This window comes from Thermogemmatispora argillosa (genome assembly GCF_059696725.1).
This window is the reverse complement of record NZ_AP019377.1, coordinates 1,092,404-1,150,074: the sequence shown is the minus strand read 5'-3', so window position 1 is coordinate 1,150,074 and position 57,671 is coordinate 1,092,404. Positions and strand designations below refer to the sequence as shown.

Sequence of the window (57,671 nt, the reverse complement as noted above, 5' to 3'; positions counted from 1 at the left end):
CGCCCTGGCTGTTCCAGAAGCCCTTAGCCCAATGCACCCTGGCGATGGCCACCAGCATGGAGCCCATTGGAAGCAGCACCGCCAGTGGCGTCAACAGGCCCAAGGCCACCAACAAACCACCGCCGAACTCACCCAGTGCTACCACCCATGCCCAGAACGGAGCCGGCTGCAGACCCAGCCTGTTCATCATCTCCTGTGTGCCACGCAGTCCATGACCGCCAAACAGACCGAACAGCTTCTGAGCACCATGAGCCATAATGATGAGACCAAGCGTCAGGCGCAACAGCAAGAGACCGGTGGCAAGAAGCGCGTTCATAGTCCTCTCCTCCTTTCCTCAATACGATTGACAACAGATCAGACCCGGGCAGGCATCCTGACCTGCTAGGAGCAAGACCCTCTCTTCTGCCGATCTACTCTCACGCCCGGATCAGCTCCGCTCCTAATTGATTACAGAAGGAAGCGGCCTGCTCCCGTGGTCGGCCTGCCCGCCAACGCCAACAAGCAGAGACGATGGACAAGGCACGGGAACAAGTAGCAGAACAGCCAGCCCGGCGAGGGCTGTGACCAAAGAACCAACACCACACATGGAGGGCGGAGCGGGCCGGATTCAGGCCCCAGGTTAGAGCAGGGGCAGTAGCCCTGAGTTTAGTCGGGACGGCCCCCGCTCTACCTCAACCAATGAGCGAACGAGCGATCAGCGGACAAGGCTCGATTCCACCGTCAGCGGCTGACCCGAGCCGCTGCGTACGCTGATATGCTTCGGACGACTCTCCTCCGTAATCGGTAGCCAGAGCGTCAGCACACCATGCTCATAGGTGCACTCGACGTGATCAGCATCGATGGGCTTGGGGAAAGTGATGCTCCGCTCAAAATGACCAGGAGTGATCTCCTGAGCCAGCCAGCGCACCTGCTCATCGGAACCGACGAAAGCCGGCAACTGGCCCTTGAGCGTCAGCGTATTCTGCTGAATGCTCACATCGAGATCCTCCGGCTTCACACCGGGCACCAGGAAGCGTACCCGATAACCCTGCTCAGTCTCGTAAGCATCCAGCAGCGCGGTCGGACCCTGACGACCCGCCAGCGACCAACCGGGGCGGACAAAACTCTGCTCGAAAAGCTGATCGATCGCCTTACGCAGGCTCAGCGCCTCCCGGAACGGATCAAACTGCAGCAGCGTCGTCATTGCTCACACCTCCTTACTCACCCACAGACATCGCCGGTAGCTACCATGCCAGAGATCATAGAGAGCTACCGCCGGCTCTCAATCAGAACCGGCACACCAGCCCTCGTCTCAGCTACGCTCTCCCTCCAGAGCGACACACCCCTGACCACTATTCCCCATCCACACCATCATCCGCCGGGCGACGCCGGAGTGGCGCCAGCTCAAACACCAGCCTGGCCGCCGCTTCCAGCGTCCGCCGGCACCCGCTCTTTCGTTCGTCCGACCCTAGTATAGCTCATCTCACAAAAAATGTCAAGTCATATAACGGTTTTCTGACGATCTTCTAACACAACTCTAACAGTGGGGGAGAAAAAAACCAGCGCCCCGGTCGATAGAACCGGGGCGCTGCCAGGGAGAGACGGGGAGGAGAGAAAGAAAGCGAAAAGAGGACTACTGACCAGCGCTCGCCGCGCTTGTGGTGGCGGCCTCCTCTAGAGCGCGGGCCACGATTTCAGCGATATCCTCGACCTGGAGACGCTCCTCTGCCTCCACGCCCTTCACACCATCCTCAAACATCATGATGCAGAAGGGACAGGCCGCTGCCAGCACCTCGGCGCCTGTCTCCAGCGCCTCATTAACGCGCGTCTGATTGACGCGCTTGCCGATACGCTCCTCCATCCAGGCGCGACCGCCGCCGCCGCCGCAGCAGAAACTCTTATTGCGGTTGCGGCGCATCTCTGTCACCCCATTACTATTGAGCACCGTCAGCACGCGGCGAGGCTCATCATAGACCCCATTATAGCGACCAACATAGCAAGGATCGTGGTAGGTCAGCTTGCGGTGATCGAAGCCTTCGGGGAGCCGCAGGCGACCCTCCTTGATCAAGCGGTCAATGAAGACGCTATGGTGGACCACCTCATAATGACCGCCGAGCTGCGGATACTCATTCTTAATCGTATTGAAGCAGTGTGGGCAAGCCGTAATAATCGTCCGCGTGCGCGGGGACTGGCCGTTGTGGCCGTGACCATTAGAAGCAGTTGCCGCCTGAGCTGTATTGAACCCGTAGCTATTGAGCACCTCGATATTCTGCTGAGCCATCATCTGCCAGAGGTACTCATTGCCGATACGGCGGGCCGGATCACCCGTACAGGACTCCTCTGGGCCGAGGATTGCGAAATTCACCCCAGCGGCCTTCAGAATCTTCACCAGAGCCGTGGCCACCTTACGATTGCGCTGATCGAACGAACCCATACAGCCGACCCAATAGAGGACCTCAGCATCGGGATTCTCCGCCATCAGCGGCACATCCAGGCCCGCGGCCCACTCCGCCCGGCGATCGTTACTGATCTCCCACGGATTCCCGTTGCGCTCAATATTGTTGAACAGCGACGTTACCTCTGGTGGGAAATCGCTTTCCTCCATCACCAGCGAGCGCCGCATATCCACAATCTTGGGCACATGCTCAATAGAGACCGGACAGATCTCCATACAGGCGCCGCAGGTCGTACAGGCCCACAGAGCATCTTTACTAATCACCCCGCCCACCAGCGGCTGAATCTCCTCATGGCCATCGCCGCCGCGCACATCGGCCAGCGGCAATTTCTGGAACAGATTCGGCTCGCCTATAATCTCATGGCGGCGATCTAGCAGCGACTCCTTGACGCCCAAGATAATCTCCTTGGGCAACAGCGGCTTACCCGTATTCGTAGCCGGGCAGACCGTATTACAGCGCCCGCACTCCGTACAGGCGTAGCCATCAAGCAACTGCTTCCAGGTAAACTGCTCCGCCTTCGAAACGCCGTAGTCCTCGCGCTCCTCCAGATTCTCCAGCAGCGGCAGTGCGCCGCGGGGGCCATAGTTGCGGAAGAAAACATTGAAAGGAGTTGCCATCAGGTGCAGGTGCTTTGAGCCGGGAAGATAGACCAGGAAGCCCAGCACCGTCAGAATATGGGCCCACCAGAAGACGCGATAGAGAACCACATTAGTCGCCGTCCCCAAGCCGTAGAAAGACGGGCCGAACCAGGAACCGATCAGAGACCACTCCTCGCCGTGACTGGCGGCGAAACCGAAGGTCTCGACCAGGGCCAGCGTCAGCAGGACCAGGAAAATGAGGCCCAGAATAATGAAGCCATCCCACGGACCATGTAGGCGGCTTGAGAGCTGGCGGGGACGGACAATGCCGCGCCGGACCGCGAAGACGATCAGCGAGACCAGAACGAACAGGACAAAAAGGTCAAGCAGGGCTGCGAACGTATGATCATGGCCAATCAGCGGCAGCGAGCCGTTGAAAGCCCCGAGAATAAGATTGAGCAGCCCGAACTGAATAATGATGAAGCCCCAGAACGTAAAGAAATGTGCCAGGCCGGGGATCGGATCACGCAGAACACCACTCTGACCGAGCACCACCAGCAGAAAATCGCCGATGCGCTCCTCCAGATGATCGGTGCGGTCCTCGCGGCGCGCTTTAGCCAGCAGCGTCACCAATTGCCCGACGCGCAGGCCGAAGACTGTCAGCGCCGCCAAGAAAATCACCACAAAGATGGTCGTCCCGATCCACCCACCGGTCGGAGAAATGGCAGGGGGTGCCATGACAACCTCCCTCAAAGGCGGCGGGGCCCCGTTGCCCTGCCTATCTGCCTGCTTGCTACTTTGCAGCGGCAGCCGTGCCCCACCGCAGTAGTATGCTGCTTCTTGCCTGCGTATGCGTCAGCGAGAGCGAGCGAACGAGCACGTCTGGAAAAGGGAAGAACGGAGACCCGACCAGAGCTAGAGCTGAGCCTTGCGCCGCTTCACTTCCTCGATCAACTGAGGCAAGATCGTCAGCACATCGCCGACGATGCCCAGATCAGCCACCGAGAAGATCGGCGCATGCTCATCCTTGTTGATGGCCACGATATACTTTGAGCCTTTCATGCCGGCCAGGTGCTGAATCGCGCCGCTGATGCCGCAGGCGATATAGAGCGTAGGCTTAACCGTCTTGCCGGTCTGCCCGATCTGGTAGCTATAGGGCAGCCAGCCGGCATCGACAATAGCGCGCGTTGCGCCGGGCGCTCCGCCGAGCACTGCCGCCAGCTCTTCGACCAGACGATAATTTTCAGGCTTCCCCAGGCCGCGACCACCGCTGACGATGATGCTGGCGTCCTCCAGAGCCGGGCCTTCGCTCTGCACCTCGACACGGTCGAGAATCTTCATCTGCTGCGACTCGGGCCGCAGCGTCACCGAAAGCTGCTCGATCTCAGCCTGGCGACCCTCGAAGCGCTCGACCGAGAAGGCTTTCGGGCGGGCCAAGACGATGCCTGTTCCCTGATAGGGATGGGTGGCCGTTACCACATTCTCGCCACCCCAAGGGACCGTCACTTCCAGCCGGTCGCCCTCGTAGCGCAGGTCTGTGGCATCGGTGATCAGGCCCAGATTATGGCGTGCACTCAAGCGAGCGGCGATATCGCGGACATCGTAGGTCGTGGGGAAGAGCAGAAGATCGGGCTGCTGCCGCTGCAGCAGATCACTAATCGTATCGACGGCGGGGAGCGTCAGGTAGGTATCGTAGGTAGGATCGGCGTGGACATAGACCTTTTCGGCGCCGAACTCACCCAGGGAGGGAGCCACCGTAGCAGCGGCGGAGCCGAGGACGATCGCCTCAGCGCGACCCAGCCGGGCCGCCTTGCTCAGCACCTCCAGCGACGAGCGAGCTGGTCGGCCATCCTCAATTTCGACCAGGACCCAGATCGTTTTTGCCATAACCTGCACTCCTCCTAGAGCAACTGGTGACGCTGCAAGAAGTCGGCGATGATCTCGGCAGCGTTGCCCTCATCCTTAATAATCTGCCCGGCGGCGCGGGCCTCAGCCTTGCCGATCGAAAGCACCTGCTCGCGTGCGCCAGCCTCCCCGACCTGCGACGGGTCCACTCCTAGATCGCTCAGGCTCAGCTGCGTAAAGGGCTTCTTGCGTGCGCTCATGATGCCCTTCATCGTGGGATAGATAGCCTCGAAAGAGCCGCTGGCGATGGTGACGACCGCTGGCAAGGGGCTTTCGACAACCTCGTAGCCGGTCTGGGTGACGCGCTTGATGACGGCCTTGCTGCCCTCGACCTTGATTTCGCGTGCAAAGGTGAGCTGGGGCAGGCCCAGAAACTCGGCGATGGCCCCCGGCACCATACCGGTATAGCCATCCGTGCTCTCTGTCGAGCAGAAGATCAGATCGGGATTCTCGCGCTTGAGAGCGGCGGCCAGAGTCCGCGCCGTCCCCAGGACATCCGAGCCAGCCAGCGCCGGATCGCTGATCAGAATGGCCCGGTCAACGCCCATGGCCAGGGCGCGCCGCAGGGCCTCCTGAGCGCTGGTCGGACCCATGCTGATCGCCGTCAGCTCGCTATTGCCGAGACTATCGCGCAGCTTGATCGCTGCCGCGATCGTTGTCTCATCTCCCGGGTCCAGCACCAGCGAGACCCCGCTACGCACCAGTCGTTTTGTCGCCGGGTCAAGCTTGCTTTCGACGGTGTTGGGGTCTGGAATCTGCTTTACACAGACGAAGATCTTCATTGCGTTGTTGCCTCATCTTACCTATGTGCGAGCAAAGGCGCAAGACACAAGACAGCCTACACCTGCGTAAAGTGGCTCCTTCTCAGCAAAGAAGGGAGGCTGCTCCTTCTGCTGCCTCCTGCGCCTTCTTTGCCTTTCTCTGTCGGAAAAGGGCCGTGTGCTGTCTGCGTTCGTCAGAAGAGAGGACTGCCCCGGGCGCCTTACGTCTGCACAGATTCTCTCGCTATGGATAGAACGAGCAGGCCAATCGCTGTATTTACCAGGCCCTTTGTATTGTACCTGTCGCAAAAAGAAGGTGTCAACGTTGCTAGCTAACGGCCAAAGCCCTGCCAGCTAACAAGAGCGGTAGAGGGAGAAAGCATGTTCACGTGAGCGGGTCTAGCGCTGGCGGTAGACGAGAACGGCAGTCACGACCGCCAGCAGGCCGGCGCCGAAGGGGGGCAGGCTGGTGGCGAGGCTGCCGGTGGTCTGCCAGAGAAAGACAGCTATGATTTCCAGGATGAGGCCGCAGGCGAAAATCACAGCGATGCCGGCCGGCGAGTGCTCTGCGGAACTGGCGAGCGGCTGTCGCGCAAAGCGCGGCGGCAGTGCTCTGTCGGGCTCCTCTCCGTCGGTCTGGGCGCTCTCTGTCGTCTGACTGGCGCGCTCGCTCTCGCTGAGGCGCTGCAAGGCGTCATAGAGGTTTTCGATGACACGGCGCGGGGCGCGAAGCAAGACTCGCCTTTGCCCGGAGATGATCAGCAGCTCATGCAGCAGTGGTTTGCTCTGAGGGCTGCGCAGTGTGATCGAGGTGATCGCTTCGAGGGGAATGGCTTCCAGAAACAGGCGCGGGCGCGGAAAGCGGATCTGATAGTAGCCGAGCAGGCGCCTGTTCGTGAGGATGGCGTCGCAGGCTACGCGACCGTGCTGCTGACTATTCCAGATAACGGGGTGGCTAGCTAGCGGCTCTTCGTCTGGCAGCAGGTGGGCCTGAAGACCGCGAAAGCGGCGGAGAAGCCGGCGCACCGTCTGCGCGTTGCTGGCTGAATGGGCGGTCATGCTTTGCTCTCTTGGGTAGCGTGGATAGGTAGTGCACTTGTTGCTCTCCTCCCATTATATCACAAGGAAGCGGACTGGCTGAGCAAGTCTGACCTGTGAGGGCGGTCGGCAGATTTGACAAGTCTTGCTCTCTGCGCTATCCTTTTTATAGACCCCTACCGGGGGGGTATGGGTTAGTACCGAGTGATGGCTACGAGGAGATACAGAAGATGGCAACCTATCTGCCTGGTCGTGAAGGACCGCAGAGGAGCATAGATCAAAGCGGCGGCGAGCACTGCCAGGGCGAGCAAGTGGCCTCTGTGACGTTGGCCTTGGAGGGCATGAGCTGCGCCTCTTGTGCCAGGCGCATTGAGCGAGGCCTGCAGCGCTTACCGGGCGTCAAGGAGGCCAGCGTGAACTTTGCCACCGAGAAGGCCACGGTTCTCTATGACCCCGGGCAAGTTAGTCCAGCGGTGATGATCGAGAAAGTTGAGCAACTGGGCTATGAGGCGCTGCCGCTCATGTCTGCCGTAGAAGGTGAGCGAGGCAAGCCCGCTGAGGAAGAGCTAGCGAGCGGTGGAAGCCAGGACAAAGCTGCGGCTGGAGCTGGGGAAGTCACTGAGGCCCAGCAGCGAACGGCCCGGCGTCGTCTCTGGCTGCTGCTCATGGCGGTTGCTCTTTCGCTGCCAGTCGTCGTGCTCAGCATGTTCTTTATGGACCGCTTCCCGGGTGAGAACTATCTCTTGTTTCTGCTCACAACGCCTATCTGGGCGGTGGTTGGATGGGAGTTTCACCGGAACGCTCTCAAGAACCTGCGGCATGGGGCGGCCACGATGGACACCCTCATCTCGGCTGGCTCGACGGCGGCCTACCTGCTCAGTTTCTTCGCCACTGTGGTTCCGCAACTGGCCGATGAGCCGACCTTTTACGACACGGCGGCCCTCATCATTACGCTGATCTACCTTGGGCGCTATCTGGAGGAGCGAGCCAGGAGCGAGGCTGGACAGGCTATTCGTCGTCTGATGGGGCTGCAGCCGCGTAGCGCCCATGTGTTGCGTGACGGTCAGGAGCGTGGCATTGCCATTACCGAGGTCAGGCCGGGCGATCTGCTCATCGTGCGTCCTGGTGAACAGATTCCGGTTGATGGGCTAGTAGTAGCCGGAAATTCGACAGTTGATGAGTCGATGGTCACTGGGGAAAGCTTGCCGGTGGAAAAGGGCGAGGGCGATACCCTGATTGGGGCGACCATCAATCAAAGTGGGCTGCTGACGATGCGGGCTACGCGCGTCGGCTCCGATACGCTGCTGGCCAACATCATTCGTCTGGTTGAGCAGGCTCAGGGCAGCAAGGCCCCTGTTCAGCGTCTGGCCGATCAGGTAGCCGGGATCTTCGTGCCGGTGGTGCTCGCAATTGCCTTGCTCACCTTCGTCGGTTGGGGGCTGGCTGGGGCTATGAACGGGCTGGGAGCAGCGGGCTGGATCAGGGCCTTGATTGCCGCGGTGGCCGTGCTAGTGGTGGCCTGCCCCTGTGCCCTCGGGCTGGCGACACCCACAGCGATCATTGTGGGCACTGGGGTGGGAGCTGAGCAAGGCATTTTGATCAAGGGCGGCGAGAGTCTGGAGCGCATTCAGGCGGTGCAGGCCATTCTCTTTGATAAGACGGGAACCCTGACGCGTGGCAAGCCCCAGGTCACTGCGCTGATAGCACTGGAGCCGTGGGATGAGGCCGGGCTATTGCGCCTGGCTGCCGAGGTCGAGCAAGGCTCAGAGCATCCACTAGCGCGCGCGCTAGTGAATGCGGCGCACCAACGTGGCCTCTCTCTGGAGCGCAGGCCTGAGCGGCTGACGGCTCTGCCTGGTCGCGGCCTGGAGGCCTTGCTAGAGGGACAGCAGGTGCTAATTGGGGGACCACGGCTCTTGGAGGAGCGGGGGCTAGAGCTAGAGGCTGTACGTTGCGATCTTGAGCGCCTGGAGCAAGAAGGCAATACCGTCATGCTGGTGGCTGTCGCAGGCCGGTTGGCTGGGGTCGTGGCGTTGGCAGATACACTAAAACCCGGCTCGGCTGAGGCGGTACGCCAGTTGCAGGCTCAGGGACTACAGCTCTGGCTGGTGAGTGGTGATCATCCCCGTACGGCTCAGGCCATCGCGGCCCAGGTGGGCATTCCTGGCGAACATGTCCTGGCCGGTCTCTTGCCGGCGGAGAAGGCTGAGCAAGTGCGCCATCTTCAGCAGCAGGGGCTGAAGGTGGCTTTCGCGGGCGATGGCATCAATGATGCCCCAGCGCTGGCCCAGGCTGATGTTGGTATTGCTATGGGGAACGGCAGCGATATTGCGCTGGAGACGGCTGATGTGGTCCTGGTCAAAGGGAATCTGCGCAGCCTGGCCACGGCCCTCGCTTTGTCACGGGCAACGCTGCGTACTATCAAACAAAACCTCTTTTGGGCCTTTGCCTATAACGTTGTGCTCATCCCGACGGCGATGCTCTCACCGCTGATTCCGTTCCTCAAGGAGCAGGCCCCGATCTTTGCTGCGGCGGCGATGGCCCTCTCTTCGGTGTCGGTAGTGGGCAATGCCTTGCGTCTCCGGCGCTTTGGACGGCGGGCCGCGCTTTAGCTGGCCTACGCTACCCGACAGGCCTGTTGTGAGCCGTAGCGTGCAGGTTGAGAAGGAAGGAAGGAAGGAAAGAAAGAAAGAGGAGACGGAAGAAGGAGAGAGGACAGGCCCAATCAGGGAACCGCTATCAGCCAGGTAGCAGAAAACTCTCCTTCTTCCGTCCGCTTCCCAGGGCGTTGGAGCGCCGGGGTAGAGACTTGACGGTGCTTAGTTAGAGCTGGCTGCGCGAAGGGCGCAGCAGCTTGTGGAAGATGCCAAAGAGCAGGAAGGCCGGCGGCCACTGGCCAACGAACAGCCCCCAGTCTCGCTTGCCACTGACGAACAGCACTGCAGAGGTGATAATCGAGACCAGAGCAGCCCAGTACCACATCTCGCCCGGCAGGCGATCGGTGGTCCGAAAATACTGCTCCTGCATATCGCGAGCAGCTCTTGTCGTCTCGTGAATATCGACTTTTGCCATGTCTCCTCCTCATCTCAGCTCAACAGTTGAACAAGTGGTACCCACTTCGCCGCATGCTGTTCAACAGTCGACGACGGGTACTCTGCTCTAAAGACGCCGCGGGACACAGCTCTAGGTAAGCGTAGCGCTCTGGCTGCTTTTTCTTTTAGGGCCGGTTGTACTCCTATAGAGAGGCCAGTGAAGAGAGGACGACCACCCGTTGAGGGGAGGGCTGAGAGGCCGTGCTCTCTCGCGGGGGGAAAGCATGATACAATGCTCGGTAGGGCTTGAGAGGAAGGTCGGGCGCGGGTGAGGGGGAGGACGAGCAAAAGGGCAGCGGAAGGCAGGGCGATCCTTCCTTGCTGGCCTGCTAGCTGCTCGGGCAGGGTGATGGAGAGTAAATTGAGGGAGCATGTGCTGAATGAAGAAGGAAACAAAGATTATTGCCCAGGAGCGTCGACGAAAGATCTTTGAGATTATCGAATCCAGTGGCATCGCCTCGGTGCGTGATCTGGCGCAGCGCTTTGCTGTCTCTAGCATTACTGTCGTCAGGGACTTACAGGAGCTGGAGGAGCAGGGATTGATCAGGCGGGTACATGGGGGGGCAATCAGCCTGCGCGGTGCCAGCTATGAACCGCCGTTTAGTGCGCGCGAGACCGAGCATGCCGAGGAGAAGCGTCGCATTGCTGCGCGAGCTGTGGAGCTGGTCAACGATGGGGAGAGCCTCATTCTCGATGTGGGAACGACAACGCTGGAGATCGCGCGAGCGCTCAAGGGGAAGCGTAATCTGACAGTGCTGGTCACCAATCTACGTGCGGCCTTGGAGTTGGCCAATCAGTCGGCGATTCAGGTGATCGTAGTAGGAGGGAAGCTGCGCCCAAGCGAATTGTCCTTAGTTGGCCATCTGGCAGAGCGCACGCTGCGCAGCTTTCAGGTCGATAAAGCCTTTATCGCGGTCGGAGGGATTACGATCGAGCATGGGCTGACTGAGTTCAATTTTGAAGAGGCCGGTACAAAGCAGGCCATGCTTGAGCGGGCGCGACGGCGCATTGTCGTGGCCGATCATAGCAAGTTCGGCAAGGTGATGTTGACGACAGTGGCTCCGCTGAGCGCTGTCGATACTATTATTACCGATAGTGGACTGGATCGCGAGACGCTGGCTCGCCTGCGTGAGCTAGGCATAGAGGTGATTCTTGCCTAGGCCGTGCGAGCTGCTGGGCAAAAGGCCCCGTCGCGTTCAGGCATCCCTGGGTAGGCAAAGCTGGCGTTGCTTGCTTGCTCGAATTAAAGCAAGCAAGCGTATTTTTGTTGATGTGTGTCTTTCTTGTGTATCAGAAAAATAGCGATCTTATCCTTTTAAATAACTTGCTTTTGGTGTCTGCTTATGTTATCCTCTCAACACGACCCGGGTCTGTCGCGGTGGTGCTTGCCTAAAAGCGCCTGTCTGCTTGCTTAAAGAGCTGCTACCTTGCAGCAGAAGGGATCTGTTTGAGAGGAAGGGAGAGTTAGGCAAGAGAATGTCTCTAGAACAGTCCTGGCTGGTCACCCGTGTCAGCGCCCAAGAGCATGCCATTGCTCTCCTCAGCGCAGAAGTCAAGGGGCTGGCCTCCAATGTGCAGGTGAGTTTCCGTCAGCTGGCCGAGTATCAGCTACGCAGCGAGCGTCAGATCGAAACGCGTTTTGAACGTCTAGAATCGCTCCTGGTAGCAACTCGCGAGGATGTGCGCATTGTGCAGGAGCGAACGGCGCTGCTAGAAATGCGCACTGGCAGCCTGGAAAACCGCCTGACCAGCCTCGAAGGTCGAATGGTGGGGCTGGAGAGGCGCGTGGAGAAGGTGGAGGGGCGGTTAGAGGCCTTGGAGACGCGTATGGAGAAGGTAGAGGGGCGGCTAGAGGCCTTGGAGACGCGTATGGAGAAGGTAGAGGGGCGGCTAGAGGCCTTGGAGACGCGTATGGAGAAGGTAGAGGGGCGGCTAGAGGCCTTGGAGGGGCGCATGGAGAAGGTAGAGGGGCGGCTAGAGGCCTTGGAAGGGCGTGTAGCTGCCATCGAGGAGAAGATGGCTACCAAAGAAGATATGGCGGCCTTAGAGACACGCATCGAAGAGAAGATGACGAGCTTAGAGACACGCATCGAAGAGAAGATGACGAGCTTGGAGACACGTATCAAAGGGGAGATGACGAGCTTAGAGACACGTATCAAAGGGGAGATGACGAGCTTAGAGACACGTATCAAAGGAGAGATGGCAAGCTTAGAGACACGTATCAAGGAGGAGATGACGAGCTTAGAGACACGTATCAAAGGAGAGATGATGGCCTTAGAGACACGTATCAAGGAGGAAATGATGGCCTTAGAGAGCCGCATTGTCGAGGCACTGACTCAACTTACTACTTTGGTCGCAGGGCGTCTGACAAGCCAGGCTGATTAGAGCTGTTGCTCCTATTTCCACATATGACAATATGTTGCTATACTAGCCCGTCTGTGGAAAGCGAGCACGAGGACTAGAGGGAAACGTCCGCCGCAATCGCAAGCGGGCATTTCCCTCGTTTACCAGGGATTGTCAATCAGAGTGAAGCCAGCACGATACCGAGCGCCAACACCAGACCACCCAACCAGAAGCCTGCTCCCAGTTCCTCCTGCAATAAGAGAGCGCTCAGCAGGCCACCGACCAGCGGCTGCGCGAAGAAAAAGACCGCGGCGACACCGGCGGGCAGCCGTTCCACGCCACGGTACCAGAGGAACCAGGCGAGAGCCGTTGCGCCCAGCCCCAGGTAGAGCACACTTGCGAGCGAACCGAGCGAGAAAGAGAGTTGAGGGAGCTGACTCAGCTCCCAGACTGCCAGCGGCACAAAAAAGACCAGGCTCCACAGCGTTCCGTAGGTTGTGATGACCAGAGCCGAGTACTTGCGGACCAACGGCGTCCCAAGCACAGTAAACAAGGCCCAGAAAAAGGCCGAAATAATGAGCAGCCCGTCGCCGAGGAGCACCGAGCGCGCCTGCGTACTTGCTCCGTTGCCCTGCTCACTCCCGACGATGATCACCACGCCGACCAGGGCCAGCAGCGTGCCAGCGACAACGCGCCAGCGCGGGCGCTCGCCAAGCAGCAACCAGGCCAGGGGCACAATGAAGAGGGGCGTAATCGTCGTCAGCAGCGCGCCGTCGTGGGCGCTGGCCAAATCAGTGCCAATGAACTGCGTCGTAATAGTTGCTGCGATGCACAGGCCGAGTAGCGGCAGGCGCCAGCGTTCCCGGCGCTGCAAACGCTCCCTTGAGCCCCGCAGGCGCAGCACCAGCCATAGAGCGGCGCCTCCCAACAGAAGGCGCAGCAGTCCCAACGTGACCGGAGGAATGGCGCCAAAGCTGGCGCGGCTTACGACATACATGCCTCCCCAGAGGCAGGAGGCCCCTAGAGGCGCCAGGCCCGCCAAACTGCGCATGCCACGGCGCCGGCTCATCAAAGGTGGAGGGGAAATACGCACGGTAACCTTTCCTCAATCCTCATTACTAACAGGGCATGCAGAAGGGCATCAGCAGAAGACTATAACAGCGCCAGGAGCGAAAGCCTGCTTGCTGAGCCAGCCGGTCGCAACGACCTGTTTGTAGCGAGGCACAGTGACGAGAGACCAAAAACAGCCTCCGCCCAGTGTGGGATCTCCTCCTCACGTGATGGGATACAATGAGGAAGAAGCCTGAAAACCCCCTGGGAAAGATGCCTGTGCCTCTGCTCGGGAGCGCTCTGCTCCGCCAAAACCGGCTGACTACATACTATCAGCCAGACTGGCGCTCAGAGAGAGCAGATGAGGAGAGGGCAGGGGGGACGAATCTGTGGATGAAAGCCGGCTACGGCAACCATACGCTGGACTATGCTCCACTCGATCAGAAACTGCTTACAACCATTAACAATGATGCCATAGAAATCAGTCGCAAATCAAGGGCACGGCCTGAGCGAGGCTTCAACGCTGTCCCAGGCCGTCCCCTGCCCTGGTTGCCTGACCTCGGCTGGTGCCCAGGGTGTCCAGCGCCAGGGCTAGAAGCCCCCAATTCCCAGACCATGTAGAATCATCTCTACGGCGGTTGCTACAATGACCGGTAGAAAGACCAGTCGGATAACCCGATTGCTCAGGTGCGAGAGCAAGCGGGAACCGATCAAGGCTCCGAGGAGAATGCCCAGCGCCACCGGTGCCGCCACCAGAGGCGGAATATCGCCGCGGGCAAAGTAAATGCCGGCGCTCGCGGCTGCCGTCACACCGATCATAAAGTTACTCGTCGTCGTCGAAACCTTTAGAGGCAGGCGCATCACAACGTCCATTGCCAGCACCTTAAAAGCGCCGCTGCCGATGCCCAGCAGGCCCGAGATCACGCCGGCCAAGTACATCAGGAGCAACCCCAGAGGTGTGCGCGTCACCTGATAGCTTACCTCGCGTCCCAGGTGCTCATCGGGATAGCTGCTTGCCAGATTCAGGCGCGTTGCCAACCAGTCATTCTTCACGCCCGCAGGCAGCTCCTCGCCCATTTTGAAGAGCGTGGGCAAAGCCGACAGCAGCAGAATAACACCAAAGATGACCCCTAGGACACCCGGCGCTAACAAGCTAGCCAGAAAGGCGCCACTAATGGCCCCTGTAGTGGTGGCCAGCTCCAGGAACATACCGACGCGCATATTCGTCATGCGGTCACGCACGTAGGCCGCTGCTGCGCCGCTAGAGGTGGCGATCACGGAGATAATGCTAGCGCCGATGGCGAAGCTGATCGGCAGACCAAAAGCCAGCGTCAGCAAAGGCACGATCAGCACGCCGCCGCCCAGACCAATCAAGGCACCAAGCAGGCCAGCAGCTACTGAGCCGCAGAAGATAAGGATGAAGACAAGGGCGGAGAACTGGAAATGCACCAGACTACTGAGATGGGCGCTGCTCGTACCGCGATCGCCGAAGAAAAGGCTATAGAGCAAAATCAGGAGCACGACCAGGGTAATCAGCACGTAGCGGAAGTCGCGCTCAAGAGCGAAGGCAATGATCGAAGTTGCGACGCGCAGCACGGGCGTGGCGATTAGCACAACCAGGCCGAGGACGATCAGCGCCACAGCCTGCCCTTGAAGTAGGCCTAGCGCCAGATCCGCTAGCGAGTGAGGAAACCGGGCCACACTCGTAGCTGCCGGACCACCAGGCTGCAGAAAGAGCCAGATGACGCCGGCCACAATAATGGCGGCGCTCACCAGAACGCCGCCCTGAAGAATCCAGCCAATAACGTTGGCGGCCTGGGCGTCAACAGCGCGGGAGGTCGTGGCTGTAACTCCAGTTGCGGGCTGCCGCTGCTTCACCTGCGTAGCTGGCAGCGGTCCTGTGTTGTTGCGGGTCATGCTCTCCTGTCTCTCCTGCCGTTGGAATGCTGCTAGAGGGCTAGCTTAGGGCAATAGGGGGAAATTGCGCTGGAAGCAGTGCAGCAGCGAGCTGCCACACCGGATGAACCGTGATGCTTTGCGGGCTAGTTTCCTCCCCCCTTTATGAACTATAGATCATCCTTCGCAAAAATGCCACGTCATCGCTCTTCCCTCCAAGGGCAAAGGCCCGCACTCCATGAGCGGGCCTTTGCTCCTCCTGTCTGGACCAGGAAACCAACCTGACTGACCAGCGCCGGCAGCAGGCGCAGTCGCGCACGGTAGAGACAGGATCACAGGCGCTCTGCCTGCTTCCGGCTGAGCGGGAACTGGCTCTGAAGCCTGGCGCCAGGAATGCGGGCGGGAGGCGCTGAAGATGCTAGAGACTACTGGGGAGTATCGCCTTGATCCCACCACAGCCCCATACGGGCGGTGGTGCCGCCATCGACATAGAGCACCTGACCGGTGATAAATTCGGCGGCATCCGAAACGAGAAAGGCGACCGCTGGCCCAATGTCTTCAGGGTGGCCAACGCGTCCCCAGGGAACCAGGGTATTGCCCAGCTCGCGCGTATAGCCAGGAATAGCGAAATAGCGCGGCACCTCGATGATGCCGGGGCCAACAGCGTTGACCCGGATACGCCGCGGCGCCAGCTCGATGGCCAGCTCGCGAGTGAATGCGATAATCGCTCCTTTGGTAGCAGCGTAGGCCGAGTGGCGTGGAAAGCCGGCGTAGCCATGAATCGAGGTGATGTTAACGATGGAGCCGCCGCCGCGCTTGAGCATATAAGGCACGGCCTGCTGAGCGCAGAAGAAGTAGCCGCGCATATTGAGGTCAAACACCTCGTTATAGGTCTCCTCGCTGATCTTGAGGAAATCGTCGGCGCGCGTTACCCCAGCGTTATTGACCAGGATATCCAGGCCACCCAGGGCCTCGGCGACCTCATCGACAACACGGCGGCATTCGGCGACGTGGGCCAGATTACCTTTGACAGCGACGGCCTTGCCGCCCAAAGCTTCAATCCGCGCCACTGTCTCGCGGGCACCCTCTTCGCTGTGGGCATAGTGAATACCGACACTGGCACCCTGGCGCGCCAGCTCAATCGCAATGCCCTGACCGATGCCCATGCCGGCACCGGTGACCAACGCCAGGCGACCGGAAAGTGTTCCCATAGTTTCGCTCCTCTTACTGTGCCTTCCTTTCTCTCGGCTGAGGAAGTGAACCGTGACAGCCTTGTCGTCTTTCCAGCTCGTTAGCTCGCTCGCAAGCGAGCCACAGAGCAGATCAGGGACAGCTCGACCGCAGGTAGTGGCCGTACACTCTGGTCTGGTCTCTTCTGTCATGCGGCTGGCTGAGCTGTACTGGACCAGACTCCAGAGAGCTGGCGACAGCCTCAGTCAAGAGAGGCTGGTCAGTTTCTGACAGCTTCCCAGGCCACCACCCCCTCGCGTTGGAGCCGGCGCACACGTCCGTAGCGCTCCAGCCAGCGCATGTGCGCCTCTAAAGCGTACTCCAGGTCGGGAGGGAAGCCAAAGGGACCGAGCAGAGGATCAGCTAACTCAATCAAGCGCGCCAGCGTCAGTGGCTCCTGAGCCTCGGCCAGCAGGCGCGCCAGCACGGCATCGGTGCGCAAGACAAAATCGCGGCTCGCCTGCAGGAACGCCGTCACCTCCTGATCGCGCATGATGGGGAAATGACCGGTGAGCAGAAGAGCGGGCTGTAACGAAGCGATGGTCTGGATAGAAGCGAGATAGATATCACGATCGGTATAGGGGGGAGGAGCCGTCGGAGCACCGTCACGATCGATCTGCGTGGCGCCATTGAGGGCATCGCCGATGATGGCAACACGCCGGCGTGGCTCCCAGAGCATCAGATGGCCAGGTGTATGGCCGGGCACATGCAGCACCTGTAGCAGCAACTCTGGCCCGCAGCGGATATCTTCGCCACCGGTCAGGCCCAGGGTAGTGGGAATAGGATTCCCCTGCCAGGAGCGCAGCATCTGCGTCATTTCCGGGGCATAAGTCAAGCCATGATCAGCGTGGTAGGCATCGTAGCGCTCGCGGAAGATCGCCTCTGCGTCCTCGATCCAGCGCCGATCGAGGGCCGGCACCAGCGTAAGCGCGCGTGGGCAGGCGGCACGCAGTGTCTCCAGGCCGCCGAAATGGTCGACGTCGCCATGGGTCACCAGAATCATATCGAGGCGGGCGGGGTCGCCCAACATTTCCGCAAGCCAGGGAATCAGCACCTCGCGCGCCAGCTCCGGCGTACCCGCGTCGACCAGCAGCGAGCGCTCACCGATGATCAGATGATGGGCCATCAGCTTCTTGCCGATGTAGGCTTCCTGGCGGTAAATGCCAGGTACAATCTCCATGACCTTCCTCCATTTCTTGATGCGGCTTGACGTTCAATGGCCACGTAACGTATAGTTCCTGTGGCAGGGCTATCGCACCGCATGACAGTCGCCAGAAGATGAGAGGTCGGCATACTCTAATGGTACATCAAACAAGTGCCGCTGCTCAATGCACCCGTTTCCGCTACTGCTTGCCCAGTTGGCCCCTCTCAAAGAAGCGTGCTGCGTCGACGTGGCTCTTTTGTCTTCCCCTGGTTCGATCCTCTCGGAAGACAATAGGAGCCTGATTACAGGGCTTGCCTTTGCCAGCAGAGCGAGAAGAGCAGAGCCAGCGATCTTACTGTGGCCCGTGCCTACCAGACCAGGGAGCAAAGACAGGGAGAAAAAGAGCTGCTGAGTGAGGCGCACGACAAAACAGCCAAACCAACGAAAGGGAGCAACGGAGCGATGGCTGATCTCATCGTTGAAACCTCGGCAGGCAAAGTCAGAGGAACAACCATCCACGACATCGCAACCTTCAAAGGCATCCCCTATGGTGGGCCAACGGGAGGACGCAACCGCTTTCGACCGCCAACCAGGCCAGAGCCCTGGACTGGGGTCCGCGATGCCCTGCAGTACGGGCCGGCCTGTCCGCAGCCGCCCGAGGGAATGAAACGCCTGCGGGCCATCATCGGTGAGGGCAGGCGCGAAGAAGAAAGCGAAGACTGCCTCTATCTTAATGTCTGGACTCCGGCGGTGGCCGATGGCCGCAAGCGTCCCGTGCTCTTCTGGTGTCACGGTGGTGGCTTCAGCATGGGTTCTGGCTCGGCGGCCTTCTATCGCGGCACCAATCTCGCGCGGCGCGGCGATGTAGTGGTCGTCACCGTCAACCACAGACTGGGGCCGTTTGGCTACCTGCACCTGGCCGATCTGCTCGGTGACGACTATGCCGAGTCCGGCAATGTGGGCATGCTTGACCTGGTGGCCGCTTTAGAGTGGGTGCGCGATAATATCGAGGCCTTTGGCGGTGATCCCCAGAACGTCACTATCTTCGGCGAGTCGGGAGGAGGCGCCAAAGTCAGCGTCCTGATGGCTATGCCGGCGGCGGCGGGCCTCTTCCAGCGGGCCATCGTCCAAAGCGGTCCTGCTCTGCGCATGGCCACGCGCGAAAAGGCGACCGAGCGCGCCGAACGCCTGCTTCAGGCCCTGGGCATCACGCGCGCCAACGCGGAGCAGCTATATGAGATACCGACGCAGCGCATCATCGAAGTCAACGACGCTGTCAACCCCAACGCCCTCGGTCCCTGGGGGCCGGTCGTAGACGGTCACACTCTGCCCCAGCATCCCTTTGATCCCGAAGCGCCGGCAATCTCGGCTCAGGTTCCCCTGATCATAGGCACCAACAAGGACGAAGCAACCCTCTTCCTGCTCGGTGATGGGCAGCTCAACACCCTTGATGAGGAAGGCCTGCGCAAGCGGGCTCTGGCTCTGCTCAGGGACAGCGATGCCACTGAGCGTTTGCTGGCAGCCTACGCGCGTGCCTATCCCGAGCGAACGCCGGCGGAGCGCTACACTGCCCTCCTGAGCGATGCCATGATGCGTATCAACTCCATTCGCCAGGCCGAGCGCAAAGCCAGGCAAGGAGGGGCGCCCGTCTACATGTATCTCTTCACCTGGGAGACGCCGATTCTCGACGGCAGGCTCAAATCATGCCATGCGCTTGAGATCCCCTTTGTCTTTGACAACCTGGAGCCGGCGCGGCGCTTCCTGGGAGCCAGTGAGGGCCTGAAACCGGAGCTAGAGGAGTTGGCTGCCAAAATGAGCGGTGCATGGCTCGCCTTCGCACGCGACGGCGTGCCGGCAGCCCCAGGCCTGCCGGTCTGGCCGGCTTACACCCTGGAGCAGCGGGCCACTATGATCTTTGACCTCGCCTGTCGCCTTGAGAACGATCCTGGCGGCGAGCTGCGCCGGGCCTGGGAAGGCCTCCCCGTACGGGGCATGTCCGAATAGGGCGGAGAGGAGAGGAGCGGCGGCGATCAGCGGTGCAGAGCGCAGAGCCAGGCGACAAGAGTACTGGCGCCTGGCGAGTACGCACTAGATAGAAGACAGGAGCGCAAAGCAATGGCTGAGCTGATGCGGGAAACGCGCGAGTTCTTGCGACGGCTGGGCCTGCCGACAGGAGACGCGCACGAACTGCCCACCTCCTCCAAGCGTTTCCCCGATGGTGCCCAATATCGGGTTGAGATTCCCAGCGTTGAGGGGCCGGCGGCCCTGGAAGCCGTGCGCGAAGCGGCGCGCGCCTATGGGGTACGCGTGCATCGCGTCTCGCAGGGCAGCGGCATCATGCTCCTGCGTAGCGATGAGATAGCGGCGATGGCCCGGCTGGGGCACGAGATGGGGGCCGAAGTGAGCCTCTTTGTTGGGCCGCGTGCCGGCTGGGACACAGGGGCCCAGTTCTGGAGCCGTTCCGGGCGCAATCTGGGGGCCAGGCAGCGCGGTATGGACCAGCTCATCTACGCTCTGGAAGACATCCGCCGAGCTGCGCACCTGGGCATCCGCTCGGTACTGGTCGCCGACGAGGGCCTGCTGTGGGTGGCCAGCGAAATGAAGAAAGCTGGCGAGCTGCCCGCGAACTTCGTTTTCAAGCTCTCGGTTCAGATCGGCACCGCCAACCCGGCGGCGGCACGCGTCATGGAGCAGCTTGGGGGCAGCACACTCAATACGCCAACCGATCTCTCGCTGGCCCAACTGGCGGCCATCCGACAGGCGACCGATATGCCGCTCGATGTCTATGTTGAGGCGCCCGACGACTTCGGTGGCTTTGTGCGTCACTACGAAATTGCCGAGCTAGTGCGGGTGGCAGCGCCGGTCTACCTCAAGTTCGGCTTGCGCAACGCCCCCGACGTCTATCCCAGCGGCGGTCATCTGGAGGCCACCGTCGTCGCCCTCTCGCGCGAGCGCGTCCGGCGGGCCAGCATCGGGCTGGAACTGTTGCAGCGCTACTATCCCGAGGCCACGACCTCCGAGCTACGCGCGCCAGGACTAGGTGTCCCCGAGCCGCCTACCGCAGATTAGAGGAGTAGCGCGACCGCCGGCAAAAAGAGCGACCGAGTGTAAGCATAGTGACACTCGGTCGCTTTCCTCTCCTGGCGAGTAGGAGGCGCTGCTGTCTACTTAGACTCGGACTAGCTCACATGCGAGCCGTTGGCGCTCAGACCAGGCGGCTAGCCCTCCAGCGTCGTCACATCGCCCAGTGGCTGACCCAGCTCGCGGGCGCGCAAGACGCGGCGCATGATCTTGCCGGAGCGCGTCTTCGGCAGCGCGGTCACAAACTCGATCTCATCGGGGACGGCGATCGGACCGACGTTCGTGCGCACGTGCTGCTTCAGCTCCTGGACCATCGCCTCCGACGGCTCGTTGCCGGCCTTCAGGATCACAAAGACCTTAATGTGCTCACCTTTGACCGGATCGGGCTTACCGATGGCGGCAGCCTCGGCCACTGCCGGATGGCTCACCAGGCTCGATTCAATCTCCATCGAGCCAAGGCGATGGCCCGACACCTTAATCACATCGTCAACGCGGCCCTGGATGCGGAAGTAGCCGATCTCATCGATCGTCGCGGCGTCGCCAGCGAAGTAGACGCCCGGGATCGTCTCCCAGTAGGTGCGGTAGCGGGCCGGGTCGCCATAGATTGTACGCATCATCGACGGCCAGGGGTGACGGATAATCAGGAAACCGCCCTTGCCCGTCTCGACCGGGTTGCCATCCTTATCGACCACCGCCGCATCGATGGTCGGGAGCGGACGGGTCGCGCTGCCCGGCTTCAGCGGCAGGATCACTGTCGGGCTAATCAGGATAGCGCCTGTTTCGGTCTGCCACCAGGTATCCATCACTGGCAGCGCATCGCGCCCAATGTTGTGGCGATACCACATCCAGGCTTCGGGATTGATCGGCTCGCCGACCGTGCCCAGAATGCGCAGGCTCGACAGATCGTGCTTGGCCGGCCACTCCTCGCCGAAGCGCATCAGACCGCGGATAGCCGTGGGCGAGGTATAGATGATGGTCACCTTGTACTTCTCCACCACGCTCCAGTAACGGTCGGGGGCGGGATACTGCGGTGTGCTTTCGAAGAGCACGCCGGTGGCGCCGTTCAGCAAGGGACCGTAGACGATGTAGCTATGGCCGGTCACCCAGCCGTTATCAGCGGTGCACCAATAGATATCATCGGGCTTGATATCGAAGACGAACTTCGTCGTCGCGTAGACGCCAACGGCGTAGCCGCCGTGGACATGCACCACGCCCTTCGGCTTACCGGTGCTGCCGCTCGTGTAGAGGATATAGAGGAGATCCTCGCTATCCATCTCCTCGCAGGGCACTACCGTATCGTTGGGGATGTCCTGGAGCAGCTCATCGGCATAGACATCGCGCCCGGCCTGCATCGGGACCTCGGTGCCCTCGCGCTTGAAGACGATCACTTTCTCGATCGTGGGGGTATTGGCCAGGGCCTCATCGCAGATCTTCTTATACTCAATCAGCTTTCCCCCGCGATGGCCTGTATCGACCGTGATGAGGACCTTCGCGCGCGCATCGTTGATGCGCTCCTCCAGAGCGCTCGCAGCGAAGCCGCCGAAGACCACCGTGTGAATCGCCCCCAGGCGGGCCGTGGCCAGCATCGCGGCGACCTGCTCGGGAGTGACAGGCATGTAAATAGCAACGCGGTCGCCCTTCTTCACGCCCAGGTTCTGGAGAGCCTTGGCCAGGCGATTGGTCAGCACATAGAGATCCTCGTACGTCAGCGTGCGGCTGGAGCCATCATCGGCCTCCCAGTAGTAGGCTACCTTCTGGCGCGTCGAGGTTTGCATATGGCGGTCAAGACAGTTATAAACGATGTTGAACTTGCCGCCGACGAACCACTGAAAGAAGGGCTTCTCGGTCCACTGGAAGGTCGTATGCCAGGGCTGGAACCAGTGCAGCTCTCGCGCCATGTCCTCCCAGAACTCCTCACGGTGCTCCAGCGACCAGCGATAGAAATCCTCGTACTTGTCAAAGCCCTTCGACTTCATGTAGGCCATGATGTTGGCCCGCTCGACGACTTCGGGGGATGGGGGAAAGAGCCGCTCCTCCATCAGGATGGTGTCGGTGTTCTCAAAGCCGAGGTTGCTCATGACTGCTTCGTCCTTTCTGTCTGACGCTTGCTCTCATCGCCGCCGACGGCGATGGAGTGGGGTTGAAGAAGAAACGACATACCGCAAGCTGATTGAGAAGGGCCAGTGTCGCGACGCGCCACGCGCGAGCGGTCAAAAAATAACCCTCTACCGAGCTATTACCTGGCGGGCCAGGCTGCGCACCCTGACCCGGGGCCGTGCCAGGCACCGTTAAAGGGCCAACTCCCGCGCGTGATACAGATGGAGAGGAACGACGAGGTCCTGCCACTCCAGGTATTCCGCCGTGTGATACTGTATCGCATAACCTATCGCACTGCGATACGTCATGCATGATAGCATATTTACTAGCGTGCGTCAAGGGTAGCATCTACCTACCTGCACGAAAGTACCATCTCTGCCTCCTGGTCAGATGGAATACTCTGCTATCATGCTATTCGTAAAAGATAGGTTATTGTTGGAATGCATATGTTTGATGTATTTTCAAAAGATTTGCGCAAGAAATGAGCGATAGCAGAACTCTCTTGCCGAGGAGAAAGGCATATGTCCAGAACAGCACACGCAGATCGTGAAAGAAACTTGTTTGAATCGGGAGAGAAAGGAGCCTGGGGCACAGGAAGCAGGGCTGACAGGCTCTGGCTATGGAGAAGTCGAAGAAGAAGACAGTGGCCAAGATGGGGACTATTAACGCTGCTCCTTGGGCTACTAATCGCCTGTGGGGGGAATGCCACGACTGGTCTCGCCACGCCGACAGCCTCAGCGCCGGTTCTCGCCACGCCGACCAGCGCGATTACAGCTACGGCCACCGCACCCGCAACCAGCGGAGGAGGTTCAGACTGGACCACCTACCATCGAGACAACACCCGGAGCGGCTACGTTGCGGCTGCGCCTGATCCGGCCCGCCTTGTCTCCCTCTGGACCAGTCACCTGGACGGAGCTGTCTACGCCGAGCCTCTCGTTGTACATGGGCGTGTCATCGTCGCGACCGAAGGCGACTCCCTCTATGCCCTCAACCTGAGCGATGGTAGCGTAGTCTGGCGTACCAAAGTCGGAACGCCCGTGCCTCTTTCAAGCCTGCCATGTGGCAACATCGACCCTTTGGGCATTACCGGCACCCCTGTCTATGATCCAGCCACCAACCTGGTCTTTGCTGTAGCTGAAATCAGCGGCCCGCAGCACATCCTTGTCGGGGTCGATGCCGATAGCGGGGCCCTCAAATTCCGGCGTAGCATTGACCCGCCGGGCGCTGATCCGCGTGTCCACCAACAGCGGGCTGCTCTGGCGCTCGCCAACGGGCGCATCTATGTCGCCTATGGAGGACTCTACGGCGACTGCGGTAACTATCGGGGGCGGGTGGTAGCTGTCCCCACCACTGACCCCCAGGCGGCTATGCTGACCTTTAGCGTGCCCACACCCCGCGAAGGCGGTATCTGGGCCCCTGCGGGACCAGCAGTCGATCAGGCGGGCGATATCTATGTCTCAGTTGGCAATGGGGCTGTCACCGAAGGCGCCTGGGACCACAGCGACTCGGTGCTGCGCCTCTCTCCGACTCTCCAGCTTGAGGATGGCTTTGCGCCAGCGCAGTGGGCCAGCGATAATGCCGCCGATCTCGATCTCAGCTCCTTGGGGCCGGTCCTCCTGCCCAACGGTCTGCTCTTTATCGCCGGAAAATCGGGAATGGCCTATCTACTGCGGGCCAACGCTCTAGGTGGTGTTGGGGGACAGCTCCAGGAGCAACGGCTCTGCGATGCCTACGGTGGGGCGGCGCGTGTCGATAATGTCATCTATGTTCCCTGCTCGCTCGGGGTGCTTCAGGTAACCATCGCCAGCGGTCCGCGCATTGTCCGTGGCTGGCAAGCGCCGGCGAACATTAACGGCTCGCCTATCGTAGGCGGCAACACCCTCTACGTCGTAGATCGCACAGGAGCGCTCTACGCTCTCAATCGCCAGACGGGAGCGGTGCGCGCTCGCATTGCAATTGAGCCGACGTCGCGTTTCGCCACGCCGACACTGGTCGGGCGCACCCTGCTGGTCGGCACTATGAGCGGGGTTGTCGCGGTGGGCATCGCGTAGCCAGCGACCAGCGAAAGGAGGGAAAGGGGAAAGAGAGGGAGGGCAACCAGGCGGAGAGAAAAAGGCAAACAACATCATGGCCAGGCCGGCCTGGTGGGGCGGAGGAAGCTCCGGCACAACGCTGGCCCCAGTTTCCTCCGCTGGCGTGGCCTGGTGCGGCTCTCGTTGCCGGCACCGTCCTGCAACGCTCTCCCTTAGCTCTGGTGAAGCGCGGCTCCTAGCGCACGCAGCGTATCCTCAGTTCTCTGCTGGGGTGGGGCTTTGACTCTCAAGCTTGTGATAAAGGCTCCTTCAAAAGTGCACTCCAGCCCGGCCTCTAGGGGATCATTCTCGCTAGCACGGTGTGCGCTGGGCTGAGAGCCCGGGCCTTCTTCGCTGCTGAAAGACTGGACGGGCAGACTGGCGAATTGCAGATGCGCAGTCACGCGATTCCCCATTTCGCACAAATGCTGAAGGTGGAAGCGCAAGGAAGGAAGAGCACTCTGAAGTGTCTGCAACAGCTCCAGGAATTGAGGCTTGCTGAGGTGTTGCGTGCCAGTTCCGTAATACACGAAGTGGTCGGCGAGATAGGCGGCGGCTTGCTGGTAGTCCTTCTGCTCCAGAGCCGAGGCGAGCGCCATAAGCGTTGCAGCCTTACTCATGTAAATACCTCCTCTTCATGAAATTATTGTGATTGGCACATCTCAGACAGAACATCTCTCTTCCCTGAGAGCCTGCTTAGTTGGCCAGGACGAAACGGTCGTCCTCTTTCTGGTACGTCGCGACTACGCAAAAGGTGACATCGCTGGCCAAAAGACAGGCACTATCCTCCTTCCGAATATTGAAATGCATGAACTGACTGACGGCAAAAAACGACTTGTGGATAAGAACGGCGTCGCTGCCGCTAGCGACAGCTCACAGCGGGCGTGCTCGCTGAGCCAGGCCGGAGCTAGCCGAGCGCAGCGAGCGCGGTGAGCGAGGAGTCGTCGCTGCCTGTTGGATCGATCAGCCGACGGTGGCCGCCAACAGGATGGCCGGGAGCTTCGTCGGTGAAGGCGCGGCCAGGAACTCGACCAATTTCGGGAAGATCTTCAAGGCTTTACGTCCCTCAGTCACAAACCAGGGCGGGGTCGGTGTGGTACGGAAAGGACCGCGAAGGACGGACTTTTGAGCGCGAGAAAACATCAGCGTATTGTGGACCACGCCCGTGCCTGACTGGATATCGTAGCTCTCGTGACCGGGAAAAGCTCCCCAGGTAGTCACAGCCAGGGCGAAGCCGATGCCGGCCCAATAATTGACGCCAATGGTTCCGTAGCGCAGATTGGCGACAGCGCGCTCAACGGCGTGGGCGATGGCCGGAATTTTGAGCGATTCGGGGTGAACGATCAGGGTAGCATTGAGCGTTCCCCAGAGCCGTTCATTGGCGAAAGCCACGGCGCGATCGATATAATCGGCGACACTGTCGGCGGGGAGGGCGGTCTCAGCGAAGAGGCCGCAAAAGGCTTCGGTTGTATAGCAGATATCGCCCTCGCGCTCGGGATCAAGCCCAGTGATAAAGGTCCAGGGGAGGCGCCCGTCGCTGGCCTGGCCGTACAATTCGGCCTCGGGGTGCTCGGCAACGAAGGCGCGTTGACGCTCGTTGGCGCCGGGATAGTAGGCCAGGCGCGGGGGAACGCTTTGTAAGACGCGCCGGATGGCATTGAGCAGCTCAGGCCGCTGCTCCCAACCGGCATGCTGGATGAGCACGCGCGTCGCATTGCAGTTGAAGCCTGCATTATTGGTGAGAGAGCTGACGATGTGGGCGGCCTGATAAGCGAGATCGCGTGTGGTCCAGGGACCAGGCACCACGATGACCGGGCTGACGTTGCCCAGCTCGCCGGTCACCCGCTTGGTGATCAGCGGTTGGCGGGCGGCTTTGCGCTGAGCGCCCTCTGGTCCGGGACCGAAGACGATGGCTTCGTAGGTTTTATCGGAGCCAGTAATGTGGATCTCTTCTATACCAGGGTGCTGGCAGAGGTAGGCCCCTTCTTCCGCTCCGCCATAGACGAGACGCAGGAAGCCGCCTGTGATCAGCGGCTCAAAGGCCTCGGCTAGCAGTGGCCCGAGGTAGGCATTTACCGGATTGGCTTTGAACAGGACAACCTGATCTTCGACAAAGAGCTTGTAGAGGATGTCCATCGGGCCGATGCTGGCGACATTGCCGGCCCCCAGCACCAGCGCCACCTTGCCACTGTGTTGACGGTCCTGGTAGATGAGAGCCTGAGTGCGCGCAAGCTCACTGATGCTGACCCCCGGTTCCATCCAGATTTCCGCCGTGAGGCCCATAAAAAAGAGGCGGTCGTAGAAGGTCTGGGGAAAGACTCGGGCTGCAACTTGCCCGTTGGGCATGGTCAGTACCGGGCCAGGGATGCGCGGATGCCCGTAGCGCTCAATATCAAGCAGCGACTGCCGTAGCTGGCGCAGGTTGTTGACCACTGGTAAGACGCCCGCTCCCCATTCTTCACTGGCCGCTGGTTCGTCGGGGGCCAGGCCTTTGGCTTTGAGGCTGGCCTCAACCCAACGTGGAGCAATGGCCACGAAGTTGCTGAGGAGCTGCTCTAAAATGGCGATGCGCTCGCGTACTGGCACTGCGACCCAGCGATCTTTATGGGCCTGCAGCGCCTGCACGGCGGCGTCCATTTCCTGTTGCGTGGATGGGGCAATGCTGCCGCTCACGGTGGGGAAGTGAGGAGAGCCGTGTCGGGTGCTGCTGGTGCTCATAAACTATACCTCCATTTGAAAGCATGGCTCACTCTACCCACTAACAAGAGCCATTCTACAGTATGTGACAGGCTGGGACAAGGGGAGGTGGGGGGGTAATGAGAGAGTGAGTAAACAAGAAAGCTAATCTGTTTGCAAGATGTGTATACGGCTTTCTTGCTTTCTTTTCACGGTTGCTTGCAGCTTTTTCCGTCTAAGTGTATTTCCTCTTCTTGTAAAGTTGAGAAAGGCGCAATAGCTCGCGCTGGCCCGCAGACGGCACCACGCCCCTGGTCAAGGCTCTGCAGAGCGACCAGAGGCGTAGGGTGTTTGGGGTGTGATAGTCGCTGAAAGAGGTCAGCGAGCTAATGCGGCCTCAGATGCTCAAGCCAGGGAGGGCAGCAGACGGTAGTGACCATTGCCCTTGACGCAGCCACGGCCAACGTGGCACAGTTCTCCCCAGGTCCGCAGCTCGGGGTGAGGGCTGCTAGCTCTCTGGCTTTGGCCCGAGCCTCCTCCAGGTCTAGGGCTTCCTCGGCCCCGGGGAGATCGTTGTGGGTGGTGGAGAATCGGCTAGCGGCTGAAAGTAGCCGTAGCCCGCGCTGGTCTTGCCACCGACCCCGTAGTCGACCAGGGCCTGCTTGAGAAGGGCCAGAGCCAGGGCGGCATCGGCCTGATCTTCAAGCTGAGGCGTACGGGGGGCGATAGCGAAAACAAAGGTGGTCTTGGTCACCGTGAGGAAGGTGATCGGTATGGGCTGTTGATCGTTGCTGGGAGGCGTATTATCCTTCTGGTAGTAGTCGGGGTAGTGAGGGGTCATGACATCCAGCGTCAGCGTCGCCTGCCCGTTGCGCGGAATGGCGTCGAAAAAGATGACGCTGCCGGCCTGACCACTGGAGCCAAAGATGCGCGGCAGGTCAGCTTCTGCTTTCTTTCTCTGCCGGGGCTGACCCTGCTCGTCGAGGACGGTAACCTCCCAGTCCTCTTGGTCGGCATAGCTGTGCGTCAGGCCTTTGAGGGCGCTGCCAGGAATGATCGGCAGACTGTAATTGCGATGCAGCGTCAGGTCGGTCTCCAGAACAGAGTTGCCGCCCAGACCAACAACCATGCGCCAGTCGGTCTCGGCCTCGAAGCGACGAGCCTGCAGAGCTTTGGTCAGCGCCTCCCAGCGCTGATAGACGCTCTTGGTGAAAGTCTCGTCGGGCTTATAGCTTTGGACCAGTGCCTGCAGCCACCTCTGCCGCTCTCCGGGGGGGGCCTGACGCGTGGGGTCCAGCGAGAGCTGAAGAACCGCGCAGGGAATGTAGCGGTGCAGCTGCAAACCCAGATGCGCGCAGGCTTTAGGTCCGGCCAGTTCCTGGGCAACCAGGCTAGCTGCTTCCGGGGGCAGAAGATAGAGCGGTGTTTGGCGCGTGTCGCTCGCCTCCTTATTTGCGCGTGAGCTGTCTGGGGGCTGTGGCGACCTTCCAGAGGCCCTTTGCTCTCTACGGCCATGTCTCTTCTCAGGCATAGTCTTTACTGCCCTCCCTTTTATGACCCTGATCTACTATCCGGCTGGCTGCCGCCCTCCTTAGACAGCTCAGCTTCGGCGAAGCGACGCAGCCAGTCGCCGAAGGCCAGGCATTCGGCGGTCGCACGGCGGTAGGCTTCCCTGTCCGCCTCCTCCAGCACCCAGAGCAACAGGGCATCAAACTCCTGGCCCAGGCCTTCGAGAAAGCAACACTGGTGCATCCAGGCGGTCAGATGCTGCAGCAGATAGCCGTAGGCGTTGAGCGTCTTCTGCTCCTTTGTCGCTTTAGCCTTCAGAAAGCCGAGAGTGGCTCCCAGGCCGTTGATGTGCACCATCTGGTTAAAGGTCAAAGCCCGTGTGCGATATTCGGCCTGCTCTGATGGAGGCAGCTTCTTGATCTCCTGAATGCAATTCCAGGCAAATTGGCCGCGCTCCTGTTCGAGAAAACGTCTTATGTTACTTTTCTCTTCTGGCATAGAATTCACCTTTTTATCGCTCCTTGAAGGAAGATGGCCTGTCTTACGACTTACTGGTAGTAGAGCCAATGAGCGAGACTGCGGGACTCCAGCGCACTTTGACGAAGCCTCGTCCAACCGTCTCATCGCCGCCGAGCTGCAGGTAAGGGCCGGCCTGCAGGCTGCGATTTTGGGCCTCTCGGAGAAGCTCCACTCCCGAGCGCGGCGCATTATTACCGGCGTGCGGCTGGTTATTGGGGCGTCGCTCGTTCGTGGCGTAGATGGGAGCGTAGAGCAATGTGTCTGCCGGCAGGTGCTCCTCCGTCCAGAGCGCGCCCTCTCTTACCGTCTTCGTGCCTTGATCAAGGGCAATGCGTGTAATCAGCTCGGTTGAGTAGAGCACGAAGTCGCGGAAATCGTCGTCGGGGAGAACGACCAGCGCAGAGCGCAGCTTGTCGGCCCAGTAGCCGTCAAGCGGGAGCGCGTGCTCCGCCAGCCAGTGCGCCACATTGGTCACCTGCTGGCTCTTGCTTACCTCGAAACTGAACTCTTCCAGCAACAGGCCTGGCTTCCCCTCGGAAGTGATCACCTCTGAATGCTCAGTAACCAGCGCCTGGCCGTTCATCGGTCGCTCCGGCGGCAACTGCGGAAAAGTCTGCTCCTGGTGAATGTAGGTGAGATCCTTTCGAAAGCGCTCCAGGACGTCAAAAGAGGTAGTATAAGCGAAGACCCCCTTGAGAGAGCGCACGGGAAAAAGCAGGATGCGGGCATCGCCAACAATCAAGGCCCCGGCGTGAAACTGGTCCGTCTCCAAAGTTTCGCGCTCGTGACCGAAGAGAGCCTTGACCAGGCCGTCGGAGTTGCTGCCAGCCTGCATGGCGATCAGCGCTCGCAGTTTCCCTTTGATGCTGCTGCCCTGGATCATCGGGTACTGGGTATGGCGCTCGCGCTGAATGGGGAGCTCGACACTGCTCAGGCCGCTACCCACGCCGGCATGCAAGGGTGTTTCAGTATAGATGTACATCATGCTCGTAGCTGTAATCATCTCACCAAGCTCCTTTAAGGATCATACCGTAGCCTATTTCCCGACCAACATCTGTTAGCTGATAGAGATCCCTAGCGGGTTCCCTCTGAAAGAAGTAGACGCTTCCTGCGGGAACGCAGCGCCGTGCCACTTTGCTCTGACCACCGTGATGATGGGGATTCATCTGCCACCCGCCAATCCACTGATAGCGGCTGATGGCCGCGGCAATCGGCTCTCCGAGATCGGCAGGCCAGCGCTCGGGTCGCCAGCCTGCTCTGAAGATCGCCGGCGTGGCCAGATAAAGCAGGAGCCCCTGCCCGCTTGCGCGCTCTGGCGGTTGAGGTGCGGCGGCCCGCACTGGTGTATCCTGGGGATCGATCAGCCAGACAGTCACAGGACGACGCTCACCACCCAGAGTATGGGCGAAGTGCGCCGGAGGGGGAGGCAGACGCAGCAGCGAGGCGGTCTGCTCGTCCGGCACCAGTTGATCGCTGGAGGGATCAGAGAGCTGGGCCAGGCGCAGCTCAACGATAAAGCCATAACCGGGCCGCAGGCGCACGGCATAGATGGTATAGAGCATGCCCTCCTCTGTTGCGCGCGTACTCTCCCGGCGAGCGATGCCTGTACGCGGCTCCTCCTCATAGATAGCGCTCGCGGAGACGATCATAGAGGCGCTGATCTCGGCGTTGGGACGCAGGGCCGCCTCCAGTCCTTCCGCTGTCAGCCAGCCTTGTAGCCTGCTCTCCTTACCAAGCGGCTGTGCCTGCTCCTGGCCTTCGGGATAAAGTAGCTGCAGCCCCAAAGGAAGATTGGTCAAGACACCGGTGGGCGAGGCCGGTTTCAGGCGGAGGATGCGACTGGAGGAAGCATCGGCTGAGGCCGGTGCACGCAGCAAATGGACCGGCATAGGATAGAGCAGCTCAAAACGCTGGCCGCCGTTCTCCGCCTTCTGACGGCGTGCGAGCGCAATAAGTCTGATGCGCAGGCGACCGTAGCCTCTCTGGTTGCCAATCAGGGCAGTCAGCTCCGGATCGCTGAGCAGCTCTGGCAGGCTCTTGCGCTGGTCCCAATGGCGAGCGATCAACTCCCGCAGTGACCCCTGCAGAGTTTCAGGCGTTGGGGGAAAGAGCGACTCAGCGAAGTTCACCTCTCCAGCATCGAAGGGGCGCCCGCTGCGAAAGAGAAGCGTCTCATGTGGCTCAATGAAAAGATACACTGTCTCCTGCCTCCCTTGCGAGAAAAGCCAGAATCTGCAGCCAGTTCAAGACCGTGGCCAGGGCAGCGCTATTGGCCTGAGCGAAGGCTTGCGCATGAGTCTTCTTCATTGCTGCGACCAGAGTAACCAGTTGGTGGGCCAAGAGCAGCGAGGCCTCCTCCGGATCGCTAGGCAGTTCCCTGATCGCCTCCCTGGTGGCTACTTGTTGCCCTGAAGCAGGAGATAGTCCTGTCGCCGCCTCCTCACGCCTCGACTCCCGTTCTGGCGTCTGCTCTGCCTGGCTGGCAGCGTACTTGTACTGGTTCCAGTGCCGTCTGAAGACACGCGCCAGCTCGCTGCGGAGTGCCGCGTCTGGCAGGCCCTGTAGCCCCGGCAACTCTCTGTTCAAGCTTTCCAGGCAGCGTGGCGAGAGTGTGCCGCTCGCAAACAGTTGCGCCATCTGCTCAAAGATCTGGAGCGGTGACAAGAGCGAGTCGTTGGAGTCCGCCGTATATTGATATTTCCACTGGCAACCGGCGGAGAGCGTGATACCGGAGCGCCACAGCAGCGTCACCACCAGGGCATTGCGCCCGTAGCGATGCTTGGCCTGCTCCTCGGCCTCGCGAGCCATCCGGCGTACCAGCGTCAGCGGCATCAGGTGATGGGCGATGGCGATCCCCATGCTGGCTGTGGCCTTTCTCGTGGTGACCTTCTGCACCTGCGACCCTACTATCTCGTGATAGGCCCGCTGTAGGCCTGATGCGATGGCGAACACCTGCGCCAGCGGCGCGAGGGCCAGCACGTCATCGCCGCCGGCGTAGATCAGTTTGCCAGGACGCTGATCCTCGACGATTGCGGGAACATGCTTGCGCGCGAAGGTCGAGAGCGCTTTACTGATGGCGCGGTGGTCTTGCTGGCTCTGAACCTCGCCAATGAGGGTGCCCATCTGGTCACCGTCCATCTGCAGCAGGGCGTAGTAAGGACTTGGCGCACCAATGAGCCGGTAAAGCTGTCTCAGTACCTCGTGTGCCCTGAGAAGATAGTCGGGCTGGTCAGCAGCCGGCCCGCGAGGCGTGGGCGATGACTCCGGTTTGAGCACGGCGCGGTAATTCGTGCGCAGCCGCTGGGCGGTAAAAGTCTCGATAAATGCGCACTCGCCGTCAACACCCTTGAGCCAGGAGGCATTACTCTGCTGAGCTTTCTTCTCCAGATAAGGGAGAGCCAGGTGAGGCTTGGCCGACGCTAACTGCGCAGTGATCGCTTGCCAGCCCTTGACTGCCTCCTGAATTTCGCTGCTTGGAGATTCTGGCGAAGACACCAGGGCTAACAGGCGCTTAAGGAAGGTTGCGGCGGCCATGGTGCTGGTTGAAGGGAAATCTAGACCCTGTTCCGAGCCTGGCTTGCTCTCCCCTTGACCGTTCTTGCTTTCCTCTTGACCGTTCTTGCTCTCCCCTTGACCTTTGAGGAAGCTCTCCGAGAGGAGAGCGAAGCGCTTCACCGTATCGATGGCATCCAGACGCTCTGAGCCATCTGGGGCGAGATCTTTGGCCGAAACAACCGGTTTTGCGGCGACCTGTATCCAAAACGCTCTGACCTCCTGCCGACTCTCGCCCTGGCTATGCAGCGCCTCGCGCTTGCCAGAGAGCGTGCTTTTCTCGCCGGGTTCATCTTGAGCAGCGAAATCGCGCAGGCTCTTGCGGGCATCGAGCGCCTGGGAGGTGCGTTTAAACCAGTCCCCATAGGCCAGCGGCAGGCCCTGAGCGTCGGTGTTGGGAGCAATGGCCCAGTAGATCTCGAAGAGGTGCCGGGGATCAGTCTGGCGTTCCCAGATGGCCTGCAGTACCAGGTCATGCCCATCGGGACCATTGCCACCGAAGAGCTGCTTATAGACCCCCTTGCAGACGTCTTGCCAGGCCGCGTAAATCGCTTGCTCGCTTTGCTCCGCGGTCTGGCGAGCCAGGGTCAACGGATCAGGATGGGGTCTCTCTGGCGAGGGGAAGACAGCAACGTAGCGGTTAGGCAGGTCGGGTATCCAGCGCGAGCGGTCGATCTTGGGCGTGGTCGGGAAAACCAGCGCCTCCTGTGGCACTTGAGCAAGGGCCGCCTCCATCAGGTGGGAGAGCAGGAAGCTGCCCAGCCAGAGATCGCGGGACTTGCGCGCCTGGGCGATGAATGACTGCACCGGCCCCAGAGTAAAGATGAGCATATATGACTCGGTCATGAGTAAACCTGCTCCTTCATCTGTTGAGAAAGCAAGAGGGATCAGAGCGGGATCTTCTTTGAAATCCATTGACAGCTTTTCTCTCCTTGAGGAGGTTCTTTTTTCGGACAAGCATCAAAGCAAGTAGCAACACAGACGTATTCTTGCTCTAATGCTGTGATATGCAGATGAAGGGGCGAGGCCAAACGGCCCTTGTGCTTTCCGAAAGGCAAGCCCAGGGCCATGCGCTCCCGGTCCGAAAGTTTTCGACGGTAGTCCTGGTAACTTCGGCCGACAGCATCTAACGCATCTTCTACACTTTTCAAAGGTTTTTCCTTGGTATTAACACATATAGAACAAGTTAAAGGAGATATGACATCGAAAGATCTAATTTCAGGTTCAGCTAGCTTTTCAAGCTTGTAGAAGCGCTTAATCTCCTGAAACCCCATTGTGAGGGTATCGACCAGCTCTTGGAAGTTTCTGGCGCGACCTGACAACCATTCTGGCAGACTGATCTCTGAGGCAAAGGAGAGAGTAGACGAGCGAAGCGCCAGGCTGCCGGCGCAGCGGCGAGAACGCGCGCCTACTCCTCCGCAGTGGATTAGCAACCAGAGGGCAATAATCGCCTCTTGGAGAAGCTGCTGATCTTTCTCGGAGGCTGTGAGCAGCAGTGTGAAGCGCGTCCCAGGCGGATAACATTGACGGGGAGATCGATTTGAGGAGCCGAGCATCGACCAGAAAAGGTAGCGGATACCTGCCCTATTCTGGTCTTGCCAGAAAGCAGGTGATGGGGACGACGGTGCTTGGACCGCCGTGATGCGGACACGGATCGGTGACCCGTGTTCGCTCTTACCGAACACCCGCGCCTCGCGCTGGCGCACCTTCTCTAGAGTGCCTCCGGTGACACCACCGATCAATGCGCGATACCAGTAGCGCATTGCTCCACGGAACGAAGGAGGACGCAGCTCTGCTGTTACCTGATCCGCTCCTCCCAGAAAGAGAGGAGTAGTAACTTCGATCTCAAATTGTGCTTTTAGCATCCTATCATCACCTTCATGTTTTTTTATCTAGATTGATGGAATAGTTCATGCTTTTTACTGATATCGGACGTTATATTGCTGATTTGTTCTCTCAGTGGCTATGAGCTAGCTCACAACCCACTAATAGGTACGGAGTTGACCACATCTTCCACGCTCGGAAGTCTACTCATCTCATAGACGAATTGCTAACAACTAGCTGAAAATGGCCAATCACTCGTCTGATCGGGCTTTCTTGTGTAAAACTGGCTGAGCCGGTTTTATACTACAAAATGAAGGGAGAGCAAGCAAGGAGGCAAGTAGATAAGCAAGCGTACCCCTGAAGGAGGTGCAGCGAGGGAGCGACAAGGCAACGGAGCGGCAAGGGCCGCCTTAATTGAGCACTGGACTGATCCTTGCCGCTCCGCCAGAGAGAAGGGAGAAGGAGCAAACGCCTTCAGAGATCACCGCGCACTGCGTGAGCAATGTTCGAGGCGTGGGACAGGACGCGGCTCAGCGCATTGAGCAGGTCGAGATGAATCGCGCTTGACTCCCAACTGGGAGAGAGGCCGCTCTGCAAGCGGCGGACGTGGCGCAGATGAAGCTGACGCTTCATCTTACTCAGCTCCGCCTTACGGACAAAAAAGTCGTTAGCCAACGAGGTATCCTGCGAGGCCAAAGCAGCCAAAGCCTGCTCCAGGGCCTCCGTCACCTCATCATGGTAATTGAGCAGATCCTGCCAGCCCTCTTCCGAAAAGGCCACCTGGCGGCGCTGCTTACGGCGAGCCAGGCGCATCATCTGCCTATCAATGATATCGCCGATGGCTTCAAGATCAGTAATAATGTAGAGGAGTGCCAGCTCCCGCTGCACCTGCTCACGCGTCAAACGACTCTCATCGAGCTGGGTCAAGTAGCGCTTAATAGCCGCATTAAGCTGATCAAGTTGGTCATCCAGCTCATGGATACGCTCAGGCACGCGAGCATCCGGCTTCTCGAAGGCCAACATTGACAGGCGCAGCATCTCCGTCACAATATCAGCCATGCGCAGCACCTCGCGCGTCGCCTGACCCAGGGCGACCGCCGGTGAAGCCAGGGCCTCGGGATCAAGGTAACGTGGCCCTAGCTGCTGCTCATAATGATTTTCCTGCTCAGGCAGCAGCAGCGTCACCAGGCGTGTGACAGGAGCGGCCAGAGGAACAAAGACGGTTGCCAGGGCCAAATTAAAGATCAAATGAGTCAGGGCCACCTGCCAGGAGGGTTCCAGTCCGAGCTGTGCCAGCAGACCGCTCAGCGGCTGCAACAGGGCCAGAGCGATGACGGCGCCCAGCGACTTGGTGCCGGTATGGAGCAGGGCTAAGCGGCGCCCTGTCACCGACTGGCGGCTAAGGGCTGTCAGCAGGGCGGTCAAGGTTGAGCCGATATTGGCCCCGAAGAGCAGCGCCAGAGCGGCAAAGACAGAGAGCGCCCCGCTAGCGGTCAAAACCAGCACCAGGCCGATGGCCGCTGCGCTAGAGGCAAAGGCCAGGGCCAACAACAGGCCCAGCAGGGCCAGCACAAGCGGCGCCCCCGTCAAAGCGCGCAATACCTCGGCGGTAATCGGACTGGCGGCAATCGGACCGCTGCCGGCCTGCAAGGCTGCCAGGCCAAGCAAGATTACCCCAAAGCCGAAGGCTGCTTGTCCCAGATCGCGCTGTGGCTTATGCTGTGTCAGCAGTCCCAAAGCAGCACCCGCGCCGGCGATCGGGATGGCATAGTCCGCTATGTGGAAAGCAAGCAACTGCACGACCAGCGTAGAGCCGACATTGGTGCCCAGGATCATGACGAAGGCTGTCGTGAGCGGAATCAGCTCAGCATTCACCAGTTCCACCAGGAGCGAGGAGGTCGCACTTGAACTCTGGGTCAGTGCTGTAACCAGCAGACCAACGCCAAACGCCATGAAAGGGCGCTGGGCTAGCGCCATCGTGGCCTTTTGCAGACGCGGGCCGGCGGCACGCTGCATGGCCTCCGATAGGAGGCGCAGGCCATAGAGCAATAAGAGGGCCCCGCCTAGTAACAGGCCCACGACCATTGTCGGATTGCTTGTCGCTGCCATTGCTTGCTATCTCTCCCCTCCCGTCTCTGTAGTATTCCTGCATAATAAATAGGTACTGTCTGCGATGGCCCTGGCTTGTGAAGACCGCCAGCTTGACTGACTTGGGCGGCGTTGGGCTGACGCGCCTGATAGGCTTGAGCGCAGGCTCGCAGTGGCGTGCGCTCACGGTTGCCTGTCTCTCTGGCTGACTACCTGGTTTGCTCGCGGCGCTGCTCTGGAGGCTGGCTTTGCCTGCTAGCTTGGAGGTCTGTCTAACAGCCCGGCCCGGTCTGGCTGGCTCTGCCCGCTCGGACTGCGCTGCCCGGCGGTGCTGACCGGCGGCGCTGCCCGCTGACTCTGTACGCCGGCTGGGGAAGCATTAACTGGATATTAACGCTATGTTAAGAGAATGTTAAATACACTATAGCATGTGGCGGCAGCGATGGCAAGGGGAAAGATCAACGTTGGCGCCGAAGGGCAAGTTCTTGAGCGCCCTGCCGGCGCTGGTCGTTGCCACATTGGAGCCGGCAGGGCGAGCCTGCTTGAGCCAGCTCGCCAGACCACTGCGCTACCAGCCAGCTAGCTAGTTGGCAGAGAGGGCGGCCACGACGGCGAGGAGCGCCACTGGATGCGTTTGTCGAGCAAAGTGAGAAGGAGAAGGTCAGCATAAGAATCAAAAGGCTGATTATCATATGCCTGACTCTCAGCGCTCATCCTGGCCAGAAGCCAGCGGATCACTGGGAGAAGAAAGGCTTTTTTGACCACCCCCCTGGGTTGCTCGTTATAACAGTGAATGTCAGCAAGGAAGCAAAGAAAGATAGCGGGAGAAGGTCGCTCCTGCAATCCCATCCTATCCTTGGTATGGAAGGAGCAAAGAGCATTATTCTATGAAACGTGCGCCAACCGCCGATATTCTTTGGCTGTTTATTCTGAGCCGCATTGCACTGATTCTCGTAACCTACTTTGCCTATACTCTGCTCAATGGTCCACGACCTCCCCAGTATATAGCGCCGCCAGTCAGCCTGCTGGCGGCAGCCATGTCCTGGAAGCGCTGGGATGCGATTCACTATGTGGAGATTGCCCAGTTCGGCTATCGCAGTCCCTTTGACAGCGCATTCTTTCCACTTTTTCCACTACTGATCCGTATCTGTGCCCATATTGTTGGAAATCACGGTTATTTCATCTTTGGGGTGATTATCAGCAATCTAGCCCTACTCGGCTCTCTCTTCACACTCTATCAACTGGCCAGCGAAGCCCTGGGCGAGCAAGTGAGCCGTCGCACGCTGCTCTACCTCTGCATTTTCCCGACCGCCTTTTTCTTCTTCACCGCCTATAACGAATCGCTCTTCCTGCTGCTGGTCACAAGCTGCTTCCTGGCCTTGCGTCGCAGGCGCTGGTGGCTGGCCGGGCTGCTCGGCATGCTGGCAGCCCTGACCCGCTCGCCAGGCATCCTGCTGGTGCTCCCTTACCTCTGGGAAGCCTGGGCAACCCGCACCAGCCTGGGGCTGTTTCCCGAGCGGGGCGAGTGGCGCGCTTTCATCCTGCGAGTCCTGCCAGTAGTCCTGATCCCGCTAGGAACAGGACTCTATTGTCTCTATTGCTGGCACCTTTTTCACTCGCCTTTCAGCTTTGCGGCAGTGCAATATCGCTGGGCCCATCGCACTGTCTGGCCGTGGGAAGGCATCTGGAAGGCGCTGGTAGAGCTATTCTGGCTACAGCCTGCGGGCTCGCTCTTCTCGGTTCATCTGGTGCTTGATCTCAGTGCCACCCTGGGCTTTATCGTGCTGGCGGTGCTGGGCTGGCGTCGCCTGCGCTTCAGCTATACGCTCTGGATCGCTGCCCTGCTGCTGCTTTACCTGATCGAACCAAGTATCAATCAACCGGATTCGCTCATCTCTAATCAGCGCTTTGTCCTGGAGATGTTTCCGGGCTTTATGACGCTGGCGGCCCTCGCCTGCGAACATCCACGTCTCCATCAGGCGATCACTCTGATCTTTCCGCCTCTCCAGGCAACGCTGAGCATTATTTTCATCATGGGCTTCTGGATGGTGTGAGTATGAGGTGAGGATGGTATGAGAATAAGGCGAGGATGGTCGGAGCATGGAGCAAGCCGGAGCATCGGCAACTTGAATCTGGGCGCTATTCCTGGCTCGCGCTGCCAAGAGGGTGGCTCGGCAGGATGCGCCTGATAGCGCGATAGATGGTACATGATACACAGATTCATGGCTGAAAGCAAACAGATCGAGATAAAGGGACGTGAGGAGCGCATGACACCGACACGTCTGCGCGCTCGCTTCCTATTTGCCACCCTGTTGCTGGCTCTCTACCTGACCTGTATTGTGATGGCCATCGCCCCCTTAGAGCAGCTAGCCGAGCATCCTGTCGCTGGCCAGCTTCCGGGAACCGTCTTGAGGCCCCTTGGCCTCTGGCTGCCCTTGCGTCTGGTGCTTTTGTTCTCAAGCGTCCTGCCGTTTCTAGACAAGGCGGACCTGACCTTTCATTTCTTAGTGTTCATGCTCTTCCTGCTCTATGGGGCCATGCTATGGTTGGCCTGGGGCTGGGCTACCACGGCGCGTCAGCGTCGCCAACTGCTGGGGCTAGTGGGTCTGACTCTGCTCGTGTGCGGAGGAATACTTGTCGTCGCGCCTGGCATGCTCTCGCACGATATCTTTGTCTACGCTGGTTATGGCCGCGTCATGGTAGCGCATGGGGCTAACCCCTACTTTGTCCCGCTCTCGGCCTTTCCGAATGATCCCCTGGCGTCGTTAGACGACTGGAAAACAGCGGTAGCGGCCTATGGTCCGCTCTGGCTGCTCATCTGTGCGGCTCTGAGTTGGCTCTTGGGAGCCAATGCCGTGGCCTACGTGCTGGCTTTTCGTCTCCTTGCTTTGGCGGCCCACCTGCTCAACATGGGCCTGATTGTGCTCATTCTGCGGGCGCTGGGGCGTTCAGAGCGTGTGATAACTGTGGGGGGTATCCTCTACGGGCTTAATCCGCTCATGCTCATCGAAAGCGCTCTGGGGGCTCACAACGACGTCGTAATGATGACCTGCCTGCTGCTGGGCTGCTGGTGCTGTGCTGATGCCGAGGGCGCACGCCTTGAGCGTGCGCGCTACTGGCTACCGGCGCTGGCATTCATGCTGTCGGCGGCCTTGATCAAGTTTACGGCGCTGCTAGGCTGGGTACTCTTCGTCTGTTTGCTCCTCATGCGGACGCTCCAGCGTGAGGGGGGACAAGGCTTCTTCCCGGCTTGGCGTCGATGCTGGCGCCCGGTCTTAGCCCGGCTCCTGCTGGCGCTTGGCTGTGGGCTTGGCCTGGGAGGGCTGGCCTATTTCCCTTTCTGGTTCGGTCACAGCCCTCATGAAATTGTCTTCAGCCTGATAGCGCCGCCCTCGACGAGTCGTGAGCTAGGGCAATTTTCGATTCTGCGTGCTATCCAGGAATGGAGACACTATCATCCGCAGCCGCTGCCCGGTGTGAGGGGGGCATTGCTCGCCGTCTTAGGGCAGCGGAGCACCTGGAACATTGTCCAGGGGCTGGCTCTACTGGTGACTCTGGGGGGAGCCCTGGGATTACTCTGGAGGCGGCCTCAACTGCAGCGCTGGGCCGTCGGTTCACTCTTGACGATGGGGGCCATCTTTCTGGTGACTCCCTGGTTTTTCCCCTGGTACCTGGCCTGGCTGGTAGCTCTGGCCCCGCTTGCCTTTCCTCTATACGAGCGCTCTCCAGCTCTAGAATATGCCTTACAGGTCTTTGTGCTCGTCTTCTCGCTCTCAGCTTTTGCCATCTATCTTTCTCGCGGCTACTTGCCAGCTAATGGCGGCTGGATCGGCTGGATGGGCCTCAGTGCCGTGGCCCCGCCCAGTCTGGCCTTCGGATTGGCCTGGCTGGGCTGCTGGTGGCAAGCCAGGCGACATGGCGATGGTGGGGGCAAAGGAGGTCTCTTGCTTCGCTCGTCTGGCTCTTGAGGTTGTGTTTTACCGGGCCAGGGCGTATACTGGCCCGGTAAAAGATTGCTTGCTTGATTTGTGATATGGAACCCGCTTGAGGGGGAAGGAGGCGGCATGTTCTGGTGGTTGCGCCTGGCGCTGATGAGCATTGTCAGCCGGCCAATGGTATCGCTGGGAACGCTGGCAGCGCTTATCTCGCTGCAGACGCTCCAAGAGGCGCTGCATGTTTGGGGCTATCTCGCAGTAGCTCTCTTTATTATGATTGAAAGCTCGGGAATTCCGTTCCCTGGGGAGACGATGCTCTTGCTGGCCTCGTTCCTGGCCGGGGTCGATCGCCAGTTGCAAATTCCTCTGGTCATCGCTTGCGCAGCGCTTGGGGCCATTGTGGGCGATAACCTGGGCTATCTGCTCGGGCGTCACGGCGGCAGGCCGCTGGTCGAGCGTTTTGGACGCTACATCTTTCTGAAGACCGAGCATCTGGACCGGGCCGAGCGGTTCTTTGCACGTCACGGTGACAAGACCGTCTTCTTTGGACGCTTCATTGCTGTGCTGCGGGCCTGGGCGGCCTTTCTGGCGGGGGTCAACCGCATGCGTTGGCGGACGTTTCTGGTCTATAATGCGGCAGGCGGCGTTGTCTGGGCGACAGTCTTCGGGCTGCTCGGCTACTTTGCCGGGCGCGTTTTCCACGATAATTTTGCGGCTGTCGAGCACCTGGCGCGTGCCATTAGCTGGACTGGGGCCCTGGTGCTGCTTGTCGTTGGGCTGGCGGCGCTCTTCCTCTACCGTCTGCGTCGCGCTCGCTTGAGCAGGCAAAAGTCGGCCACTCTCGCTCACCGGGAGCAGGATCACGATGGGCGAGCGGGTGAGGCAGCTCCTGCAGAGCAAAGGCCGCGAGCGTTGGCAACTGTCTCGCGCGCGGAAGAGACGTCGCCGACGACCATAGCCGCTGCCGCTGAGCCTGGGGCCCACTCCCCTGATGGAAAAGATAAGGAGCAGGCCCCTGATAGCGAGGGGGAATGCTGAGCCAAGTTCGGGCCAGGGCCGCGCTTCGCTGCTATCTCCTCATCTTGGAGAAGGTTGTTCATAGCCTTACGGCTTTTCTACTACGAAACAAGGTTTCCCGATTTAGTACTACTGCTTTGCTGTCTGCCAGCAGAAACATGCTACAATAGCGACAGATGCTATCTGGGGAAAAGCGAGGTCGCCTATGCCGGCATTGCGAGAAGGCCAGAGGTTCGAACGTTATCGTGTCATCAAGCTTCTTGGCAGCGGGGTAGCCGGTGAAAGCTATGAGGCGGAGGATACGCTGCTGCTACGCAAAGTGGTGCTGAAGCTGCTGCATCCCTGGGCGCCGCTCTCGGATGCGGCGCGGCGGCAGTTTTTCCGCGAGATGCAGGGAATCAGTCAGCTAACTCATCGCTACCTGGCGCCGGTGCTCGATTATGGAGAGCTGCATGGAAGTCTCTATGTGGCGCGGCGCTTGTTCAGCAGTGGCTCGCTCTTGAACAGCGATGGGCGCTTGTGGTTTAGCCCACCGTTGGAGCTGTCCGCGGCGGTCAGTTATGCCCATCAGTTGGCGCAGGCGCTCCAGCATATTCACGATGCCGGCTATCTACATGGAGGACTGACTCTAGCCAATATTATGGTGTTGCGTGGGCCGAATGTGGAGGGTGCGTCAGATTATGCCCCTTTTATGCTGGCCGATACGGGGCTGGCTCACTTTGTGCGCCGCTTTGGGCGGCTGCAGCGTCCGGTGATGCCGGTGACGGCAGCGCCAGAGCAGCTCGGTGGGCGAGCCACTCAGGCTAGCGATCAGTTTGCTCTGGCGGTGATTGTCTACACCTGGATTGTCGGACGCCCCCCTTATCTGGGCCTGCCCGAGGAGATTGCCCAAGCTAAGCTCAGTGAGTCGTTCCCCTCTCTCCTGTCGCTGAATCCCCAGGTTCCTCTGGAAATGGAAGGGATCATTCGCCGTGCGCTCTCGGTCTACCCCGAGGATCGCTATCCCTCGGTGCTGGCTTTTGCTGAGGCCCTACGGCAGTCTGTGCAGCGCCTGGCTGCTTCGAGTGTTCAGGTCGCTCCCGAGGCGCGTGCTGAGGAGCAACCTCAAGGAGAGATAGTCGCTACCGCGACCAGCGAGGAGGAGGCTCTGAGGCCGGAAAGTGCGCTGCCAGCGAGCGCGACCAATGAAACAGAGCCTTCGACGATCGCTGGCGAGGCGAAGCCTCCGGTACCAGTCCCCTCGACTGATGCTGAGGTCCTGACTGAGCCAGAAACCTTGTCGCCAGCCTCTCATACTCAGGAGCAGACAGAGGCCCAAGCTGTAGAGAATACAGAAAAAGCTGCAGCAAGCGTGCCTGAAGAGCAGGCCGGGGCAAGGCTGATAGTGGCCGAAGCTGAAGCGAGCAATGGGAACGGCCTCCGCGATGAACCTGATGGGGAGCGGGCGTCAGGTGACAATGATGGTGCTCAGCCGTCCTCTTCTCCGATAGCGCAGCCGGAGCCGGTCGCTGATGAAAAGTGCTCTGCCGGTGAAGGTGGAGAGCCGGAAGCGGTGCCTGCCATGAGCGGCGCATTGGAAAACCAGCCCGTTCCAGAGGCGGCCACCAGGCGGCCCGAGGAGGAGCGAGCGGCGGAAGCAGTGGCTGTAGAGACGACTGGTGACGGTGACCACAGTGGGAGCAGCTCTGAGCCTGGCTCCGCTCTGACCTATTTGGAGGCCCTGTTACAGGCGACCCAGTCCTCTGCTGACGCATCACAAGCCACGGCTCCTGAACAGCCTCTTCTTCCGGTGGCGGCGCCTGGTGTACCTGCGCCTGCCTCCTCGGAGGCGGCGGCTCCCGTCGCTGGCGAACAGGAGGATGACAAGGGTGAAGCGGCAAAAACTGAGTCTGTTGCTGGAACAGCGGATGGGCGTGACGTGCAGCCCGGACCTCCGGCTGAGCTATCTTTGCTCGAAGTGCTATCCGGTCTCCAGGCCCGGCCCCCGACTGAGAAGGCTGACACTGGTCTGACGCAGACGGCCTTGACTGCTGATGGTTCCCGCTCGGAGACGCTGCCCGAGACGGCGGGTGTTGCTGAAATGGTGGTAGCGGCCCGCGAAGATGAGGGGAGTGGGGACATGGCGAGTACTGCGCGACGAGAAGGAGAGCAGTCAGCAGAGCAGCCACAGCCGCCGTCTGAGCCTGAGCCATTAGCGGCTGCTGCTGAAGAACCTCAGCCAAATGATCCTCCGGCGTGTGTGCTCGTGCTGCCACCGGCGACAGCGGCGCGCCCCGCGACCCTTGTGGAGCTGGCTGCTGTGGAAATCACTATCGGGCGCGCCGGCGATAGCGGCATCCTGCTTGAAGGAGATCGGCGCGTCTCACGGCGTCACGCCTTCCTGAAACGTGAGGGGACGAAGCTCCTCATTCTCGATGGCGATAATGCCGAAGGAGTCTTTGTCAATGGCCGACGCCTGGAGCAGAAGGGCAGTCAGGTGCTGCAGATAGGCGACCACATTCGTATTGGCGACCACGAACTGATTATTTGCCGGAGCAGAGAGGAAGCGCAGCAGGTGCAGCGGGAACGAATAGGGGCTGGTCAGCAAGCCGACGCTCGCCATACTGCTGATGCAGCAGATTCCTCATCTGTGACGCCTTCGCTCTAGGGTAATGGTGGACGCCAGGCTGCCTCATTGCCTGCTGCCGACTGGAGCTGGCTGGTTGCTAGCAGATTATGCCTTGACGAAAGGCCCGGTCCATGTCTCCCTCGTGCCTGGGAGCGGGATTTTTTTTGCTGTCAGACGGATCGATCGATCCGTCGCAGCCTTCTCTGCGCTGTTTCAGACCACGGTTATTGAGAGGGCCAGGCAAGCAGGTTGCGCTCTTCTCACATGGAGTACAATGGGAAGCATAGCATATAGTAGGCTAATGTAGGGAGACGCAATCTGTGGTCTATAGCCTGCTCAAGGCCGTTGTCAGTATCTGCTTCAATCTGCTCAACCTGCTGCTCGGGGGCAATCTCCCGCCGCTGGGAGCGGTCAATGTTGTGGTTGAGGATCGAGGGCGCTTCCTGGTGGTGCGCACGGCTCGGGGCACGTGGAGCTTTCCCGGGGGCTTCATCCGCTGGCGCGAAACGCCGCTAGAGGCGGCGGTACGTGAATGTGAGGAAGAGACCGGCCTGCATATTCGGGCCCGGAGCATTATCGGCTGCTATTGGTTGGTGAGTGCTTCTGTGACGCAGATGAGTTCCTTAACGGCGGTCGTCTGTGGCGAGGTGATCGGTGGACAGTTACGCTCAAGCCTGGAGGGTGAGCCGCTCTGGTTAGAGCGCGACGAGGCTTTGCGCCGTCTGGGAGAGGAGACACGTGCCATCTTCGCCGACTATGAGCGCTTTCTTGCTGGCCAGGGCACTATGGGACAGGGGCCGGAGCCAAAACATGGGCGCGAGCGTTAGGTCGCCAGGCTAGCAAGCCTGCTTGGGGAGAGAGATGGCTGCCCCTAAGCGCTGTAAGACTAAGAATGGGACCGCGACTTGGGAGGTTGAGATCGCCTTTCCGTGCTACTGTACCTGGTGATGGATGGGGCAGAGCGCTGGCCGGCTCCCATTCAGAAAGTCAGAGAGAAAGTCTGTAAGCACGTCAAGAAGGTGGTTGCTCACAGTACTTATGGTCGACAACAGCAAGGCAATGCAAACGGAAGTGATCGCTGTTGATCCGCAGCAGCCGCAGGCGGAGATCATTGAGCGGGCGGCGTCGCTGCTGCGGGCGGGCGAGCTGGTGGTTTTTCCAACGGAGACCGTCTATGGCCTGGGGGGCGATGCGCTGCGGGAAGAGGCGGCGCGCCGGATCTTTGCCGCCAAGGGACGCCCTTTGACTGATCCGCTCATTGTTCATATAGCACAGATGGAAGAGCTGGAGACGGTAGCTGCTGCTGTGCCGGAACGCGCGCAGCGGCTGGCCGCCGCTTTCTGGCCTGGCCCATTAACGTTGATCTTGCCGCGTGGGAAGCAAGTGCCGACCCTGGTGACAGCGGGCCTGGAGACGGTGGCCGTGCGCATGCCAAGCCATCCCGTGGCGCGCGCCCTCATTCGGGCTGCCGGCAGGCCCATCGCCGCGCCCAGCGCCAACCGCTTCAAACATGTCAGCCCGACAACGGCGCAGCATGCGCTGGCGGATCTTAGTGGGCGTGTACCGCTCATTCTTGATGGTGGGCCAACGCCGGTCGGTGTTGAGTCGACGGTGGTCGATCTCTGCTCACCGGTGCCGCGTATCCTGCGCCCCGGTGGGACCAGCCTGGAGGCTTTGCGCGAGGTGCTGCCGGAGATAGAGCCGCCTCTGCCGCCGCGGACCACGGCCTCTGACAAGGCCGAGCGCGAGGAGGGACAGGCCCAGCGCTCGCCCGGTCAGATGCTCGTGCACTATTCGCCGACGGTGCCTCTGCTGCTCTTCGAGGGAGAGGATGAGGCCCAGCGTGCGGCTATCGTTGCGGAAGCGCTGCGTCGCCTGGAGCGTGGCGAGCGGGTTGGTATCCTGGCGGCGACTGAGGATAGAGAGGCGCTGCGCCCTTGTGAGGAAGGTGGGGCGCTGGTGCGTGCGCCAGCCTCGCTGGAGGAGCCGGAGAAGGTGGCGGCGGCCCTCTTTGCGAGCCTGCGCGCGCTGGAGGAGGCGGCTGTCGACGTCATTCTCTGTCGCAGCTTTCGGCCTGTGGGCCTGGGGCTGGCGGTACAGGATCGCTTGCAGCGCGCGGCGGGCGGAAGGGTGACGCGGGTGGCTTCCAGGGCCGGGCCTTCAGGAACGGCGGAAGATGCTTAATATGAATCTTATGGATTTTTCGATCCAGTAGGCCAGTCTGGCACCAACTTTCAAGGAGATAAGGATGCCGCAGCCGCCGGTCAGGAGAGTACTGAGTAATACGCTGGCAGCTCCATGCTGAAAGCCTCCCATGACCCATGCAGAGAGCAAGCCATCTCCGACGAGCCAGAGCTCCATAAAGAGCATACCACAGCCATGAGCGGTGGGGCCTCGCATGGAAGGGTCTGTATCATCTTCCATGGAAGGGTCTGTATCATCTTCGTAGAAGATACCGGTGATGACTGAGGTCAGGGGTAGGCCAGCAAAGTAGAGGCTCCACCAGAGGGAGAAAGGCGAAGGTGGAAAGACTGCGTTGACTATGAGGATCAAGGCGATGACTGCGCTGACCAAGGCCCCTTTGCCAGCCTTGAAGAGGGCGCCTGCCAGAGTGCCTGCCATTGGTAGAAAGAGTACCAATAGCAGCAGCTCAATAAGAGTTCTCCAAGTTTCCGAGGAGGCTCTGAAGGAGTACTGGTAAAGGCAGACCAGGCCGATCCCCATTCCCAGCGTGTAGAGTAGCATAGCCAGAGTCTGCGCGCCTCTCAGGCCTGGCCTGGACTTGGCGTTGGCGGGCTGGAGGTCTAAGGGCGGTGCAGCTTCCGTTACAGCTGTTTGAAACGCAGTCTGCGATGAGTGTAAAGAACGAGAGAGCGAGCTGCCTGCATACCCGAGGTATGGCGACGAGCCAGATGAGGGCGAAGTCAGGGGTGGCTGTTGGACCCCCAGAGGGCTGCGCACCGTCTCTGCGGTTGCTTCCTGCAGAGCGGAAGCGAATTCCTCCACGCTGGCGAAGCGAGCCCGCCAATCCTTGGCCAGGGCGCGCTGAATGACCGCTTCGATATCCGGCGAGATCTCCGGCACATACTGGCGGAGTGGGGGCACCGCCGCTGTGCAATGTTGAACCGCGATCTCGTTAAAGCTGCCAGCAAAGGGGGGAGCACCGACCAGCCACTCATAGAGGACCACGGCCAGCGCGTACTGATCGCTCTCTGGACGAGGATAGCCCTGAATCTGCTCCGGGGCCATGTAGGTCACTGTCCCCGCCAGATCCTGAGTGCTTTGCAGGCGAGTGCTGGAGACGATGGTCGCAATGCCAAAGTCTGCGAGCAGCACACTGCCATCGTGCCCAATCAGCATGTTCTCGGGCTTGACATCACGGTGGATGATCCCCGACTCATGGGCATACTGCAGCGCCTCAGCGATCTGACACGTGTAGTCAAGCGCTACGGCGAGCGGCAAGCGGCTACCGGCTGGATAGCGCTGGCGCAGAGAGCCGCCGGGAAGGTAGTCCATGACCAGATAGGGGAAGCGTCCCTCGTGCAGCCCAAAGTCGAGGACGCGTACAATGTGTGGATGCACCAAAGGGGCGATCGTGCGCGCCTCTCGCTGGAATTGCTCGATCGCCTCGTGATTCGTGGCCTGGTGCAGGACCTTGATTGCTGCCGGTGTTCCTAAATGCAGGTGGGTAGCAAGATAGACCTGGGCAAAGCTGCCCTGGCCTAGCAAACGCTCCAGGCGATAATGACCAAGCAGGTGGCCGCTATAGTCGGCCATTCGTCGTTTCCTTCCTTCTGAAGGCTCATCCAGCCAGTAATATATCCATTTCTCATCTTCACTGTCAAGCTGCCTATTTGGCAGTAGGATATCGTTTCATAATGATAGCGAGTCACCATGCTACCTTAGTCACCTTTATTCCATTGGCACGAGAGCATGTCTGTCATTTGTATGAATAGCTCCAGGGTGGATTTATCTTCTCCCTCCAGTTGGAGGACATGCCCGAGCAGTTGAAGCCATTCCTTGCTTGGGTAGCGCTTCCCATGTTCCAGCCTCCAGATGTAGTTAGCGCTGCACCTCATACGGTGCGCTAATTGCTCCTGGGAGAGGCCATGCCTGCCGCGCAGGGCCTTCAGCCACTGCTGGAAGTGATTTCTGTTGACTGGCTGCATTCTATTGCTCCTTCGGTCCCTTGTCTCAGGCAATCTTGCCTGAGACACATTGTTTTGCTCACGATTTACTTGGTATAGTTAAATTCGGTGAGAAGCAGAGGATTACGGCAAATGTACCAAAAAGTACCAGAGTCATATGACCACTATGGCAAGAGCATGCGAAGGGTGGCCAGGTGATTCCATTGCTGGTGGTCTTAATTAGGAGCGGTCCGGTGTGATGGGAGTGGAAGTCACTAGATAGCATATACAAGCATGAGAGAGGCTGTGAGGAAGAACTGACGGCCTGCATCAGTCGAAAGGAGAAGTGGCCATGCCTGAAAAGATCAGCTACCCTGTCGCTGAGATGCTACGCACTGCCAGGGAGATACGGCAGGTGCTTGATCAGCAGTGGGATCTCCACTGCCAGCATTTCTCTGGGGCTCCTGACTCATATCTGGAGCTGACGAGATCCTGGAGCTGCCTTGTGCCGGGAGGCGATAGCCTGGTGGTGAAGCTCCAGCAATGGCATCAGCAAGTCCGCGCTTGCTATGAGGCCCTCTACGCTCTGGCGAGTCTGCTCGAAGAAGGGGTCAGCCGCATGAATAGTCTGGATGACGAGTTAGCTCGCGATTTTGAACCGCGCTAGGGATTGGATCATTATGATAACTGATACAGGGAGGAAGCCATGCCCTGGTGGCAGGACTTGAGCGGTGACATTGTTGGCACGTGTCTGTCTTTTGAAGACTATTGCGCTCACGTGGTCTCTGCGCTGGGTTTCCACTTTAGTGGAATGGAGGAGTTTATTCGTCTGCTGGGCGAGCACGGGCTGAATCCTCTGGAGGTCCTGCCTGCGTTGGCCAATCGGGCGAGCAGTAAAGGAGCTGATCCCGTTCAGGTGCTGAGCACGGTCGCTGAGGGGATGATTCGTGAAGGACCATTGCCTTTCATTCGTCGTTTGCTGGAGACCTATTTCGTTACCCCACTGAAACATCTGTTGGACCAGCATAGCCGGCAGGCCCATACTCTGGGAGCGATTCATCAGACTATGCTGGATCAGGTACAGCAGAAGCTAACGGCCCTGCGTCAGGGAGATGGCAACCCTTCCCTGGCCTTCAGTGGAGACCTGGCTGATGAAGTGGAGCGGCGCTACGGCCAGATCGCAACTTCGCTGAGACGATTGCTGGCAAGCGACAGCGATCCCGGACAGCAGTTCTGGGAGAGACAGTCAGTGATCAATGAGCAGGTGAAAGCTCTCTATGACTGGGAACTGCAGAATCTAAAGTGGATTCTATACTTTGATATACTTGTACTGGCTGTCGAGGTGATCTGCCTTGCAGGCGTGGCAATTGCGACCGATGGCGTGGGGGATGTGCCATTGGCTATTGCCTTTGTCGAGGTGGACGTGGGTCTCTTTGCGCTGGAACTCTTGGGGCCTCTCGCATTCGGGGTCATCGCCTCGCTGGAGAATGTGGTGTTGCTTGCTATCCAACTAATTGAGAAGCCAGCCGAGAAACAGGTGCAGGCTCCAGTTCAACCGCAGCAGCAGCAGCCGGAGCAGACTCCTGAGCCGCAGGCCACGCCAGAAGTGCTCGTCGATCCCTTCCCAATTGATCCCACAATGAAGGAGCGAGATAAGGATCACTGTGAGGTGGGTACCTTTGAGAAGGCTTCGGCTCTCTATGGAGAAGGCTTCGCTGAAGATATTCGCGAACACCACCCTGTCTACTGGTGCTATATTCTGATGGAGTTACTGGATATCGATGAGGCAACGCTGCGACGCTTTGGTGGTCTGGCTGAGCTGGAGGCCAATTTGCGTCTCGGGGAGAATGCCGCAGGGTTCAAGGGCGCCTTCTTTGAGCTGCAGTGGGTTCATGATCATCTCTCTCTGATTGCAACCTTGCAACCGGTCGCTCCCGATGGTGATCTCGGGCCTGATGCGATAGATATTTATGGGGATTTAATTGAATTAAAGTCTTACGATTCTAAAAATATAAGTTCTGATATAGATCGGTTTGAAAAACAAATAGACAGATATATAGATCTTTATGGCGATAGAAAAATATATTTAATATTTAATGAGAATAAATTACGTTCTGGAAAAATTCCGAATTCTATTATGAATTTATTGTCAAAATATAAAGGAAAAGTAGTAGCTGTTGTGAGTACTGTGAAATATAGTGTATGAATGATGAGGAGGGATAGATATGAAGACAGCCCAATTCTGGTATATGGGCTTAAGGAGGCCGGAAGACTTTCGCGATCCGGGAGTAGTGCGTCCCTTTCTGGAAGCGCTGGTCAAGCGGGGCTTTATCCTGCTGGACCTCTGGGGAGAGGAAAAGAAGAGGTTTTTTCACCTGTGGGTTGGTCTGCTCTTTTTGCCAGAGAGGCCGGCGGTGAGGGAGCTGACGGAGCAGGAGCGGGAGGCGCTGCTAGAGCCGAGGATCTGGCCTGAATTGGAGGAGCGGCTCCGGCGCTTCTTCAGCGAGCCGCTGGATCCGCAGCAGCGTGTCGCGATTGATATCTATGCGGCGGCACGGGAAGGGGAGCTGAAGGGGTTGGATTGGGGCTTTACGCTCTACTGTCCGGCGGATGAAGAGGAGGAAGTGCCGGCGGAGATGGCGTATGCATGGGTAACGGAGCAGTTTCTGAACACGAACGGCAAGCGCGGGTTTTGGGAGGTGGAGCTGCCGCTATTGCTCTATCGGTACTGGAGGCCGCTGGTGGTGTATCTGAGGGAGGAGACGGAGCGGCCCTTGCCGCGAGGGGAGGATGAGCGAGTGGAGATCAGATATCTCTACAGGGAGAACCTGTACAGTGCGGAGGTAGTGGAGCGTTTGGGGAGGGAGCGGCTGAAGGAGACGCCGGGGGCGCGGGTGGAGGAGCTGGAAGGGGGAGGGCTGTGGCTGCACGTCTACAGGAGGGAGGAAGCGATGGCCTATCTGGGGTTAGAGCAGCCAGTGTGGTGAGGGGAGAGAGAGTGGAGGGATAGATATGAAGACAACGCAATTCTGGTATATGGGCTTAAGGAGGCCGGAAGACTTTCGCGATCCGGGAGTAGTGCGTCCCTTTCTGGAAGCGCTGGTCAAGCGGGGCTTTATCCTGCTGGACCTCTGGGGAGAGGAAAAGAAGAGGTTTTTTCACCTGTGGTTTGGTCTGCTCTTTTTGCCAGAGGAGCCGGAGGTGAGGGAGCTGACGGAGCAGGAGCGGGAGGCGCTGCTGGAGCCGAGGATCTGGCCTGAATTGGAGGAGCGGCTCCGGCGCTTCTTCAGCGAGCCGCTGGATCCGCAGCAGCGTGTCGCGATTGATATCTATGCGGCGGCACGGGAAGGGGAGCTGAAGGGGTTGGATTGGGGCTTTACGCTCTACTGTCCGGCGGATGAAGAGGAGGAAGTGCCGGCGGAGATGGCGTATGCGTGGGCGACGGAGCAGTTTCTGAACACGGACGGCAAGCGCGGGTTTTGGGAGGTGGAGCTGCCGCTATTGCTCTATCGGTACTGGAGGCCGCTGGTGGTGTATCTGAGGGAGCAGACGGAGCGGCCCTTGCCGCGAGGGGAGGATGAGCGAGTGGAGATCAGATATCTCTACAGGGAGAACCTGTACAGTGCGGAGGTAGTGGAGCGTTTGGGGAGGGAGCGGCTGAAGGAGACGCCGGGGGCGGGGGTGGAAGAGCTGGAAGGGGGAGGGCTGTGGCTGCACGTCTACAGGAGGGAGGAAGCGATGGCCTATCTGGGGTTAGAGCAGCCAGTATGGTGAGGGGAGAGAGAGACAGGCGTAGGCTGGAAGCAGGAGCAAAACATTGGTCTCTCTCCCCTATGCCCTCAACCCTGTTGGCGCTCGAGCCATTGCTGCAGGGCCATCTCAACCATCGCGCTGACCAGAAGCATCACCAGCAAGGACGCCAGCACACTCCACAACAGCCCGTTCGTCAGGCCAGGGATCAACGTTGCCAGCGTCACCAGCAAAGCCAGCGTGACCTCGGCCATGCCTGTCTTTCCCAACAGATTGCCCAGTAGCGGCCCCAGCACCAGCAGCAAAGCACCCGGCAGCAAGGCGAAGAGCGCGCGCCCCAAGCCGCGCAGCGTTCGATGCTCATAGATCCAGCCAGTCAGCAAGGCGGCCACAGGAGGCGTGAGCAGAAATGGAGAAAAAGCCAGCCAATGCCCTGTCAGGCTAATCGCCGCCAGAAAGGACGCATAGATCCCATTCACCAGTGCTCCGCGCCAGCTCCCCCATAGCGCCCCCGCCAATAGCGTACCGCTGCCCACCAGCGAACCACCGACCGCAGTATAGAGCCAGAGGGGCAGGCCCAGGGTCTGCAAAGGTGGACGCAGTAATAACAACGGCAAGAAAGGCACAATCAATATAACAGCATGGATCGACAGATAGAGAAGCTGCCTGAGCCTGACTGGACCACGCAGGAGCGGCAAATAATTGAGCGCCATTGGAGGAGGAGGCAGGCGCGGCGGAGGCGCACCCGTCTCAGCATAGTAAGAAAAAGCAGCGGGGGCCTGCTCCGTTGGCAGGGCAGCGGAGACCCCAGCCGAGAGAAGGCCACCCCCCGGAGCTGACAAAGGGAGCGAAGAGCCGGCGCCGGCCTTGATCACCGCCACCCCACTGACCTGCTCCAGCGCCTCCGCAAAAGCGCGCACCGAAGGGAAGCGGGCACGCCAATCCTTGGCCAAAGCCCGTAGAATAACCTCCTCCAGCGCCGGCGGCAGCTCAGGCACCTGGGCACGCAGAGGAGGCGGCATCACCGTGCAATGGCGTACCGCCACCTCGGCAAAGTTGCCCGTAAAAGGCGGTGTGCCGCAGAGCCACTCATAGAGCACCACCGCCAGCGCATACTGATCGCTCTCCGGGCGTGGGTGGGCCTGAATCTGCTCCGGGGCCATATAGAGCACCGTCCCCGCCAGATTCTGACTACCAGCCGTGCCGTCCACAGCCTGGCCCAGCGACCCCGTTGTCTCCAGGATAGTCGCAATGCCGAAATCCGCCAGCCGCAGCAGGCCATCCTCTCCCACCAGCATATTCTCCGGCTTCACATCCCGATGCACGATGCGCCGCTCGTGGGCATACTGCAGCGCCTCCGCCGCCTGGCGCACATAGCTCAGAGCCAGCGCCAGCGGCAAACGACTCCCACGCGGATAGCGCTGGCGCAGCGAGCCGCCCGGCAGATAGTCCATCACCAGATAGGGCAGATGCCCCTCATGTAGACCAAAATCCAGCACGCGCACGATATGCGGGTGCACCAGCGCGGCGATCGTGCGTGCCTCGCGACGGAACTGCTCGACCGCCTCGGGACCAAGCGCCGCGTGCAGCACCTTGACCGCGACTCGCGTCTGCAGGTGCACATGGGTCGCCAGATAGACCTGCGCGAAACTTCCCGCCCCTAGCAAGCGCTCTAAGCGATAATGGCCGAACTGCTGACCACAATAATCGGTCATAGCTCCTATCCCCGCTATCGAGTAATCAATGAGCAACAGCCTTGCGGGCCTGGCTGCCCGGCCCGACCCGACCAGATCCCCGCTGTGCTGCAGCAAGAGGCAGCCTGTGCTCACCCCTCGCTCCCTGGCCTGTGGCTTGCCCCAGCTAGCGAACAAACAGGCAACACGCAAGCCGGCGAAGAGCATCGGACGAGGCTAAAGCTGAGACGCTCGACGAACCGCCATCAACCCTTGCGGGCCACATACTCCCCGCGCATGTAGCCCAGCAAATAATCGCTTGCCGGATGACGCACGCGCCGGATCGCCTCCATCACCGCCTCTCGATCATAAGGAACGCGCCGTAGCTGAAGCTGGTAACCGCTATTATTCGCCTTCACAATAGCATAGCTTGCCACCAGCTCTGGAGTCACCGGGTTACTCACGCTGCCCAGATTCACCACCCGCACACCGGCCACCGTTCGATCGAGCGGAATATGTGTATGGCCGACGCAGATCAGATCGGCATTGCAGTCCTTCACCAGCGCCTCCAGCTCAGCCTCACTCAGGCGGGGATGAATACCAGGGCCGTCATCGGTCCCTGGAGCAGCATGCACGCCGAGCAAGCGCGTGCCATCGGGCAGCGTCAGCCGCTGCTCAAGAGGAAGACGGCTCAGCCAATCCAGCCAGCCGGTGGCCGTCACATATCCTTTCGTCCAGGCGAAGCTCTTGACCGTGCTCAGCAGCTTCGGCAGCATCTCAAGGCGGCCCTGGGCCCGGATCTGCTCAATCGAAATGGGAAGCTCATCGCTCACCACATAGCGGTCCGTATTGCCTCGCGTAAAGCGCACCCTCGGCAACTTCGTCACTCGCTCCAACACAGTCACAGGATCATAACCAATGGCGACCAGATCGCCCAGAATCCAATACTCGTCAATTGGCCCCTGGGTCTGAATATCGGCTAGAACGGCCTCCAAAGCAATGGGATTACCATGAATGTCCGACAAAACCGCAATGCGCATGCCAGCAGTCCTCTCTTCGCTGTAGCTCAGTTGCACTCACTCAAGACCCTCAGCTGATTACCGCTTCTCAGCGATTCACATCCGTATTACCAGACAGGACGAGCAGGACCCACATCGTCGTCGCAGCATCAGAAGCCAGCTCTACTAATACATAGCCATCGCTACGGGAGAAACATACCCTGGGTTGCTTCTTGCCTCTTTGCAAGGAGAAGGCGCAGGCGGAGCGCCGGAAAAAGTTGGAAACAATGGCCCTGCTCTTGACTATTGGGTCATCGTGGTACACCCTTGTAAAGGATAGCACAATGATGGCTGTCTGATAGCTATTACTGACCATCGGGCTATGGCTGAGATTTCGGCCCCAGCGAAGGCAGGCCCCTGGTAGGGATAAAGCTTGAAGAGAGGACTGGCAGGTCGCCAAATGAGGTGGAGAAAGGGCGTATTTTTAACGTTCCTGCAGCATATAGCGAATCTTGAGGGCGATCTGTAAAGAGAGTCGCAACTCTGAATCTTCCAGCGATTGCCCAAGCAGCTCCTCAATGCGCTCAAGGCGATAGAGCAGCGAATTGCGGTGCATATGCATAGCCCGGGCCGCCTCACTGAGGTTCCCATTACAGCGGAAAAAACACTCCAGCGTCTCGATCAACTCCCCCCCACGGCTATCATGCTCCAGGAGCGGACCGAGTGTCTCGCGGTAGAAGGCCCTCAGCTCCTCATGGCCGTAGAGATGGAAGAGCAGGCGATAGATCCCCAGGCGAGCAAATGAATGCAAGCGGCCCTCGCCGAAGAGGCGGCGCCCGATCTCCAGGGCCTGCTGAGCCTCGCGCATCGACTGCCCGATTCCCTGGATCTGCTGAGCGATGCGCCCAATCCCGACAGAATAGAGAGGATCACTCTCGCCGCGCCCTGCTGCCCGGCTGCTCCCAGAAGCGGCAGTCTCCCCTTTGAGAAAATTGGTGCTCTGCAGAATACGGCCGTGAACCCGTTCCAGACGCGAAAAAAGCGCCTGCTCTAACTCATGATCAGAGCGCGCATCGTTGCTACCCGTACGCAGATCGCCGAGAGGCAACAAAGCCGTCACCCGCTGCTGCTCAGTGACCACCCAGGCCGAGGGCCAGGAGCGCAGCAGCTCCTCACGCACGCGCCGGCTCCAGCCGGCGATGATAGTCCCGGTGGGAGGTGTTGCATGCTGCGGCGACAGCTCAAAAACTACCACCACCTGAGGCGGTGTCAGATCGTGACCCAGCAAGCGGGCGCGCGCCTGCATCTCCTCCGGCTGCTGGTAGTTGCCCTGAACCACATCAAGGAAAGCTTCTAACTGATAGCGGCTCTCTACCTCGCTGCGCTCCCGCTCGCGTACAAACTCCAGGGCAAGAATCGGGGAGACCTGGCCGAGCAAAAGGCGCTCCTGATAATCGAAGGTCTGCTCTCTGCCGATCAAAGAGAGGTAGCCGACGATCTCGTGGCGGATCACAATCGGAACCACGACGCGAGCCAGGCCCTCCTGACGCAGCCGGTCCTCATCCTGCAAAGAAGGCAGATGAGCGGGCAGCATGCCCTCCGGCAAAGCGCCAGGGGGAGCCACCTGCCAGCGCGGCGAATAGTCAGCATCCTGCACCACCACCCACTTCCCGGTCACACGAGCCAGATGCTCGCAGAGGCCCTGAATCCCGACGCCCTGGACGCTGAGCTGCATCAACTGGTGAGCCACCTCGGTCGCGCGGCGCTCGATCTCGCTGCGGAAGCTGGCCACAAAAGTAATCACCTCGCGGACGATCTCCTCCAGCGGGGCCGAGGCCGGCAGATAGATCAGCGGCAGATGCAGACGATTGGCTACAGCCTCCGCCTCTGAGCCAAGGGCCTCGATCGACGGAGCGGCCACGGCTACCGCCGCAATCCCCTCCCGGTGCAGGGTTTGCAACAAATGGGGCAGCGTCTCATCGAGGCGGCGCAGCTGCGTCAAACTCAGCAGAGCCAACTCACCGCCACGGATACTCTCAAAAGCCGGCAGGCGGGCGCGCATCCGCAAGGCCCAGGTCACACGGCGCTCCAACCCCTCGGCGCCAGCCACAAGCTGGGCATCGCGGGATGCGAGCAAGGTAAGCACATTGCGCACCGTCGCCGCTGAAGCGGGGGACGGGCTAGTCATCGCAGCGCCTCCATACAACAGGGAAGCGCGGCGTTACCGCCGCGCCGTATTCGAAGCCGCACTTGCGCTAGCTCGCTGAGCCTTGCGCTTCTCCCTGCGTTTTTTCTCCTTAATGCGATGCTTGCGAAGAGCGACTCGTTTCCGCTTATTCATAGAGCATACAACCTCTTTCCAGGATCAGAGTAGTCTGCTTGTCTTCAGAGTACGGAAGTGAAGAGGGATAGCACGGGTAGCATCCGGCGCAGCGACCGACCGACTGACGGACAAGCCAACAAACACCTCAAAGAGGAGGGATCGCGAAGCAGAGCGGACACCGGCCCAAGACCGCGAGAGCCAGCCTACTCCTCGACATCGGTACCGGTCTCGAAGTCGAGGTCGCCGAACTCATCGCTATCCTCGGTGCCCTCATAGTACTCATCCTCGCTGAGCAGCTCATCCTCCTCATCGCGGTCATAGCGCAGCATGCTATCCTTCGTGTACGGCCT

The 57,671-nt window shown here is 59.8% G+C and carries 43 protein-coding genes and 1 pseudogene (2 of these 44 running past the window's edge); 16 read left to right on the top strand and 28 right to left on the bottom strand.

The window, feature by feature from the left end:
• From AC6H1L_RS04515 to AC6H1L_RS04490, 6 genes are all read right to left on the bottom strand, one after another.
• Positions 1–316 carry the 5' portion of a DoxX family protein gene (locus AC6H1L_RS04515; protein WP_497600347.1) on the bottom strand. It extends 224 nt beyond the left edge of the window, so only the first 316 of its 540 coding nucleotides appear in the window; its start codon is at positions 314–316; its stop codon lies off the left edge, out of view.
• A gap of 378 nt (positions 317–694) precedes the next feature.
• Entirely contained in the window at positions 695–1,183 is a 489-nt protein-coding gene (locus AC6H1L_RS04510) for an Hsp20/alpha crystallin family protein (RefSeq protein WP_497600346.1), read from the bottom strand.
• A gap of 429 nt (positions 1,184–1,612) precedes the next feature.
• On the bottom strand, positions 1,613–3,751 hold the full coding sequence (locus AC6H1L_RS04505) for a (Fe-S)-binding protein (RefSeq protein WP_497600345.1): 2,139 nt from the start codon (positions 3,749–3,751) through the stop codon (positions 1,613–1,615).
• A 177-nt stretch (positions 3,752–3,928) separates the two neighbouring features.
• Positions 3,929–4,900, bottom strand: a complete 972-nt coding sequence (locus AC6H1L_RS04500; RefSeq protein WP_497600344.1) for an electron transfer flavoprotein subunit alpha/FixB family protein — start codon at positions 4,898–4,900, stop codon at positions 3,929–3,931.
• Positions 4,901–4,914: 14 nt separating this feature from the next.
• Positions 4,915–5,700, bottom strand: a complete 786-nt coding sequence (locus AC6H1L_RS04495; RefSeq protein ID WP_497600343.1) for an electron transfer flavoprotein subunit beta/FixA family protein — start codon at positions 5,698–5,700, stop codon at positions 4,915–4,917.
• Positions 5,701–6,078: 378 nt separating this feature from the next.
• The gene (locus AC6H1L_RS04490) at positions 6,079–6,738 is read right to left on the bottom strand and encodes a TRIC cation channel family protein (protein WP_497600342.1); all 660 of its coding nucleotides are present in this window, start codon (positions 6,736–6,738) and stop codon (positions 6,079–6,081) included.
• A gap of 209 nt (positions 6,739–6,947) precedes the next feature.
• On the opposite strand from AC6H1L_RS04490, the gene AC6H1L_RS04485 reads away from it, so the two are divergent.
• Positions 6,948–9,329, top strand: coding sequence for a heavy metal translocating P-type ATPase (locus AC6H1L_RS04485; RefSeq protein WP_497600341.1), 2,382 nt, complete (start codon positions 6,948–6,950; stop codon positions 9,327–9,329).
• 211 nt (positions 9,330–9,540) lie between these two features.
• On the opposite strand, the gene AC6H1L_RS04480 is transcribed toward AC6H1L_RS04485, so the two are convergent.
• Positions 9,541–9,789 (bottom strand): hypothetical protein, encoded by a 249-nt coding sequence (locus tag AC6H1L_RS04480; protein WP_497600340.1) that lies wholly within the window; start codon positions 9,787–9,789, stop codon positions 9,541–9,543.
• 400 nt (positions 9,790–10,189) lie between these two features.
• Between AC6H1L_RS04480 and AC6H1L_RS04475 the strand changes: the two genes are divergently transcribed.
• Together AC6H1L_RS04475 and AC6H1L_RS04470 are read left to right on the top strand one after the other, a co-directional pair.
• Positions 10,190–10,969, top strand: coding sequence for a DeoR/GlpR family DNA-binding transcription regulator (locus tag AC6H1L_RS04475; protein ID WP_497600339.1), 780 nt, complete (start codon positions 10,190–10,192; stop codon positions 10,967–10,969).
• A gap of 316 nt (positions 10,970–11,285) precedes the next feature.
• Positions 11,286–12,194 (top strand): hypothetical protein, encoded by a 909-nt coding sequence (locus AC6H1L_RS04470; protein WP_497600338.1) that lies wholly within the window; start codon positions 11,286–11,288, stop codon positions 12,192–12,194.
• A gap of 136 nt (positions 12,195–12,330) precedes the next feature.
• On the opposite strand, the gene AC6H1L_RS04465 is transcribed toward AC6H1L_RS04470, so the two are convergent.
• The 5 genes and pseudogenes from AC6H1L_RS04465 to AC6H1L_RS04445 form a co-directional block, all read right to left on the bottom strand.
• On the bottom strand, positions 12,331–13,245 hold the full coding sequence (locus AC6H1L_RS04465; protein WP_497600337.1) for a DMT family transporter: 915 nt from the start codon (positions 13,243–13,245) through the stop codon (positions 12,331–12,333).
• Between the two features lie 548 nt (positions 13,246–13,793).
• Positions 13,794–14,654, bottom strand: coding sequence for a sulfite exporter TauE/SafE family protein (locus AC6H1L_RS04460; RefSeq protein WP_497601509.1), 861 nt, complete (start codon positions 14,652–14,654; stop codon positions 13,794–13,796).
• A 99-nt stretch (positions 14,655–14,753) separates the two neighbouring features.
• A pseudogene (locus AC6H1L_RS04455) lies at positions 14,754–15,119 on the bottom strand (DUF1634 domain-containing protein); the annotation flags it as partial.
• Between the two features lie 404 nt (positions 15,120–15,523).
• On the bottom strand, positions 15,524–16,309 hold the full coding sequence (locus AC6H1L_RS04450) for an SDR family NAD(P)-dependent oxidoreductase (protein ID WP_497600336.1): 786 nt from the start codon (positions 16,307–16,309) through the stop codon (positions 15,524–15,526).
• 239 nt (positions 16,310–16,548) lie between these two features.
• Positions 16,549–17,508, bottom strand: coding sequence for an MBL fold metallo-hydrolase (locus tag AC6H1L_RS04445; RefSeq protein ID WP_497600335.1), 960 nt, complete (start codon positions 17,506–17,508; stop codon positions 16,549–16,551).
• 426 nt (positions 17,509–17,934) lie between these two features.
• Between AC6H1L_RS04445 and AC6H1L_RS04440 the strand changes: the two genes are divergently transcribed.
• Together AC6H1L_RS04440 and AC6H1L_RS04435 are read left to right on the top strand one after the other, a co-directional pair.
• Positions 17,935–19,476 carry a carboxylesterase/lipase family protein gene (locus AC6H1L_RS04440; RefSeq protein WP_497600334.1) on the top strand — a complete coding sequence of 514 codons (1,542 nt, stop codon included), beginning with the start codon at positions 17,935–17,937 and terminating at the stop codon, positions 19,474–19,476.
• Between the two features lie 123 nt (positions 19,477–19,599).
• Positions 19,600–20,541, top strand: coding sequence for a U32 family peptidase (locus AC6H1L_RS04435; protein ID WP_497601508.1), 942 nt, complete (start codon positions 19,600–19,602; stop codon positions 20,539–20,541).
• Between the two features lie 149 nt (positions 20,542–20,690).
• On the opposite strand, the gene acs is transcribed toward AC6H1L_RS04435, so the two are convergent.
• Positions 20,691–22,631, bottom strand: a complete 1,941-nt coding sequence (gene acs, locus AC6H1L_RS04430; protein WP_497600333.1) for an acetate--CoA ligase — start codon at positions 22,629–22,631, stop codon at positions 20,691–20,693.
• Between the two features lie 540 nt (positions 22,632–23,171).
• Here acs and AC6H1L_RS04425 point away from each other — a divergent pair.
• Positions 23,172–24,701 carry an outer membrane protein assembly factor BamB family protein gene (locus tag AC6H1L_RS04425; protein WP_497600332.1) on the top strand — a complete coding sequence of 510 codons (1,530 nt, stop codon included), beginning with the start codon at positions 23,172–23,174 and terminating at the stop codon, positions 24,699–24,701.
• 194 nt (positions 24,702–24,895) lie between these two features.
• On the opposite strand, the gene AC6H1L_RS04420 is transcribed toward AC6H1L_RS04425, so the two are convergent.
• The 9 genes from AC6H1L_RS04420 to AC6H1L_RS04380 all read right to left on the bottom strand — a co-directional run bounded on the left by AC6H1L_RS04420 (position 24,896) and on the right by AC6H1L_RS04380 (position 36,911).
• Positions 24,896–25,342: a nuclear transport factor 2 family protein gene (locus AC6H1L_RS04420; protein ID WP_497600331.1), complete on the bottom strand. Its 447-nt coding sequence runs from the start codon at positions 25,340–25,342 to the stop codon at positions 24,896–24,898.
• 343 nt (positions 25,343–25,685) lie between these two features.
• Positions 25,686–27,440, bottom strand: a complete 1,755-nt coding sequence (locus tag AC6H1L_RS04415; RefSeq protein WP_497600330.1) for an aldehyde dehydrogenase family protein — start codon at positions 27,438–27,440, stop codon at positions 25,686–25,688.
• A 502-nt stretch (positions 27,441–27,942) separates the two neighbouring features.
• Positions 27,943–28,740 carry a type III-B CRISPR module RAMP protein Cmr6 gene (gene cmr6 / locus AC6H1L_RS04410; protein ID WP_497600329.1) on the bottom strand — a complete coding sequence of 266 codons (798 nt, stop codon included), beginning with the start codon at positions 28,738–28,740 and terminating at the stop codon, positions 27,943–27,945.
• Positions 28,741–28,949: 209 nt separating this feature from the next.
• Positions 28,950–29,405 (bottom strand): type III-B CRISPR module-associated protein Cmr5, encoded by a 456-nt coding sequence (gene cmr5 / locus AC6H1L_RS04405; protein WP_497600328.1) that lies wholly within the window; start codon positions 29,403–29,405, stop codon positions 28,950–28,952.
• Positions 29,406–29,448: 43 nt separating this feature from the next.
• Complete coding sequence (gene cmr4, locus AC6H1L_RS04400; protein ID WP_497600327.1) at positions 29,449–30,429, bottom strand: type III-B CRISPR module RAMP protein Cmr4; 981 nt, start codon at positions 30,427–30,429, stop codon at positions 29,449–29,451.
• A gap of 1 nt (position 30,430) precedes the next feature.
• Positions 30,431–31,624 carry a type III-B CRISPR module-associated Cmr3 family protein gene (locus AC6H1L_RS04395; protein ID WP_497600326.1) on the bottom strand — a complete coding sequence of 398 codons (1,194 nt, stop codon included), beginning with the start codon at positions 31,622–31,624 and terminating at the stop codon, positions 30,431–30,433.
• Entirely contained in the window at positions 31,608–33,824 is a 2,217-nt protein-coding gene (gene cas10, locus AC6H1L_RS04390) for a type III-B CRISPR-associated protein Cas10/Cmr2 (RefSeq protein ID WP_497600325.1), read from the bottom strand. The genes AC6H1L_RS04395 and cas10 overlap by 17 nt, the downstream gene beginning before the upstream one ends.
• A gap of 41 nt (positions 33,825–33,865) precedes the next feature.
• Complete coding sequence (cmr1, locus tag AC6H1L_RS04385; RefSeq protein ID WP_497600324.1) at positions 33,866–34,843, bottom strand: type III-B CRISPR module RAMP protein Cmr1; 978 nt, start codon at positions 34,841–34,843, stop codon at positions 33,866–33,868.
• A 433-nt stretch (positions 34,844–35,276) separates the two neighbouring features.
• On the bottom strand, positions 35,277–36,911 hold the full coding sequence (locus AC6H1L_RS04380) for a Na/Pi cotransporter family protein (protein ID WP_497600323.1): 1,635 nt from the start codon (positions 36,909–36,911) through the stop codon (positions 35,277–35,279).
• A gap of 866 nt (positions 36,912–37,777) precedes the next feature.
• Between AC6H1L_RS04380 and AC6H1L_RS04375 the strand changes: the two genes are divergently transcribed.
• From AC6H1L_RS04375 to AC6H1L_RS04350, 6 genes are all read left to right on the top strand, one after another.
• Positions 37,778–38,944, top strand: a complete 1,167-nt coding sequence (locus AC6H1L_RS04375; RefSeq protein WP_497600322.1) for a mannosyltransferase family protein — start codon at positions 37,778–37,780, stop codon at positions 38,942–38,944.
• Between the two features lie 168 nt (positions 38,945–39,112).
• On the top strand, positions 39,113–40,858 hold the full coding sequence (locus AC6H1L_RS04370; RefSeq protein WP_497600321.1) for an MptA/MptB family glycosyltransferase: 1,746 nt from the start codon (positions 39,113–39,115) through the stop codon (positions 40,856–40,858).
• Positions 40,859–40,954: 96 nt separating this feature from the next.
• Complete coding sequence (locus AC6H1L_RS04365) at positions 40,955–41,863, top strand: DedA family protein (protein ID WP_497600320.1); 909 nt, start codon at positions 40,955–40,957, stop codon at positions 41,861–41,863.
• 184 nt (positions 41,864–42,047) lie between these two features.
• Entirely contained in the window at positions 42,048–44,489 is a 2,442-nt protein-coding gene (locus tag AC6H1L_RS04360; protein ID WP_497600319.1) for a protein kinase domain-containing protein, read from the top strand.
• A gap of 281 nt (positions 44,490–44,770) precedes the next feature.
• Positions 44,771–45,277, top strand: coding sequence for an NUDIX hydrolase (locus AC6H1L_RS04355; protein ID WP_497600318.1), 507 nt, complete (start codon positions 44,771–44,773; stop codon positions 45,275–45,277).
• A gap of 232 nt (positions 45,278–45,509) precedes the next feature.
• Positions 45,510–46,634 carry an L-threonylcarbamoyladenylate synthase gene (locus AC6H1L_RS04350; RefSeq protein WP_497600317.1) on the top strand — a complete coding sequence of 375 codons (1,125 nt, stop codon included), beginning with the start codon at positions 45,510–45,512 and terminating at the stop codon, positions 46,632–46,634.
• On the opposite strand, the gene AC6H1L_RS04345 is transcribed toward AC6H1L_RS04350, so the two are convergent.
• On the bottom strand, positions 46,611–48,227 hold the full coding sequence (locus AC6H1L_RS04345; RefSeq protein WP_497600316.1) for a serine/threonine-protein kinase: 1,617 nt from the start codon (positions 48,225–48,227) through the stop codon (positions 46,611–46,613). The genes AC6H1L_RS04350 and AC6H1L_RS04345 overlap by 24 nt on opposite strands.
• Before the next feature lie 125 nt (positions 48,228–48,352).
• A complete protein-coding gene (locus tag AC6H1L_RS04340; RefSeq protein ID WP_497600315.1) occupies positions 48,353–48,619 on the bottom strand; it encodes a helix-turn-helix domain-containing protein in 267 nt (88 codons plus the stop codon).
• Between the two features lie 310 nt (positions 48,620–48,929).
• Here AC6H1L_RS04340 and AC6H1L_RS04335 point away from each other — a divergent pair, with 310 nt between their 5' ends.
• The 4 genes from AC6H1L_RS04335 to AC6H1L_RS04320 are packed head-to-tail and all read left to right on the top strand — an operon-like array spanning position 48,930 to position 52,351.
• On the top strand, positions 48,930–49,244 hold the full coding sequence (locus AC6H1L_RS04335) for a hypothetical protein (protein WP_497600314.1): 315 nt from the start codon (positions 48,930–48,932) through the stop codon (positions 49,242–49,244).
• Between the two features lie 39 nt (positions 49,245–49,283).
• Positions 49,284–50,783 carry a hypothetical protein gene (locus AC6H1L_RS04330; protein ID WP_497600313.1) on the top strand — a complete coding sequence of 500 codons (1,500 nt, stop codon included), beginning with the start codon at positions 49,284–49,286 and terminating at the stop codon, positions 50,781–50,783.
• A 19-nt stretch (positions 50,784–50,802) separates the two neighbouring features.
• Positions 50,803–51,564: a hypothetical protein gene (locus tag AC6H1L_RS04325; RefSeq protein WP_497600312.1), complete on the top strand. Its 762-nt coding sequence runs from the start codon at positions 50,803–50,805 to the stop codon at positions 51,562–51,564.
• A gap of 25 nt (positions 51,565–51,589) precedes the next feature.
• Positions 51,590–52,351, top strand: a complete 762-nt coding sequence (locus AC6H1L_RS04320) for a hypothetical protein (protein ID WP_497600311.1) — start codon at positions 51,590–51,592, stop codon at positions 52,349–52,351.
• 65 nt (positions 52,352–52,416) lie between these two features.
• Here AC6H1L_RS04320 and AC6H1L_RS04315 read toward each other — a convergent pair whose 3' ends face one another.
• The 4 genes from AC6H1L_RS04315 to AC6H1L_RS04300 form a co-directional block, all read right to left on the bottom strand.
• Positions 52,417–54,042 (bottom strand): serine/threonine-protein kinase, encoded by a 1,626-nt coding sequence (locus AC6H1L_RS04315; protein WP_497600310.1) that lies wholly within the window; start codon positions 54,040–54,042, stop codon positions 52,417–52,419.
• A gap of 224 nt (positions 54,043–54,266) precedes the next feature.
• A complete protein-coding gene (locus AC6H1L_RS04310) occupies positions 54,267–55,040 on the bottom strand; it encodes a metallophosphoesterase family protein (RefSeq protein ID WP_497600309.1) in 774 nt (257 codons plus the stop codon).
• 442 nt (positions 55,041–55,482) lie between these two features.
• Positions 55,483–57,186 (bottom strand): helix-turn-helix domain-containing protein, encoded by a 1,704-nt coding sequence (locus AC6H1L_RS04305; protein ID WP_497600308.1) that lies wholly within the window; start codon positions 57,184–57,186, stop codon positions 55,483–55,485.
• Between the two features lie 338 nt (positions 57,187–57,524).
• Positions 57,525–57,671: the 3' end of a tetratricopeptide repeat protein gene (locus AC6H1L_RS04300; RefSeq protein ID WP_497600307.1), read on the bottom strand. 669 nt of this gene lie beyond the right edge of the window; the window shows 147 of its 816 coding nt (coding positions 670–816); its start codon lies beyond the right edge, outside the window; it ends in the stop codon at positions 57,525–57,527.

Excerpts from the sequence above, each read along its gene's own strand:
- AC6H1L_RS04320 (WP_497600311.1), top strand. The coding sequence starts at position 51,590 with ATGAAGACAACGCAATTCTGGTATATGGGCTTAAGGAGGCCGGAAGAC.
- AC6H1L_RS04420 (WP_497600331.1), bottom strand. The coding sequence starts at position 25,342 with ATGAGTAAGGCTGCAACGCTTATGGCGCTCGCCTCGGCTCTGGAGCAG.
- AC6H1L_RS04470 (WP_497600338.1), top strand. The coding sequence starts at position 11,286 with ATGTCTCTAGAACAGTCCTGGCTGGTCACCCGTGTCAGCGCCCAAGAG.
- AC6H1L_RS04325 (WP_497600312.1), top strand. The coding sequence starts at position 50,803 with ATGAAGACAGCCCAATTCTGGTATATGGGCTTAAGGAGGCCGGAAGAC.
- AC6H1L_RS04365 (WP_497600320.1), top strand. The coding sequence starts at position 40,955 with ATGTTCTGGTGGTTGCGCCTGGCGCTGATGAGCATTGTCAGCCGGCCA.
- AC6H1L_RS04450 (WP_497600336.1), bottom strand. The coding sequence starts at position 16,309 with ATGGGAACACTTTCCGGTCGCCTGGCGTTGGTCACCGGTGCCGGCATG.
- AC6H1L_RS04490 (WP_497600342.1), bottom strand. The coding sequence starts at position 6,738 with ATGACCGCCCATTCAGCCAGCAACGCGCAGACGGTGCGCCGGCTTCTC.
- cmr4 (WP_497600327.1), bottom strand. The coding sequence starts at position 30,429 with ATGATTACAGCTACGAGCATGATGTACATCTATACTGAAACACCCTTG.
- AC6H1L_RS04505 (WP_497600345.1), bottom strand. The coding sequence starts at position 3,751 with ATGGCACCCCCTGCCATTTCTCCGACCGGTGGGTGGATCGGGACGACC.
- AC6H1L_RS04305 (WP_497600308.1), bottom strand. The coding sequence starts at position 57,186 with ATGACTAGCCCGTCCCCCGCTTCAGCGGCGACGGTGCGCAATGTGCTT.
- AC6H1L_RS04340 (WP_497600315.1), bottom strand. The coding sequence starts at position 48,619 with ATGCAGCCAGTCAACAGAAATCACTTCCAGCAGTGGCTGAAGGCCCTG.
- AC6H1L_RS04495 (WP_497600343.1), bottom strand. The coding sequence starts at position 5,700 with ATGAAGATCTTCGTCTGTGTAAAGCAGATTCCAGACCCCAACACCGTC.
- AC6H1L_RS04335 (WP_497600314.1), top strand. The coding sequence starts at position 48,930 with ATGCCTGAAAAGATCAGCTACCCTGTCGCTGAGATGCTACGCACTGCC.
- AC6H1L_RS04475 (WP_497600339.1), top strand. The coding sequence starts at position 10,190 with ATGAAGAAGGAAACAAAGATTATTGCCCAGGAGCGTCGACGAAAGATC.
- AC6H1L_RS04345 (WP_497600316.1), bottom strand. The coding sequence starts at position 48,227 with ATGGCCGACTATAGCGGCCACCTGCTTGGTCATTATCGCCTGGAGCGT.
- AC6H1L_RS04375 (WP_497600322.1), top strand. The coding sequence starts at position 37,778 with ATGAAACGTGCGCCAACCGCCGATATTCTTTGGCTGTTTATTCTGAGC.
- AC6H1L_RS04330 (WP_497600313.1), top strand. The coding sequence starts at position 49,284 with ATGCCCTGGTGGCAGGACTTGAGCGGTGACATTGTTGGCACGTGTCTG.
- cas10 (WP_497600325.1), bottom strand. The coding sequence starts at position 33,824 with ATGACCGAGTCATATATGCTCATCTTTACTCTGGGGCCGGTGCAGTCA.
- AC6H1L_RS04370 (WP_497600321.1), top strand. The coding sequence starts at position 39,113 with ATGGCTGAAAGCAAACAGATCGAGATAAAGGGACGTGAGGAGCGCATG.
- AC6H1L_RS04480 (WP_497600340.1), bottom strand. The coding sequence starts at position 9,789 with ATGGCAAAAGTCGATATTCACGAGACGACAAGAGCTGCTCGCGATATG.
- AC6H1L_RS04445 (WP_497600335.1), bottom strand. The coding sequence starts at position 17,508 with ATGGAGATTGTACCTGGCATTTACCGCCAGGAAGCCTACATCGGCAAG.
- AC6H1L_RS04440 (WP_497600334.1), top strand. The coding sequence starts at position 17,935 with ATGGCTGATCTCATCGTTGAAACCTCGGCAGGCAAAGTCAGAGGAACA.
- AC6H1L_RS04500 (WP_497600344.1), bottom strand. The coding sequence starts at position 4,900 with ATGGCAAAAACGATCTGGGTCCTGGTCGAAATTGAGGATGGCCGACCA.
- cmr1 (WP_497600324.1), bottom strand. The coding sequence starts at position 34,843 with ATGCTAAAAGCACAATTTGAGATCGAAGTTACTACTCCTCTCTTTCTG.
- AC6H1L_RS04360 (WP_497600319.1), top strand. The coding sequence starts at position 42,048 with ATGCCGGCATTGCGAGAAGGCCAGAGGTTCGAACGTTATCGTGTCATC.
- AC6H1L_RS04315 (WP_497600310.1), bottom strand. The coding sequence starts at position 54,042 with ATGACCGATTATTGTGGTCAGCAGTTCGGCCATTATCGCTTAGAGCGC.
- AC6H1L_RS04380 (WP_497600323.1), bottom strand. The coding sequence starts at position 36,911 with ATGGCAGCGACAAGCAATCCGACAATGGTCGTGGGCCTGTTACTAGGC.
- AC6H1L_RS04485 (WP_497600341.1), top strand. The coding sequence starts at position 6,948 with ATGGCAACCTATCTGCCTGGTCGTGAAGGACCGCAGAGGAGCATAGAT.
- AC6H1L_RS04425 (WP_497600332.1), top strand. The coding sequence starts at position 23,172 with ATGTCCAGAACAGCACACGCAGATCGTGAAAGAAACTTGTTTGAATCG.
- AC6H1L_RS04310 (WP_497600309.1), bottom strand. The coding sequence starts at position 55,040 with ATGCGCATTGCGGTTTTGTCGGACATTCATGGTAATCCCATTGCTTTG.
- AC6H1L_RS04415 (WP_497600330.1), bottom strand. The coding sequence starts at position 27,440 with ATGAGCACCAGCAGCACCCGACACGGCTCTCCTCACTTCCCCACCGTG.
- AC6H1L_RS04510 (WP_497600346.1), bottom strand. The coding sequence starts at position 1,183 with ATGACGACGCTGCTGCAGTTTGATCCGTTCCGGGAGGCGCTGAGCCTG.
- cmr5 (WP_497600328.1), bottom strand. The coding sequence starts at position 29,405 with ATGCCAGAAGAGAAAAGTAACATAAGACGTTTTCTCGAACAGGAGCGC.
- AC6H1L_RS04435 (WP_497601508.1), top strand. The coding sequence starts at position 19,600 with ATGCGGGAAACGCGCGAGTTCTTGCGACGGCTGGGCCTGCCGACAGGA.
- AC6H1L_RS04350 (WP_497600317.1), top strand. The coding sequence starts at position 45,510 with ATGCAAACGGAAGTGATCGCTGTTGATCCGCAGCAGCCGCAGGCGGAG.
- acs (WP_497600333.1), bottom strand. The coding sequence starts at position 22,631 with ATGAGCAACCTCGGCTTTGAGAACACCGACACCATCCTGATGGAGGAG.